The organism is Leifsonia sp. ALI-44-B (genome assembly GCF_001984125.1).
In the GTDB taxonomy this organism is placed as follows: domain Bacteria; phylum Actinomycetota; class Actinomycetes; order Actinomycetales; family Microbacteriaceae; genus Okibacterium.
Window position 1 is genome coordinate 345,521 of record NZ_MTQL01000006.1, and the last position, 57,671, is coordinate 403,191.

52 protein-coding genes (2 of these 52 running past the window's edge) are annotated in these 57,671 nt (G+C 67.7%); 3 read left to right on the forward strand and 49 right to left on the reverse strand.

Annotated features, from left to right (window positions below; all coding sequences use genetic code 11):
- The 40 genes from gltB to ALI44B_RS02865 all read right to left on the reverse strand — a co-directional run.
- On the reverse strand, positions 1–4,419 hold the 5' portion of the coding sequence (gltB, locus tag ALI44B_RS02670) for a glutamate synthase large subunit (RefSeq protein ID WP_077053207.1). Its footprint begins 159 nt before the window's first position; 4,419 of the gene's 4,578 nt are visible here — the first part of the coding sequence; its start codon is at positions 4,417–4,419; its stop codon lies beyond the left edge, outside the window.
- 118 nt (positions 4,420–4,537) lie between these two features.
- On the reverse strand, positions 4,538–5,509 hold the full coding sequence (gene lgt, locus ALI44B_RS02675) for a prolipoprotein diacylglyceryl transferase (RefSeq protein WP_077053208.1): 972 nt from the start codon (positions 5,507–5,509) through the stop codon (positions 4,538–4,540).
- Between the two features lie 80 nt (positions 5,510–5,589).
- Complete coding sequence (gene trpA, locus ALI44B_RS02680) at positions 5,590–6,378, reverse strand: tryptophan synthase subunit alpha (protein WP_083709442.1); 789 nt, start codon at positions 6,376–6,378, stop codon at positions 5,590–5,592.
- Positions 6,375–7,586: a tryptophan synthase subunit beta gene (gene trpB, locus ALI44B_RS02685; RefSeq protein ID WP_077053210.1), complete on the reverse strand. Its 1,212-nt coding sequence runs from the start codon at positions 7,584–7,586 to the stop codon at positions 6,375–6,377. Before trpB ends, trpA begins: the two co-directional genes overlap by 4 nt.
- A gap of 3 nt (positions 7,587–7,589) precedes the next feature.
- Positions 7,590–8,360, reverse strand: a complete 771-nt coding sequence (gene trpC / locus ALI44B_RS02690; RefSeq protein ID WP_077053211.1) for an indole-3-glycerol phosphate synthase TrpC — start codon at positions 8,358–8,360, stop codon at positions 7,590–7,592.
- Positions 8,361–8,362: 2 nt separating this feature from the next.
- Entirely contained in the window at positions 8,363–8,593 is a 231-nt protein-coding gene (locus tag ALI44B_RS02695; protein WP_077053212.1) for a DUF6704 family protein, read from the reverse strand.
- Positions 8,594–8,764: 171 nt separating this feature from the next.
- Entirely contained in the window at positions 8,765–9,613 is an 849-nt protein-coding gene (locus ALI44B_RS02700; RefSeq protein WP_083709444.1) for a Trp biosynthesis-associated membrane protein, read from the reverse strand.
- Positions 9,610–11,142 (reverse strand): anthranilate synthase component I, encoded by a 1,533-nt coding sequence (locus tag ALI44B_RS02705; RefSeq protein WP_077053213.1) that lies wholly within the window; start codon positions 11,140–11,142, stop codon positions 9,610–9,612. The genes ALI44B_RS02700 and ALI44B_RS02705 overlap by 4 nt, the downstream gene beginning before the upstream one ends.
- Positions 11,139–11,546 carry a phosphoribosyl-AMP cyclohydrolase gene (gene hisI, locus ALI44B_RS02710; RefSeq protein WP_077053214.1) on the reverse strand — a complete coding sequence of 136 codons (408 nt, stop codon included), beginning with the start codon at positions 11,544–11,546 and terminating at the stop codon, positions 11,139–11,141. The genes ALI44B_RS02705 and hisI overlap by 4 nt, the downstream gene beginning before the upstream one ends.
- Entirely contained in the window at positions 11,543–12,307 is a 765-nt protein-coding gene (hisF, locus tag ALI44B_RS02715; RefSeq protein ID WP_077053215.1) for an imidazole glycerol phosphate synthase subunit HisF, read from the reverse strand. The genes hisI and hisF overlap by 4 nt, the downstream gene beginning before the upstream one ends.
- 19 nt (positions 12,308–12,326) lie before the next feature.
- Positions 12,327–13,166: an ATP phosphoribosyltransferase gene (gene hisG / locus ALI44B_RS02720; RefSeq protein ID WP_077053216.1), complete on the reverse strand. Its 840-nt coding sequence runs from the start codon at positions 13,164–13,166 to the stop codon at positions 12,327–12,329.
- Between the two features lie 44 nt (positions 13,167–13,210).
- A complete protein-coding gene (locus tag ALI44B_RS02725) occupies positions 13,211–13,474 on the reverse strand; it encodes a phosphoribosyl-ATP diphosphatase (protein ID WP_077053217.1) in 264 nt (87 codons plus the stop codon).
- Positions 13,475–13,498: 24 nt separating this feature from the next.
- A complete protein-coding gene (gene rpe, locus ALI44B_RS02730) occupies positions 13,499–14,167 on the reverse strand; it encodes a ribulose-phosphate 3-epimerase (protein ID WP_077053218.1) in 669 nt (222 codons plus the stop codon).
- A gap of 9 nt (positions 14,168–14,176) precedes the next feature.
- Positions 14,177–15,634 carry an RsmB/NOP family class I SAM-dependent RNA methyltransferase gene (locus ALI44B_RS02735; RefSeq protein WP_083709445.1) on the reverse strand — a complete coding sequence of 486 codons (1,458 nt, stop codon included), beginning with the start codon at positions 15,632–15,634 and terminating at the stop codon, positions 14,177–14,179.
- Entirely contained in the window at positions 15,631–16,635 is a 1,005-nt protein-coding gene (gene fmt / locus ALI44B_RS02740; protein WP_077053219.1) for a methionyl-tRNA formyltransferase, read from the reverse strand. The genes ALI44B_RS02735 and fmt overlap by 4 nt, the downstream gene beginning before the upstream one ends.
- A 34-nt stretch (positions 16,636–16,669) precedes the next feature.
- Complete coding sequence (locus ALI44B_RS02745; RefSeq protein WP_238592019.1) at positions 16,670–18,877, reverse strand: primosomal protein N' family DNA-binding protein; 2,208 nt, start codon at positions 18,875–18,877, stop codon at positions 16,670–16,672.
- 4 nt (positions 18,878–18,881) lie between these two features.
- The gene (gene metK / locus ALI44B_RS02750; RefSeq protein WP_077053220.1) at positions 18,882–20,075 is read right to left on the reverse strand and encodes a methionine adenosyltransferase; all 1,194 of its coding nucleotides are present in this window, start codon (positions 20,073–20,075) and stop codon (positions 18,882–18,884) included.
- Positions 20,076–20,359: 284 nt separating this feature from the next.
- Positions 20,360–20,623, reverse strand: a complete 264-nt coding sequence (rpoZ, locus tag ALI44B_RS02755) for a DNA-directed RNA polymerase subunit omega (RefSeq protein WP_077053221.1) — start codon at positions 20,621–20,623, stop codon at positions 20,360–20,362.
- Between the two features lie 81 nt (positions 20,624–20,704).
- The gene (gmk, locus tag ALI44B_RS02760) at positions 20,705–21,631 is read right to left on the reverse strand and encodes a guanylate kinase (protein ID WP_077053222.1); all 927 of its coding nucleotides are present in this window, start codon (positions 21,629–21,631) and stop codon (positions 20,705–20,707) included.
- A complete protein-coding gene (gene pyrF, locus ALI44B_RS02765) occupies positions 21,624–22,529 on the reverse strand; it encodes an orotidine-5'-phosphate decarboxylase (protein WP_077053223.1) in 906 nt (301 codons plus the stop codon). Before pyrF ends, gmk begins: the two co-directional genes overlap by 8 nt.
- The gene (gene carB / locus ALI44B_RS02770; RefSeq protein ID WP_077053224.1) at positions 22,526–25,888 is read right to left on the reverse strand and encodes a carbamoyl-phosphate synthase large subunit; all 3,363 of its coding nucleotides are present in this window, start codon (positions 25,886–25,888) and stop codon (positions 22,526–22,528) included. The genes pyrF and carB overlap by 4 nt, the downstream gene beginning before the upstream one ends.
- Entirely contained in the window at positions 25,888–27,084 is a 1,197-nt protein-coding gene (gene carA, locus ALI44B_RS02775; protein WP_077053225.1) for a glutamine-hydrolyzing carbamoyl-phosphate synthase small subunit, read from the reverse strand. The genes carB and carA overlap by 1 nt, the downstream gene beginning before the upstream one ends.
- Position 27,085: 1 nt before the next feature.
- Complete coding sequence (locus ALI44B_RS02780) at positions 27,086–27,619, reverse strand: PH-like domain-containing protein (protein ID WP_083709447.1); 534 nt, start codon at positions 27,617–27,619, stop codon at positions 27,086–27,088.
- The gene (locus ALI44B_RS02785; RefSeq protein ID WP_077053226.1) at positions 27,612–29,003 is read right to left on the reverse strand and encodes a dihydroorotase; all 1,392 of its coding nucleotides are present in this window, start codon (positions 29,001–29,003) and stop codon (positions 27,612–27,614) included. Before ALI44B_RS02785 ends, ALI44B_RS02780 begins: the two co-directional genes overlap by 8 nt.
- Positions 29,004–29,008: 5 nt before the next feature.
- The gene (locus ALI44B_RS02790; RefSeq protein WP_077053227.1) at positions 29,009–29,965 is read right to left on the reverse strand and encodes an aspartate carbamoyltransferase catalytic subunit; all 957 of its coding nucleotides are present in this window, start codon (positions 29,963–29,965) and stop codon (positions 29,009–29,011) included.
- Positions 29,962–30,501, reverse strand: a complete 540-nt coding sequence (pyrR, locus tag ALI44B_RS02795; RefSeq protein WP_077053228.1) for a bifunctional pyr operon transcriptional regulator/uracil phosphoribosyltransferase PyrR — start codon at positions 30,499–30,501, stop codon at positions 29,962–29,964. Before pyrR ends, ALI44B_RS02790 begins: the two co-directional genes overlap by 4 nt.
- A 69-nt stretch (positions 30,502–30,570) precedes the next feature.
- Positions 30,571–30,954, reverse strand: a complete 384-nt coding sequence (locus tag ALI44B_RS02800; protein WP_077053229.1) for a VOC family protein — start codon at positions 30,952–30,954, stop codon at positions 30,571–30,573.
- Between the two features lie 36 nt (positions 30,955–30,990).
- Entirely contained in the window at positions 30,991–31,410 is a 420-nt protein-coding gene (gene nusB / locus ALI44B_RS02805) for a transcription antitermination factor NusB (RefSeq protein WP_077053230.1), read from the reverse strand.
- Complete coding sequence (efp, locus tag ALI44B_RS02810; protein ID WP_077053231.1) at positions 31,410–31,973, reverse strand: elongation factor P; 564 nt, start codon at positions 31,971–31,973, stop codon at positions 31,410–31,412. Before efp ends, nusB begins: the two co-directional genes overlap by 1 nt.
- A gap of 99 nt (positions 31,974–32,072) precedes the next feature.
- The gene (locus ALI44B_RS02815; protein WP_077053232.1) at positions 32,073–32,546 is read right to left on the reverse strand and encodes a type II 3-dehydroquinate dehydratase; all 474 of its coding nucleotides are present in this window, start codon (positions 32,544–32,546) and stop codon (positions 32,073–32,075) included.
- A gap of 20 nt (positions 32,547–32,566) precedes the next feature.
- Entirely contained in the window at positions 32,567–33,778 is a 1,212-nt protein-coding gene (gene aroB / locus ALI44B_RS02820; RefSeq protein WP_083709449.1) for a 3-dehydroquinate synthase, read from the reverse strand.
- A complete protein-coding gene (locus ALI44B_RS02825; RefSeq protein ID WP_353615660.1) occupies positions 33,775–34,284 on the reverse strand; it encodes a shikimate kinase in 510 nt (169 codons plus the stop codon). The genes aroB and ALI44B_RS02825 overlap by 4 nt, the downstream gene beginning before the upstream one ends.
- A 5-nt stretch (positions 34,285–34,289) precedes the next feature.
- A complete protein-coding gene (gene aroC / locus ALI44B_RS02830; RefSeq protein WP_083709450.1) occupies positions 34,290–35,624 on the reverse strand; it encodes a chorismate synthase in 1,335 nt (444 codons plus the stop codon).
- Positions 35,625–35,707: 83 nt separating this feature from the next.
- Positions 35,708–36,631, reverse strand: a complete 924-nt coding sequence (locus ALI44B_RS02835; RefSeq protein WP_083709452.1) for a shikimate dehydrogenase — start codon at positions 36,629–36,631, stop codon at positions 35,708–35,710.
- The gene (gene mltG, locus ALI44B_RS02840) at positions 36,621–38,519 is read right to left on the reverse strand and encodes an endolytic transglycosylase MltG (protein ID WP_238592022.1); all 1,899 of its coding nucleotides are present in this window, start codon (positions 38,517–38,519) and stop codon (positions 36,621–36,623) included. The genes ALI44B_RS02835 and mltG overlap by 11 nt, the downstream gene beginning before the upstream one ends.
- Positions 38,512–39,003, reverse strand: coding sequence for a Holliday junction resolvase RuvX (gene ruvX, locus ALI44B_RS02845; RefSeq protein ID WP_179100195.1), 492 nt, complete (start codon positions 39,001–39,003; stop codon positions 38,512–38,514). The genes mltG and ruvX overlap by 8 nt, the downstream gene beginning before the upstream one ends.
- A 3-nt stretch (positions 39,004–39,006) precedes the next feature.
- Positions 39,007–41,664 carry an alanine--tRNA ligase gene (gene alaS, locus ALI44B_RS02850; protein WP_077053233.1) on the reverse strand — a complete coding sequence of 886 codons (2,658 nt, stop codon included), beginning with the start codon at positions 41,662–41,664 and terminating at the stop codon, positions 39,007–39,009.
- A gap of 75 nt (positions 41,665–41,739) precedes the next feature.
- Entirely contained in the window at positions 41,740–41,973 is a 234-nt protein-coding gene (locus ALI44B_RS02855; RefSeq protein WP_077053234.1) for a hypothetical protein, read from the reverse strand.
- A gap of 206 nt (positions 41,974–42,179) precedes the next feature.
- Positions 42,180–42,809 carry a 30S ribosomal protein S4 gene (gene rpsD, locus ALI44B_RS02860; protein ID WP_077053235.1) on the reverse strand — a complete coding sequence of 210 codons (630 nt, stop codon included), beginning with the start codon at positions 42,807–42,809 and terminating at the stop codon, positions 42,180–42,182.
- Positions 42,810–43,066: 257 nt separating this feature from the next.
- The gene (locus ALI44B_RS02865; protein WP_083709453.1) at positions 43,067–44,602 is read right to left on the reverse strand and encodes a replication-associated recombination protein A; all 1,536 of its coding nucleotides are present in this window, start codon (positions 44,600–44,602) and stop codon (positions 43,067–43,069) included.
- A gap of 251 nt (positions 44,603–44,853) precedes the next feature.
- On the opposite strand from ALI44B_RS02865, the gene ALI44B_RS02870 reads away from it, so the two are divergent.
- The 3 genes from ALI44B_RS02870 to ALI44B_RS02880 all read left to right on the forward strand — a co-directional run bounded on the left by ALI44B_RS02870 (position 44,854) and on the right by ALI44B_RS02880 (position 48,238).
- Positions 44,854–45,660: a peptidylprolyl isomerase gene (locus ALI44B_RS02870; RefSeq protein ID WP_077053236.1), complete on the forward strand. Its 807-nt coding sequence runs from the start codon at positions 44,854–44,856 to the stop codon at positions 45,658–45,660.
- Positions 45,661–45,742: 82 nt separating this feature from the next.
- On the forward strand, positions 45,743–47,002 hold the full coding sequence (locus tag ALI44B_RS02875; protein ID WP_083709454.1) for a DUF349 domain-containing protein: 1,260 nt from the start codon (positions 45,743–45,745) through the stop codon (positions 47,000–47,002).
- A 279-nt stretch (positions 47,003–47,281) separates the two neighbouring features.
- Entirely contained in the window at positions 47,282–48,238 is a 957-nt protein-coding gene (locus ALI44B_RS02880; protein ID WP_143458946.1) for a hypothetical protein, read from the forward strand.
- 25 nt (positions 48,239–48,263) lie between these two features.
- Here ALI44B_RS02880 and ALI44B_RS02885 read toward each other — a convergent pair whose 3' ends face one another.
- From ALI44B_RS02885 to pdxT, 9 genes are all read right to left on the reverse strand, one after another.
- Entirely contained in the window at positions 48,264–50,519 is a 2,256-nt protein-coding gene (locus tag ALI44B_RS02885; RefSeq protein WP_077053238.1) for a RelA/SpoT family protein, read from the reverse strand.
- 175 nt (positions 50,520–50,694) lie between these two features.
- Positions 50,695–51,732: a protein translocase subunit SecF gene (gene secF, locus ALI44B_RS02890; protein ID WP_077053239.1), complete on the reverse strand. Its 1,038-nt coding sequence runs from the start codon at positions 51,730–51,732 to the stop codon at positions 50,695–50,697.
- Positions 51,732–53,489: a protein translocase subunit SecD gene (gene secD / locus ALI44B_RS02895; protein WP_077053240.1), complete on the reverse strand. Its 1,758-nt coding sequence runs from the start codon at positions 53,487–53,489 to the stop codon at positions 51,732–51,734. The genes secF and secD overlap by 1 nt, the downstream gene beginning before the upstream one ends.
- Before the next feature lie 63 nt (positions 53,490–53,552).
- A complete protein-coding gene (gene yajC, locus ALI44B_RS02900; protein WP_077053241.1) occupies positions 53,553–53,975 on the reverse strand; it encodes a preprotein translocase subunit YajC in 423 nt (140 codons plus the stop codon).
- 68 nt (positions 53,976–54,043) lie between these two features.
- Positions 54,044–55,066: a Holliday junction branch migration DNA helicase RuvB gene (ruvB, locus tag ALI44B_RS02905; protein WP_077053242.1), complete on the reverse strand. Its 1,023-nt coding sequence runs from the start codon at positions 55,064–55,066 to the stop codon at positions 54,044–54,046.
- On the reverse strand, positions 55,066–55,701 hold the full coding sequence (ruvA, locus tag ALI44B_RS02910) for a Holliday junction branch migration protein RuvA (RefSeq protein WP_077053243.1): 636 nt from the start codon (positions 55,699–55,701) through the stop codon (positions 55,066–55,068). The genes ruvB and ruvA overlap by 1 nt, the downstream gene beginning before the upstream one ends.
- Positions 55,698–56,342 (reverse strand): crossover junction endodeoxyribonuclease RuvC, encoded by a 645-nt coding sequence (gene ruvC / locus ALI44B_RS02915; RefSeq protein ID WP_179100219.1) that lies wholly within the window; start codon positions 56,340–56,342, stop codon positions 55,698–55,700. The genes ruvA and ruvC overlap by 4 nt, the downstream gene beginning before the upstream one ends.
- Before the next feature lie 12 nt (positions 56,343–56,354).
- Positions 56,355–57,119 carry a YebC/PmpR family DNA-binding transcriptional regulator gene (locus tag ALI44B_RS02920; RefSeq protein ID WP_077053245.1) on the reverse strand — a complete coding sequence of 255 codons (765 nt, stop codon included), beginning with the start codon at positions 57,117–57,119 and terminating at the stop codon, positions 56,355–56,357.
- 92 nt (positions 57,120–57,211) lie between these two features.
- Positions 57,212–57,671, reverse strand: the 3' portion of a protein-coding gene (gene pdxT / locus ALI44B_RS02925) for a pyridoxal 5'-phosphate synthase glutaminase subunit PdxT (RefSeq protein ID WP_077053246.1). It continues 149 nt past the right edge of the window; the window shows 460 of its 609 coding nt (coding positions 150–609); its start codon lies off the right edge, out of view; the stop codon is at positions 57,212–57,214.

Genomic DNA, 57,671 nt, shown 5'->3' on the forward strand with positions numbered 1-57,671 from the left:
GCGCGCGGCCAGCTCGGACTCCGTCTCGGCGTGGTGGCGCTCCAGCAGGTCGCGCACGATGGCGACATCCGCGGAGCCGAGGGGCAGCAGGTGCAATTCGCCGCTCTCGAGCGATTGCGTGTTGACGTTCTGCGGGTCGAGGTCGAACACGTAGGCCGTGCCGCCCGACATCCCCGCGCCCAGGTTGCGGCCTGTGGGGCCGAGGATAAGCGCGAGCCCGCCGGTCATGTACTCGAGGGCGTGGTCGCCGACGCCCTCGGCCACCGCGGTGGCGCCTGAGTTGCGCACGAGGAAACGCTCGCCCACGATGCCGTTCAGGAACAGGCTGCCCTGCGTGGCGCCGTAGCCGATGACGTTTCCGGCGATGACGTTCTCGGAGGGCACGAAAGCGCTCCCCTGCGGAGCCCGGACAATGATCTTGCCGCCCGAGAGACCCTTGCCCACATAGTCGTTCGAGTCGCCGTGCAGTCGCAACGTGATGCCGGAGGGCATGAACGCGCCGAAGGACTGGCCGGCCGAACCGCTCAGCACGACCTCGATCGAGTCCTCGGGCAGGCCGTGCTCGCCGTGCCGCACCGTGACCTCGTGGCCGAGCATGGTGCCGACCGCGCGCTCGGTGTTGCGGATGGGCAGCTCGATACGCACCTGGCCGCCGTTCTCGAGCACGTCGTGGCTGCGGCGGATGAGTTCGACGTCGAAGTGCTTGTCGAGCTCGTGGTCCTGGTTGCGGGCGTGCGTGCGCGGCTCGTCGTCATCGAACTCGGGCCCGACGAGGATGGGCGCGAGGTCCATTCCGGACGCCTTCCAGTGGTGCAGAGCATCCTGGATGTCGAGCATCTCGTTGTGGCCGACGGCTTCCTCGATCGAGCGGAACCCGAGGGCGGCGAGGTATTCGCGCACCTCCTGGGCGATGAACTCGAAGAAGGTCACGACGAATTCGGGCTTGCCGGTGAAGCGCTGGCGCAGAACCGGGTTCTGCGTGGCGACGCCAACCGGGCACGTGTCGAGGTGGCACACGCGCATCATGATGCAGCCCTCGACGATGAGCGGCGCGGTCGCGAAACCGAACTCCTCGGCGCCGAGCAGGGCGCCAATGATGACGTCGCGGCCGGTCTTCATCTGACCGTCGACCTGCACGACGACGCGGTCGCGCATGCCGTTGAGCATGAGCGTCTGCTGCGTCTCGGCGAGGCCGAGCTCCCACGGCGTTCCCGCGTGCTTGAGCGAGTTGAGGGGGCTCGCGCCTGTTCCGCCGTCGTGGCCGGAGACCAGGATGACATCGCTCAGCGCCTTGGCCACACCCGCCGCGACCGCGCCGATGCCCGACTGGCTGACGAGCTTGGTGTGGATGCGCGCGGACGGGTTGGCCCGCTTCAGGTCGAAGATGAGCTGCTTGAGGTCTTCGATCGAGTAGATGTCGTGGTGCGGGGGCGGCGAGATGAGGCCGACTCCGGCGGTCGCGTGACGCGTGCGGGCCACCCAGGGGTAGACCTTGGCCGGCGGCAGCTGGCCGCCCTCGCCGGGCTTGGCACCCTGCGCGAGCTTGATCTGGATGTCATCCGCGTGGGTCAGGTACATGCTCGTGACGCCGAAACGACCCGAGGCGACCTGCTTGATGGCGCTGCGGCGCGTGGGGTCGAGCAGGCGGTCGACGTCTTCTCCGCCCTCACCCGTGTTGGACTTTGCGCCCAGCTGGTTCATGGCGATCGCGAGCGTCTCGTGCGCCTCTTTCGAGATCGAGCCGTAGCTCATGGCGCCCGTGGAGAAGCGCTTGACGATCGACTCGACGGGTTCGACCTCGTCGAGCGGCACGGGCGGACGCTTGCCGTCGGCGAACCGGAACATGCCGCGCAGGGTCATGAGTTCGGAGGCCTGGCCGTCGATCATCGACGTGTACTCGCGGAAGATGTCGTAGCGCCGGTTGCGGGTGGAGTGCTGCAGCCGGAAAACGGTGTCGGGGTTGAAGAGGTGGGGCGAGCCATCCCGACGCCACTGGTATTCGCCACCCGTTTCGAGGCGCTCGTGCGAGTGCTCAGCGGTGTTGTGGGGGTAGGCGACGCGGTGGCGACGCAGGTTCTCTTCGGCGATGACGTCGATGCCCACGCCGCCGAGCTTCGTCTCGGTGCCCGTGAAGTAGGCGTCGATGAAGTCGGGAGCGAGACCGACGGCCTCGAACGTCTGGGCGCCGGCATAGGAGGACACCGTCGAGATGCCCATCTTGGACATGATCTTGAGCACGCCCTTGCCGAGCGCGTAGATCACGTTCTTGACGGCCTTCTCGGGCGTGACGCCCTCGATCATGCCGCTGCGCACGAGGTGCTCGCAGCTCTCCATGGCGAGGTAGGGGTTCACGGCGGACGCGCCGTAACCGATCAGCAGCGCCACGTGGTGCACCTCACGCACATCGCCGGCCTCGACGATGATGCCCACCTTCATGCGGTTCTCGGCCCGGATGAGGTGGTGGTGAACGGCCGCCATCATGAGCAGCGACGGGATGGGCGCGAGGTCTCGGTTGGAGTCGCGGTCGGAGAGCACGATGAAGCTGGCGCCCTCGTTGATCGCCACATCGACCTCGTGGCACATCTCGGTGAGCCGGTCGCGCAGGGCATCGGGGCCGTCTTCGACACGGTAAAGGCCGCGCACGGTGTAGGTGGTGCGCGAACCGGCCGTGGGGTCGATGTGCTGCACCTTGGCGAGCTCGTCGTTGTCGATGACCGGGAAGTCGAGCACGACCTGGCGCGCGTGCTCGGGGCCCCACGACAGCAGGTTGCGCTCGGGCCCGAGGCCCAGTTTGAGCGAGGTGACGACCTCTTCGCGGATGCTGTCGAGCGGCGGATTGGTGACCTGCGCGAACTGCTGCACGAAGTAGTCGAACAGCAGGCGCGGACGCTTCGAGAGCACCGCGATGGGCGTGTCAGACCCCATGGCACCGAGCGGCTCTGCGCCGTTCTTGCCCATGGGCGTGAGAAGGATGCGCACCTCTTCTTCGGTGTAGCCGAAGGTGCGCTGGCGGCGCGTGATGGAGGCGGGCGTGTGCACGATGTGCTCGCGCTCGGGCAGGTCCTTCAGGTGGATGCGGCCGTTGTCGAGCCATTCCCCCCAGGGCTGCGCGGCGGCGAGGGATGTCTTGATCTCGTCGTCTTCGATGAGGCGACCTGCCTCGGTGTCGACCAGGAACATGCGGCCGGGGCGCAGGCGACCCTTGCGCTTGATGCGCGACGGGTCGACCTCGAGCACGCCGATCTCGCTGCCGAGGACGATGAGACCGTCGGTGGTCTCGAGCCAGCGGCCGGGGCGCAGGCCGTTGCGGTCGAGCGTGGCGCCGACGAGCGTGCCGTCAGTGAAGGTGAGGGCGGCGGGACCGTCCCACGGCTCCATCTGCATGCTGTTGAACTCGTAGAAGTCGCGCAGCTCGTCGTCGAGACCGTTCTGCTTCTCCCACGCCTCGGGAACCATCATCATCATCGCGTGCGGGAGCGAACGACCCGTGAGGGTCAGGAGTTCGAGCACCTCGTCGAACGAGGCCGAGTCGCTGGCGCCGGGCGTGATGATGGGCAGCAACGGGCGGATGTCGCCGATCAGCTCGGATTCGAGCTGGGACTGCCGCGCACGCATCCAGTTGCGGTTGCCCTGCACGGTATTGATCTCGCCGTTGTGCGCCATCATGCGGAGAGGCTGGGCGAGACGCCAGGACGGGAACGTGTTGGTCGAGTAGCGCGAGTGCACGATGGCGAGCTTCGACGCGAAGCGCTCGTCGGACAGGTCCGGGTAAAAAGGCTCGAGCTGCAGCGTGGTGACCATGCCCTTGTAGACGAGGGTGCGGCTCGACAGCGAGATGAAGTAGGCGTCGAGTTCACGCTCGGCCCGCTTGCGCAGCCGGTAGGTCTGGCGGTCGAGGGCGATGCCCGCGAGGGTCTGGCCGTCGTGGTCGTGGTAGCGGCTCGTGACGAAGAGCTGCTCGACGACGGGCATGGCCTTGCGCGCCAGCTTGCCGAGGTTGTCGGGGTCGGTGGGCACGAGGCGCCAGCCGAGCACCTGGAGGTTCTCGGAGTCGGCGATGGCCTCGATGTCGGCCTTGAGCTGGCCGCGGGCGTGCTCGTCGAGCGGAAGGAACGCGAGACCGACGGCGTAGTGGCCCATTTCGGGCAGCTCGAAGTCGGTGACGGCACGCAGGAACTCGTCGGGGATCTGCGTCAGGATGCCGGCGCCGTCACCCGTTCCCGCGTCGGAGCCGATGGCCCCGCGGTGCTCGAGGTTGCGCAGCGAGTCGAGGGCGGCATCGATGATGTCGTGCCCGGGCGTGCCGCGCAGCGTCGCCACCATGGCGAGACCGCAGGCGTCTTTCTCGTGCCGCGGGTTGTACATGCCCTGCTGGGCCGGCACCTGCGAGAAAGTGTGTGATGTGGGGGAATGCGTCATAACTGACCGTCCTCACGACAAGGGAGAAACAACCGGAGGGACGCCTGTGGCCCGCCGAAGGGACGTGGCACCACATCAGAGTGGTGCCTCGGGAAGGGGATCGGGGTGAACCTAACCGTTATTTTTGTGAGCCTGTCGTGCTTGTGGCAACGGCTGCGTCCGAATCCGGCTTCGTGTCTTCAGGCTCGCTGAGATCGACATATCCCGCATCGGTGTTCTTGGAGTCTACCTCAGCCGCGGTGGCGTTGAATTCGCGACCGGGGACATAGGCGCTCGGCTCGAGACCCGTGTGACGGCGCGACTGCACGACGAAGATCAGGATGCCCGCGACCACGGCGAAGATAGCCGCCCAGACGTTGACGCGCAGGCCGAAGAAGATCTCGGACGGGTCGATGCGGATCGACTCCCACACGATGCGACCGAGGCCGTACCAGATCAGGTAGACGGCGATGACCTTGCCCCACTGCAGGCCGAGTTTGCGCTCGAGCAGCAGGATGACGGCGACGCCCAGCAGGTTCCAGATGACCTCATAGGCGAACGTGGGCTGGAAGAGCGTGCCGTCGGGCAGACCGATCGGGTAGGCCGGGTTGGAGCTCTCGATCTCGAGGCCCCACCATCCGTTCGTCGGGGTGCCGAAGAGCTCGTGGTTGAAGTAGTTGCCGAAGCGGCCGAACGCCTGCGCGAGCAGGAGACCCGGGGCCAGGGCATCCGCGAACGTCCAGAAGCGCAGGCCGAGCACGCGGCAGCCGATGTAGGCACCGATGGCGCCACCGATGAGCGCGCCGAAGATGGCGATGCCGCCCTCCCAGATGGCGACGACCTTCCAGAGCTCGGCGCCCGGGAAGAAATAGTCGTTGGGGTGCGTGAGCACGTGGAAGATGCGCGCGCCGACGATGCCGAAAGGAACCGTCCACAGGATCATGTCGAGGATGATGCCGCGTTCGGCGCCGCGCTTGTTGAGGCGGTGATTCGTCAAGAGTGCTGCCGCGATGATGCCGGCGAGGATGCACAGAGCGTAGAAGTGGATCTGCAGCGGCCCGACCTGGAAGTAGCTGACGGAGGGACTCGGGATGCTCAGCGGGAGGTTCACCTAGCTCTGCACCTTTCGGGAAGTGTTCGTGGGGTGTGCGGGATCAACTCTACTGGCAGAGCATTGGCGAGAATGACGGGTCAGCGACCGCGATAGGTGCCCTCGGAGAGTTCGCGGGCGACCTCGGCGACGCGGGCCACTCCCCCGTCGGCCAGAGCCTTGACGAGGGCGGACCCGACGATGGCGCCGTCGGCGTATTCGTTGACTTCGCGCACCTGCTCGGCCGTGGAGATGCCGAGGCCAACGCACGTGTTCTCGACGCCGGCTTCGCGCAGACGCTCGACGAGCGTGCGGGCCGCCTGGTCGACGTCGCTGCGGGCACCCGTGATGCCCATGGTGGAGACGGCGTAGACGAAGCCGCGGCTGGCATCGATGGCCTGACGCAGTCGCTCATCGGACGAAGAGGGCGCCGCGAGGAAGACGCGGTCGAGCCCCGTGCGGGCGGAGGCATCGATCCATTCGCCGCCCTCATCGGGAACGAGGTCGGGCGTGATCAAACCAGCGCCGCCAGACTCGACGAGGTCGTCGGCGAAGCGCTCGACGCCGTATTGCACGACCGGGTTCCAGTACGTCATGAGGAGGACCGGGGTGTCGACCTCCTGCGTGATGCGTCGCACGGCCTCGAAGCCGTCGCGCAGGCGGAAACCGTTGGCCAGCGCCTGCTGCGTGGCGGCCTGGATGACGGGACCGTCCATGACGGGGTCGGAGTAGGGCAGGCCCAGCTCGATCACGTCGACGCCGTTGCGGGCGATGGCGATGGCCGCCTCGACGCTGTCGTCGATGGTGGGGAAACCGGCCGGGAGGTAGCCGATGAGGGCCCCGCGGTCTTCGTCCCGGCGTTTCTGCAGGGCGGTGGCGACGGCGCTCACGATTGTTCGGCTCCTTGGTCGATGAGGTCGAAGTAGCGACCGGCGGTTTCCATGTCTTTATCGCCGCGGCCCGACAGGTTGATCAGGATGACGGCGTCCGGCCCGAGTTCGCGACCGAGCTTGAGTGCCCCGGCGAGGGCGTGGGCCGACTCGATGGCGGGGATGATGCCCTCGGTGCGGCTCAGGAGGCGCAGGGCCGACATGGCTTCGGCGTCGGTGATCGGACGGTAGTTGGCCCGGCCGATGCTCGACAGCCAGGAGTGCTCGGGGCCGACGCCCGGGTAGTCGAGGCCCGCAGAGATCGAGTGGGACTCGACCGTCTGACCGTCTTCGTCTTGGAGCAGGAAGCTGCGGGCACCGTGGAGGACTCCGGGGCGACCCTTCGTGATGGTGGCGGCGTGGCGAGGCGTGTCGGCGCCGTCACCGGCGGCCTCGTAGCCCCATAGGCTCACGTCTTCGTCGTCGAGGAAGGCGTGGAAGATGCCCATGGCGTTGGAACCGCCGCCGACGCAGGCCACGACCGCGGTCGGCAGCGCACCCGTGAGGGCGAGCACCTGCTCGCGGGCCTCTTCGCCGATGATCTTCTGCAGGTCTCGAACCATTTCGGGGAACGGGTGCGGGCCGGCGACGGTTCCGAAGATGTAGTTGGTGTCTTCGACGTTGGTGACCCAGTCGCGCATGGCGTCGTTGATGGCGTCTTTCAAGGTGCGGGAACCCGTGTTGACGGCGACGACCTCGGCGCCGAGGAGGCGCATGCGAGCCACGTTGAGGGCCTGGCGCTCGGTGTCGACCTCGCCCATGTAGATGACGCAATCGAGGCCGAACAGGGCGGCCGCTGTTGCCGTGGCGACGCCGTGCTGGCCGGCGCCGGTCTCGGCGATGACGCGCGTCTTGCCGATGCGCTTCGTGAGCAGGGCCTGGCCGAGCACGTTGTTGATCTTGTGCGAGCCCGTGTGGTTCAGGTCTTCGCGCTTCAGGATGATGCGCGCTCCCCCGGCGTGCTCGGCGAAACGCGGAACCTCGGTGATGAGCGACGGGCGCCCGACATAGGTGGCGAAGAGTTCGTCGAGCTCGGCCTGGAAAGCGGGGTCGTTCTTCGCCTGCTCCCACGCCTCGGTCAGTTCATCGAGCGCCGCGACGAGCGATTCGGGCACGTACCGCCCGCCGAAGTCGCCGAAGTAGGGGCCGGTCTGCTGCCGAAGTGCCATGGTCTATACCGCCAAGAATTGCGTGAGGGTGGAAATGGGGTCGCCCGTGACGAGTGCTTCGCCCACGAGGACGACGTCGGCACCGTCGGCACGATAACGTGCCACATCGGCCGGCTGGAGCACCGCGGACTCGGCGACTTTGATGACGCCGTCGGGAATGCGCGGCGCGAGGGTGCCGAAGAGGGACTGGTCGAGCTCGAACGTGCTGAGGTTGCGGGCGTTGACGCCGATGACGTCGGCGCCGATCTCGAGCGCGCGGTCGAGTTCTTCGGCCGAGTGGGTTTCGACGAGCGCGGTCATGCCCAGCTCACCGACGAGCGCGTAGAGCTCGGCGAGTTCGGTCTGGCCGAGGCCGGCGACGATGAGGAGGACGAGGTCGGCCCGGGCGGCACGCGCCTCGAACACCTGGTAGGGCTGAGAGATGAAGTCCTTGCGCAGCACGGGAATCGACACACGCTGGCGCACGGCCCGCAGGTCGTCGAGCGAACCCTTGAACTTGCGGCCCTCTGTAAGCACGCTGATGGCGCTGGCGCCGCCCTCTTCGTAGGCCGAGGCGAGCAGGGCCGGGTCGGGAATGTCGGCGAGATCGCCGCGAGACGGGCTCGCGCGTTTGACCTCGGCGATGACCTTGACGTTCGGGCCACGGCGCAGGGCCTCGAGGGCGTCGAGTGCGGCCGGCTGATCGAGAGCCTCGGCCTCGACGGCCGCGAGCGGGATGACCGCGCGGCGCTCATCGGCGTCTTCAGCTGCGCCGGCCATGAGGTCGGCGAGCACGATCAGTGACCTTTCGAGGTGTACTTGGCGCCGCCGACGCCGTAGCCCATTTTCGCGAGGATGGGCCAAAGCAGGGCACCGATCAGGACGACGCCCGCGCAGATGACCACGTAGAGAGGCATGTCGAGGACGAAGAACAGGGTTCCGACGGCGAACGCGACGAGCATCACCGTCACCGAGATCCAGGCGGCCGGAGAGTGGCCGTGTCCCATATCAATTGACTCGCTGCTCATGAAACTCCTTCATCGATGATTGCGCGATCTACTCTACCGGCTGTGAAACGGGGGCGAGACGAGTGACGCGACGTGGGGGAAAAGTCGAGGGCGGCGGCCTGCGGAGAGCGCAGAGCATCCGTTGCCGAAGCGCCACGCGTGGCCCGGGCGGGCCCAGGGCGTAACGCGGGCTCAGCGCGTCGGGTCGTCGCCGCGCGTGAGCTCGTCCCAGCTGTCGACGGGGTCCATGCGGGGGGTGCCGTCGGCGGCCGCCGGAGCCTCGGGCGTGGTGCCGTCGGTGGAGACGGGGGCGCCTGTCGAGGATGCCGCCGCCGCCGAGTGGCCGTGCGAGCCGGGCTCTCGGGAACCGAGGTCGGCGGAGGGGCCGTCGGCGGTCGAAGCGCCGTCGGTGGCGGCATCCGCGGTGTTGACGGCGACCGTGCGATAGCGCTTGGACGAGCTCGGCCAGCGACGCGCCGTGGCCAGCACGAGAGCGCCGACGAGCACGAAACCGATGCCGAGGATGAGCGTGACGATGGGCCACGCGGTGGGGATGGCCGAGCTCACGATCGTGCGCACCGACTCGTGCCCCGCGATGCCCGTGACCTGGGTGACCGCCGGCTCGGAGGCCCGCACGCCGTCTTGCAGGGCGAGGAACGCCGAGAGGGAGATGCAGACGCCGAGCAGGATGTTGAGCACCGCGAGGATGTAGCGGAACAGCACGCCCGCGATGGCCAGCGCTGCCGTGAGGGCCAGCCCGGCCAGGGCGAGGGCCGAGAGCGCGGGAGCCGCGACCTCGCCCGAGACCTCGATGATGCCGACGACGGGCGAGTTTTGCGTCTGAGAGAGCTGAGCGCTGAACCACGTTTGTGTCCAGGCGAGGAGCGACAGCGCGCTGAGGACGACGAGGCCGAGCAGCGACAGGTACTTCACGCGCTTGGCTCGGGCCGTCGCGCGTTCGAGGCGCTCGTCGGCGTCGGTGGCGGCAGCGTCCGTAGCAGCAGGCGTCACGTCGTCCGGCCCGGGGGTCTCGGAGGTCATCTGATCCTTTTCATGGTGTTCGCGACGGCGACAGCACGCAACGGGGCGGCCGCCTTGTTCACCGACTCCTGGAACTCCGATTCGGGCACCGAGTCGGCGACGAGACCGCCACCCGCCTGAACGTGGGCGACGCCGTCGATGAGCGTGGCCGTGCGGATGGCGATCGCGAGGTCGAGGTCGCCCGCGAAGCCGAAGTAGCCTACGACTCCCCCGTAGACGCCGCGTTGGGCGGGTTCTAGGGAGTCGATGATCTCGAGGGCCCGGGGCTTCGGGGCGCCCGAGAGCGTTCCGGCGGGGAACGTTGCACGGAAGACGTCGACGGGCGAGACATCCGGAAGCAGGTCGCCCTCGACCGACGACACGAGGTGCATGATGTGGCTGAACCGCTCGACGCGCATGAACTCGGTCACCTCGACGCTGCCCGCGCGGCAGACCTTCAGCAGGTCGTTGCGCGAGAGGTCGACGAGCATGAGGTGCTCGGCGCGCTCCTTCTCGTCGGCGCTGAGCTCGGCCGAGAGGTCGGCGTCTTGCTCGGGCGTGGCGCCACGCGGCTTCGAGCCGGCGATCGGATGCGTGAACACGCGGCCGTCTTCGACCTTGACGAGCGCCTCAGGCGACGAGCCGACGATGGAGTAGGGCACGCCATCGACCGTGTCGAGAGTCAGCAGATACATGTACGGGCTCGGGTTGAGCGTCCGCAGGATGCGGTAGACGTCGATGGGCGCGGCGTCGGTCGGCTGATCGAACCGCTGCGAGACGACGACCTGGAAGATGTCGCCCTCGCGGATGTGCTCTTTCGCCGTGTCGACCGCGGCCAGGAAGTCGCTGCGCTGCGTGCGGTGATGGGGCGTGGGCTCGGCCGAGAGATCGACGTCGGCGAGCCAGGCGTCGCTCGGTTGCGCCAGGTCGCTTTGCATGGCGTCGAGGCGGCGTTGCGCGGCATCCCACAGCTCGTCGGATGCTTCGCTGCCGTCGTTGAGCGCGTTGGCGATCAGCAGCACCGTGCCCGTGCGGTGGTCGAGCACCGCGAGGTCGGCCGCGAAACAGAGCGCCTGGCCGGGCACGCGGTTCTCGAGCGGCGGGCGGTTCGGCAGGCGTTCGATCTGGCGGATGGCCTCCCACCCGATGAAGCCGACGAGACCACCCGTGAGGGGCGGCATGCCGTCGATCTTCGGGGTCTGCCAGCGGGCGTGCAGGCGTGTGATGGCCTCGAGCGGCTGGACGTCGTCGAGCGAACCGAGGGCGCGTTCGACATCCATGCCGTAGTCGATCCAGCGGGGTGTCTCGCCCTCCTGCGTCAGCACGCCGAACGAGGAGACGCCGACGAAGGAGAACCGTGACCAGATGCCACCCTGTTCGGCCGATTCGAGCAGGAAGCTGCCCGGGCGGCCGATCGCGAGCTTGCGGTAGACACCGACGGGGGTTTCCCCGTCGGCGAAGAGTTCGCGCACGACGGGGATGACGCGGTGCTCGGCCGTGAGGGCGTCGAACTGGGCGCGCGTGGTGCTGCCCGGCATGCTCGTCGTCATGATGCCGTTCCTTCCGAGGCCGGTCGATCGGCGCTGACGGCGTGCAGGTCGCGACCGTCGAAGCACGTGCGGGTGCCCGTGTGGCAGGCGACGCCGACCTGGTCGACCCGGACGAGGAGCGTATCGCCGTCGCAGTCGAGGCTCACGTCCTTCACGTATTGCGCGTGGCCGGACGTGTCTCCCTTGCGCCAGTATTCCTGTCGGGAGCGCGACCAGAAAGTGCCGCGGCCCGAGGTGAGCGTGCGGCGGAGGGCTTCGGCATCCATATAGCCGAGCATGAGGACCTCGCCCGTGTCGTACTGCTGCACGACAGCCGGAACCAGGCCGTTGTCGGCAAAGGCGACGCGTGCGATCTGGGCTTCGACGGCTGAGGGGCTCGGGGCCGCGGTGTGCGTTTCGGTCATGAGCGGACCTCGATTCCTTCGGCGCGCAGCGAGCGTTTGACGTCGCCGATGGTCAGTTGACCGGAGTGGAAGACGCTCGCGGCGAGCACGGCGTCGGCGCCGGCCTGGACGGCGGGGGCGAAGTGCGAGACGTCGCCCGCCCCGCCCGAGGCGATGACGGGGACGGGGCTCAGTGCACGCATGGCCGCAACGAGTTCGAGGTCGAAACCTTCCTTCGTGCCGTCGGCGTCGATCGAGTTGACGAGCAGTTCGCCGACGCCGCGCTCGATGGCCTCGCGCGCCCAGGCCAGAGCATCGAGCGTGGTTTCGGTGCGGCCGCCGTGCGTCGTGACGACAAACCCCGAGGGAAGCTCGGCCGAACGCTTCACGTCGAGCGAGAGCACGAGCACCTGGGCTCCGAACACGCCCGAGATCTCGTCGAGCAGTTCGGGGCGGCGGATGGCGGCGCTGTTGACGCCCACCTTGTCGGCACCCGAGGCGAGCAGTTTCGAGACGTCTTCCGTGCTGCGGATGCCGCCGCCGACGGTCAGCGGGATGAAGACCTGCTCGGCCGTGCGCGCGACCACGTCATACGTCGTGGCGCGGTCGTCGACCGTGGCCGTGACGTCGAGGAACGTGAGCTCGTCGGCGCCCTGCTCGTAGTACTGCCGCGCGAGGGCCACGGGGTCGCCGGCATCGCGCAGGTTCTGGAAGTTGACGCCCTTGACGACGCGGCCGTCGGCCACATCGAGACACGGGATGACGCGGGTGATGACCGACATCGTGCGTGTGTCCTTCCCGCTAGAGCCTGGCGGCGTGGATGGCGCTCACGAGGATCGCGCGGGCACCGAGTTCGTACAACGCATCCATGATGTCGTTGGTTTCTTCGCGTTTGATCATGACGCGGACGGCGACCCACTCGGGGTCGCGCAGGGGCGAAATGGTGGGCGACTCGATGCCGCCGGCGACCGCGGTGGCCTGTTCGAGGAGCGCGACGGGGAGGTCGTAGTCGAGGAGCACGTATTGACGGGCCACCAGCACGCCCTGCAGGCGGCGACGCAGGGTGGAGAGGCCCGGCTTCTCGTCGCCGTTGCCGATGAGGACGGCCGTGGATTCGAGGATGACGGGGCCGAAGATCTCGAGCCCGGCCTTGCGGAGTGTCGTGCCCGTGGAGACGACGTCGGCCACGGCATCCGCCACACCGAGACGCACGGCAGATTCGACGGCGCCGTCGAGGTGGACGAGCGTGGCTTCGACGCCCGCACTGCGCAGGAAGTCGCCCACGAGGCCCGGGTAGCTGGTGGCGACGCGCACGCCCTGCAGGTCTTCGAGCTGAGCGAAGCGGCCCTCGGGGCCAGCGAACCGGAACGTCGAATCACCGAAGCCGAGCGCCTCGATCTCGGTGGCCGTCGAACCCGAGTCGAGCAGCAGGTCGCGGCCCGTGAGGCCCACATCGAGCGCGCCCGAGCCGACATAGGTCGCGATATCGCGCGGGCGGAGGTAGAAGAACTCGACGCCGTTGCGGGCATCGATCAGGTGCAGCTCTTTCGGGTCGCGACGCGTGGCGTAGCCAGCCTCGGTGAGCATGACGGCGGCCGTCTCGGCCAGTGAGCCCTTATTGGGCACTGCGATTCGCAACATGGAAAAACTTTCGGGTAGAAGAAGTCGGATGACGTGAGCGGGACTCACAGATGTCGATAGACGTCTTCCGGGCTGAGGCCTTTGGCGATCATCATGACCTGCACGTGGTAGATCAGCTGCGAGATTTCTTCGGCGGTCTCGGTGTCGCTCTGGTATTCGGCGGCCATCCACACTTCGGCGGCCTCTTCGACGATCTTCTTGCCGATCGTATGCACGCCACCGTCGAGCTCGCGGACCGTGCCACTGCCCTCGGGGCGGTCGATGGCCTTCTGGCTGAGTTCAGCGAACAGGGCGTCGAATGTCTTCACTCACCCAGGTTACTAGTAACGCGGCTAGGGGGTGTGCGTGTGGGCGGCGGCCTCGCGGCGCAGCGTGTCGATCGCCAGCGCCGGGTTCTCGGCGCCGAAGACGCTCGATCCGGCCACGAACGTGTCGGCGCCGGCCTCTGCCGCGATGGCGATGGTCTTCTCGCTGATGCCGCCGTCCACTTGCAGCCACACGTCGAGACCCGTCTGGGATACGCGTTCACGCAGCGCCCGCAGCTTGGGCATGGTTTCGGGCATGAAGGACTGGCCGCCGAAACCCGGTTCGACGGTCATTACGAGCACCTGATCGAATTCGGCAAGGAGGTCGAGGTAGGGATCGACATCGGTGCCAGGCTTGAGGGCGAGGCCGGCTCGCGCACCGATCTCCCGCAGGCGCCGGGCGACGGAGACGGGGTCCGTCGTCGACTCGGCGTGGAAGGTGACCGAGTAGGCGCCGAGCTCGGCATAGCCCGGGGCCCACTTCTCGGGGTTGTCGATCATGAGGTGGACGTCGAGCGGGATGGGCGAGACATCCTGGATGCGTCCGGCCATCTGGGGGCCGAACGTGAGGTTGGGGACGAAGTGGTTGTCCATGACGTCGACGTGCACGAGGTCGGCGGTTGCGATGCGGTGCAGATCGCGTTCCATGTTGACGAAGTCGGCGGCGAGGATGCTGGGGTTGATGCGGGCGGTCACGGCGTCTCCCTATCGTGCGTTCTTGCGAATGAGTGCCACGAACATGGCGTCGGTGCCGTGGCGGTGCGGCCAGAGCTGAGCGACGGTGCCCGAGTGCTCGCCGAGCGTCGTGTCGCCCAGGTCGAGGTCGTTCACCGCGATGCGTTGCAGGGCGGCGGCCGTGTCGAGGAGTTCGGCGTCGGCACCCCACCGACCGAGCGCGGCCAGGACGACGCCGCGTGTTTCGGCGATGTGGGGCGAGCAGGTCACGTAGGCCACCGTGCCGCCCGGCTTCAGGGCGTCGAAGGCCGAGGCCAGCAAGGAGGCCTGCAGCACGGTGAGGTCGGCGACGTCTTTGGCGGTTTTGCGCCAGCGCGCCTCGGGGCGGCGTCGCAATGCGCCGAGACCCGTGCACGGCGCGTCGACGAGGATGCGGTCGTAGGTGTTCGGGCGATGCTCACCGATCTGGCGACCGTCGAGCTCGCTCACCTCGGGGACGTCGGCGAGAGGGCGGATGGCGCGGCGCACGAGTTCGGCGCGCGCGGGCGTGATCTCGTTGGCGTCGAGATGGGCGTGCCCGGTGTGTGCCTCGGCACCGAGGAGAGCCGTCTTGCCACCCGGCCCGGCACACAGGTCGAGCCACCGCTCCCCCGGTTGCACGGGTTCGAATCGGCTGAGCGCGAGCGCGGCGAGTTGAGACCCTTCGTCTTGCACGCGCAGCCGGCCGCCGGCATGCCCGATGGTCGTGTCGGGGTCGCCGTGGCCCAGCGTGAAGCCCACCGGAGAGTATTCGTTGGGGTGCGCATCGGCCGGTGCGTCGATCAAACCGGGCAAGGCGATGAGGTTCACCCTCGGAGCGTCGTTGTCGGCGGCAAGCAGCTGTTCGAGTTCGTCGACGCGGCCTTCGGCCGTGAGTGATTGGCGGAAGGCGCGGATGATCCAGGCGGGGTGCGCGTATTCGACGGCCAGGCGGTCGTCGGCGTTTTTGGCCCGCGCGAGCACCTTTTCTTTCCATTCCGACGCTTCGCTCCGCGACAGCGTGCGGAGGACGCCGTTGACGAAACCGCTGGCCGAGCGCGAGCCGACCTCGCGCGCCAGCGAGACGGATTCGTTGACGGCCGCGTGGGAGGGCACGCGCATGCCCAGCAGCTGATGGGCGCCGAGGCGCAGCACGTCGAGTACGGGGAGGTCGATGTCGTCGATCGACCGGCCAGCCGCGAGCTCGATGACGCGGTCGTAGTAGCCGCGCAACCGCAGCGTGCCGTAACAGAGCTCGGTCGCGAGTCCGGCGTCGGCCGTGTTGAGGGCCGCCCTCTTGATGGCCGTTGGCAGCAGCAGGTTGGCGTAGGCGTCGTCGCGGCTAACGGCGGTGAGTACGTCGTAGGCCACGCGGCGGGCGGGCTGCACCGTGACGACGGGGGCGGGGCGGCTGCGGGGCCGCTGGCGGCCGGCCGGCCGAGACGTGCGTTTGTGGGTGTTGTCGCTCATCGGGCTGAGATCTCCGCTCCGCTGGGAAGGCCACGCCACCAGTCGGCGGCGGCCATTGCTTGACGCCCGGCAGGTTGCACGCGGACGAGTTCGAGGTCGTCACCCGAACCGGTGCCGATGTGTACGCGCTTGTCGATGAGGGCGAGCCGCCCCGCGTCGAGGCCCCGGCCAGTGGTGCGAGCGAGCTCGAGCACCTTCAGAGTCGTGGTACTCGGCTCAGCGACACCAGCGACGTGTGCGGCACCAGCGCCTGCCGCGACAGCGGCGGCGGTCGAACCGCCGGCCGGGGCGATAGTGATCTCGGTGTGTGCTCCGGGCTCGGGCGTGACGCCTCGATAGTGGGCGAAGACGCGCGAGGCATCGGCCGACCAGTCGAGGCGCCCGTCAGCGGCCGAGAGCTTGGGGGCGAGTGTGACGTCCCCGCTCTGCGGTTCGGACGTAGCAGTGCCCGAGGCGATGTTGTCGACGACCTCCAGCACCAGGGGCACGCTCTCGGCGGCGTAGGCCTGGAGCAGGTCGCCCGCGGTGGCGTCGTCGGGCGCGGGGAGCGCGCGCCGCAGGAAGATGTCGCCCGCATCGAGTTCGGGCACGAGCTGGAAGATCGAGACGCCCGTCTCCTCGTCGCCCGCGATGAGCGAGTGCTGCACGGGCGCGGCGCCGCGCCAACGGGGAAGCAGCGAGAAGTGCAGGTTGATCCATCCGTGTGTCGGTGTGTCGAGCAGGGCTCGCTTGACGAGGCCCCCGTAGGCGACGATGACTCCCAGGTCGGGTTCGAGTGAACGGATGGCTGCGGTCACGTCGTCGTCGAGACGGTTGGCTTTGATCACCGTGAGGCCCGCGCGCTCGGCGGCCGCGGCCACGGGAGACGGAGTCATGACGCGTTTGCGTCCGACGGGCGCGTCGGCCCGGGTGATGACGGCTACGACCTCGTGTCGGCTCGCGACGAGCGCCTCGAGGGTGGGGACGGCGACGGCGGGCGTTCCGGCGAAAACGATCTTCATGCGGTGGGCTCCTGTCGGCGATGGTCGGGGGCTGTCATTGGAAGATCTCCGGATCGTCGAAGTGCACTTTCAGTGTAGGCGCTGGGCGGTAGCCACCCTTGGCGGCCGGTGGGCGTCGCCTGGAAGTGGCTGCCCGAACGACGGACGCGCGCAGCGACTTGGCGAGTCTCTGGGCCAGCGCATAGTCGGTGCGGATGACGGCGCGGACCTGTTCTTTTTCGTGCGGTGTCGGCCCCAGCACGGCGCCCGGCGGTAGCTCGTGTTCGGCGCGGACGTCGTCGATGGCGCGATCGACGCTCTCGGCCGTGCCCGTGAGCGCGACGACGCGCACGGCCGGCGGGAAGCGCAGTGCGCGACGGTCGTCGAGTTCTTGACGCGCGAAGCCGGATTGATCCCAGTTGGCCAGGGCGGTGCCGAGTGTTCCCGCGACGCCCGTCAGCACGACGGGCGCGCGCGGTGCGGCGAGGGCCGCGGCATTCGACCACCACCGCAGACAGTCTTCCGCGATGCTCAACGATTCGGCGGCGAGCATGCGTTCACCGTCGAGCAGGAGCACCGCCGCGTAGCCGCCCTGCACGAGTGGCTCGGCTCCGCGGGTGGCGACGACGAGCGATGCGCGCCTCTCGATCGTGCGGACATTGCGTTCGCCGTCGGACACGATGACGGTGTGGCCGGGGAACGCCTTGCCGAGTTCCTCTGCCGTGCGGCCCGAGCCTCGGGTGACGAGCTTGAAGAGCTTGTGCTCGCACGTGTCGCACTGCCAGTTGACGGCGAGGGCTCCGCAGACCGTGCAGGCCGGTGTGGCTCCGGCGCGCGTGACGCCGAGCGGGCCATGACATTCGCGACAGCGGGCGAGATGCGAACAGTTGGCGCAGGCGACAGCCGGAGCGTACCCGGGCCGCGCCACCTGCACGAGCACGGGACCGGTCTCGAGCGCCTCTCGGGCGATGCGCCACGCGGTCGAGGGAATGCGGGCAGCACCCGATGCGGCATCGGGCTGGTCTTGGCGGGCCGTCTGGATGACTCGGGGTGCGACGAGCGGTTTCGGAGCTTCGGCCGTGAGCCAGCCCATCTGCACGAGCCGCTCGGTTTCGACGCTGCGGCCGTGGCTGAGAACGACGAGGGCCGCGCCCGATTCTTCTTGCCGCACGAGGGCCGCGTCGCGGGCGTGCACATAGGGTGCCAGTGGTTCGCGATACAGGTGGTCGCCGTCGTCCCACATTGCGATCAGGCCGAGCCGGGAGCTCGGGGCGTAGATCGCTGACCGGTTGCCCACGATCGCGCGCGGGCGGTCGTCGAGCAGGTCGAGGAAGGATGCGTAACGCTCGGCGTTCGACTGCCGCGCATCGACGCGGGAAATCTGTTTTGGCGGCAGCAGATCGGCCAGCGCCGCCTCGAGTTGGTCTTGGTCGCGGTAGTCGGGCGTCAGCAGGACGGCCGTGCGTCCTGACATGACCGTGTTGTGCGCGAGCTCGGCCAGTGTGCGCGCCCAGGAGCCGATGGGCGCTCCCGTTGCTGTTTCGCGCGGGCTGGGGATAGCGTCGAGCGCCAGCCTGCCGCCCTCGGCGACGGCCCGCCAGACAGTGTCGCGGTAGCCCGAGACGGCGATCAACCCGTGCAGCTCGCCTTCTGACTGCGTAACCTCGGCGACTCTCGCGTCAGCGTCTGGCTGTGTAGCGACGTCAACGTCCGCGTCAGCGCCTGGCTCCTTTGCTAACTCAGCGTCCGCGCCGGCTTCGGGCTGCGCGGCCACGTCGACGTCTGCGACGGTGCCGGGCTGCACTCCCGCGTCAGCCGGTTCGGCGACCTGTGCCCGCTTCGAGGCCTCGAGGGCGCGGGCCTTCCACGCCTTCTCGACGCGCACCTGCCGTGACGGGATGGCGAGACGCAAAATGTCGCTCGCTCCCCCCGCGCTGCGCTCGGACAGCCGGCGCGCCAGTGACCAGACCTCGGGTGTGAGCACAGGAACGTCGGAGACGAGTTCTTCGAGCGGTGTGAGGGCTCCGCCGAAGTCGCTCGTGTCGACGACCTCAACGACGTAGGCCGCGGCGACGCGGTTCGCGCTGCGCAGCGGCACCTTCACGCGGACGCCCGGCATGACGGAGCCCCGCAGCTTCTCGGGGATGGCGTAATCGAAGAGATGGTCGAGCTGCGGAAGCGGCGAGTCGATGACCACCCGGGCGACCGTTCCGGTCTCGGGCAGCGCCGAGCCTCCGGTCGGGTCGGCCAGTGGTTCGGCCATGGCGCTAGAGTCCGGCAGCGCTCTGCAGCTGGCTGACGCGGTCGAGACGCTCCCACGTGAAGTCGGGAAGCTCGCGGCCGAAGTGACCGTAGGCGGCCGTCTGCTGGTAGATGGGGCGCAGCAGATCGAGTTCGCGGACGATGGCACCGGGGCGGAGGTCGAAGACCTCGCGGATGGCGTCGACGATGGTCGCCTCGGGCACCTTGGCCGTGCCGAACGACTCGACGTAGAGGCCGACGGGCGCTGCCTTGCCGATGGCGTAGGCCACCTGGACCTCGAGCTTGTCGGCGAAGCCCGCGGCAACCGCGTTCTTGGCGACCCAGCGCAGCGCGTAGGCAGCCGAACGGTCGACCTTCGACGGGTCTTTGCCGCTGAAAGCGCCGCCGCCGTGACGTGCGGCGCCGCCGTAGGTGTCGATGATGATCTTGCGGCCGGTCAGCCCCGCGTCACCCTTGGGCCCGCCGACCACGAAACGGCCGGTCGGGTTGATGAGGAACTGTACGTTGCTGGTGTCGAGGTCAATCGTGTCGAGCACGGGGCGGATGACGTGACGCTCGACCTCGGCGCGCAGCTGGGCCGTCGAGACGGCCTCGGTGTGCTGGGTGGAGAGGACGATGGTCTCGACCGTGCGCGGGATGATGCCCTCGTAGCCGATCGTGACCTGGGTCTTGCCGTCGGGCCGGAGGTAGGCGAGCTCGCCCGACTTGCGCACGGCCGCGAGGCGCTCGGCGAGGCGGTGAGCGATCCAGCTCGGCAAAGGCATGTACTGCGGCGTCTCGGTGGTGGCGAAGCCGAACATGATGCCCTGGTCGCCGGCGCCCTGCTGGTCCAGCGCATCGGAAGACGACTGCTCCCGGCTCTCGAACGCGTCGTCGACACCCTGGGCGATATCGGCGGACTGCTGGCCGATCGACACGGAGACGCCGCAGGAGGCGCCGTCGAAGCCGGCCTCGGACGAGTCGTAGCCGATGGAGGTGACGAGCTCGCGCACGATGGCGGGGATCTCGACGTAGGCATCGGTCGTGACCTCGCCCGCGACATGGACGAGGCCCGTCGTGACGAGCGTCTCGACGGCGACACGCGAGCGCGGGTCTTCGGTCAGGAGGGCATCGAGGATGGCATCGGAGATCTGGTCGCAGACCTTGTCGGGGTGCCCCTCGGTAACCGATTCCGACGAGAAGAGACGCAGTTGTGTCATGCAGGTGCCTTACCTTGAATGCCCGTGCGAACCAGCACGGATGAGTGATCGGTGTGAGTGGATGCCCGCCTCACGGTGCTCATAACTATATCCGGGGCATCCGACAGGCCCCGGGTGGTTACGCGTCTGTGAAGAACTTCACGGCATCTCACCTGGGGAGAACGATCTGCCACGGAAAAAAGTCCCGGAACAGCGACCGAGCGCACAGAAAAGGCCGCCACCCGAAGGTGACGGCCGAACCTGGTGGAGAGTTCACGCACGTGAACCCGCCGAGCGGATCGCGCTTAGGAAGCGGGAACGATCGGCTTGAGAACCAGCTTGTCCTCGTTGATCTCGTGCATCGCGACCGACAGCGGCTTGTCTTCGACGTTGGAGTCGACGAGCGGCCCCACGTTGTCGAACAGGCTGCCTTCGTGCAGGTCGGAGTAGTAGTCGTTGATCTGGCGCGCGCGCTTCGACGCGAAGATGACGAGGGCGTACTTCGAGTCGACCTTCGAGAGCAGGTCGTCGATGGGCGGGTCGATGATTCCGGTGAGCTTGTCAGCCATGGTCACACTCCTCGTGTGGGTATTGATGGAAAGTCTGCTGGGGATGATGTTCCGGTCTCACGATGCGAAGCATCGACCCGATTAACGGGATGACCCGGAATTCCCGCGAGTCTTGATCAAGTCTACGACTTCTTCCGCCGCTTCGGCGACCGTGTTGTTGACGACCTTCACATCGAACTCGTTCTGCGCGGCCAATTCGATCTTGGCCGTGGCCAGTCGTCGCTCGCGCTCTTCCTCGCCCTCGGTGCCGCGGCCGACGAGCCGGCGCACCAGCTCGTCCCAGCTGGGCGGCAACAGGAACACCAGCGTGGCGTCGGGCATGGCCTGACGCACCTGGCGGGCACCCTGCAGGTCGATCTCGAGGAGGACGCTCTCACCGCGGCGCAGCGCCGCTTCGATGGGCGCTCGCGGCGTGCCGTAGCGGTACGCGTTGTGCACGGTCGCATATTCGAGCAGCTCGCCCTCGACGATCATGCGGTCGAACTCGGTGTCGTCGACAAAGTAGTAGTTGACACCCTCGACCTCGCCCGGGCGGGGCTGGCGCGTCGTCGCCGACACCGACAGCTGCACCTCGGGGTGGTGCTCGCGGATGTAGTTCGCCACCGTGCCCTTGCCGACGGCCGTCGGCCCGGCCAGCACGATCAAGCGGCTGCGCTTGCGCGAACGGTTGGTCGCCTCACGTTCGATGAGGAAGTTGCGCAGCCGCACCCGCTGCTTTTGACCGAGGCCGCCCACGCGCTTGGCGGGCGAGATGCCGAGGTCTTCGAGGATCTTCGCGAGCTTCGTCGCGCCGATGGCGGGCACGCTGAGCAAGAAGTCCGTGACCCGGAGACGTCCCTCCACGCCCTCCGGATCTGCGATGGCCCGGTCCAGAATCTGGAGGGCCGAAACCTGTCCGTCGGCGATTCGTGCCTTGACCGTGGCACGAGCGCGTCGGGCGGCGACAGCAGCACGAGACGCCGCAACGCGGTCGACCTCGGGCGGGCGCCGGGGGGAAGTTTCAGGCAATGTTGCTTCTCACATCCTTTGCTTGGTTCTTGATCGCGGCGGCGATACCGGTGGGGCCGGCGTCGAGCACACTCCGCGACTGGGCGACGATGACACCGGGGCTCATGGGCCCGAAGATGTCGGCCGACTGAGATACGGCCGCGCCTTGATGCCCGAAACCGGGCGCTAATACAGGTAACACGGGAGAGGGGCGGAAGTCGAGTTGGAACTCGGCGAGCCGCAGAGTTGCACCTATGACCACGCCGACCGAGCCGAGCTTGGTCTCCCCCGCCGCGGCGTTCGAGGCGACGATGTCGTCGACGATGGCGCGGGCGACACGACGCGGTGCCCCGCCATCCGAGGTGCCGTTCGAATCCTCGGCAGCCGAGGCTGCGTGCGTGTCGACGAAGGCGCGCTGGATGTCGCGACCCTCGGGGTTGCTCGTCGCCGCAAGCACGAACACACCCTTGCCGTGCTCGCGCGCCAACCGGATGGGGGCATCGAGCGACCCGACGCCCTGGTAGGCGACGAGCGTGACGGCATCCGCTTCGAGGGGCGAACCGGGACGGAGCCAGGTCTCACCGTAAGCTTCGACGCTCGTGCCGACGTCGCCGCGCTTGGCATCGGCGATGACGAGGAGTCCGGCCGCGCGCGCAGCCGCAATGACTTCTTCGAGCGCCGCATAGCCGCGCGAGCCGTGGCGCTCGAAGAACGCCACCTGCGGTTTGACGATGCCCGCCTGCCCCGCGCTGGCTTCGACGACCCGCAGGCCGAACTCGCGCAGTCCGGCGGCGTCGTCAGAGAGCCCCCACGCCGACAGGAGGTACGGGTGAGGGTCGATACCTACCGAGAGCCGCCCGAAGCGCCCGAAGGCGTCGTTCAGGCGGTCTCCGAAGGTGGGTGTGCCGGCCCCCGTCATGCCTGCGAGACGCTGCCGGCCGAAGCCGAAGCCGAAGCCGAAGCCGAAGCGAGCTCAGCGGCACGCGCGGCGCGGTCTGCCCGGTCCTGCGCGTACTCCTGCAGCGAGCGGACGTCGAAACCGGTGCGGATGGCCTCGAGCGAAGCCACGGCGGCGGTCAGCTCGGCGATCGTCGTGAACAGGGGCTTGTCCTCGGCCACGGCGGCCGCGCGGATCTCGTAGCCGTCGGCGCGAGCCGAGCGACCGGACGGCGTGTTGATCACGACATCCACCTCGTTGCGGTTGATGAGATCGACGATGGACGGCTCGCCCACCGATGCCTCGTTGCCCTCGGAGAATTTGCGCACCGTGCGGGCCGTGATGCCGTTGCGGTTGAGAACCTCGGCTGTACCCTCGGTGGCGAGGATCTCGAAGCCCAGCTCTTTCAGGCGCAGGATCGGCAGCACGATCGAGCGCTTGTCGCGGTCCGAGACAGAGACGAAGACGGTTCCGCCGAGCGGCATTCCGCCGTAGGCAGCGGCCTGGCTCTTGGCGAACGCCCGCGGGAAGTCGCGGTCGATGCCCATGACCTCGCCGGTCGAGCGCATCTCGGGCCCGAGCACGGAGTCGACGATGTCGCCCGCCTTGGTGCGGAAGCGCTTGAAGGGCAGCACGGCCTCCTTGACGGCGACGGGCGAGTCCATGGGAACGCGCGAACCGTCGATGGGGGGCAGCAGCCCCGAGTCGACGAGCGAGCGCACGGTCGAGCCGACCATGATGAGCGACGCCGCCTTGGCCAGCGGGATGCCGAGCGCCTTCGACACGAACGGCACCGTGCGGGACGCCCGAGGGTTGGCCTCGAGCACGTAGAGCACACCCGCGCCGATCGCGAACTGCACGTTGAGCAGGCCGCGCACGCCGACGCCCTCGGCGATGGCGCGCGTCGCCTCACGAACCTGGTCGATCTGCGAGCGGCCGAGCGTGACGGGAGGCAGGGTGCACGAGGAGTCACCCGAGTGGATGCCGGCCTCTTCGATGTGCTCCATGACGCCGCCGATGTAGAGCTCTTCGCCGTCGTACAGCGCGTCGACGTCGATCTCGATGGCGTCGTCGAGGAACCGGTCGACGAGCAGCGGGTGCTGCGGGCCGATGATGCCCTGGTCGGCCATGCGGTCGAAGTAGTCGACGAGCGAGGCCGTGTCGTAGACGATCTCCATGCCGCGACCGCCGAGCACGAAGCTGGGGCGCACGAGCACGGGGTAGCCGATCTCTTCGGCCACGGTGACGGCTCCGGTGACCTCGGTGGCGGTGCCGTTGCGGGGCGACAGGATGCCCGCGGCGTCGAGGATGGCGGAGAAGGCACCGCGCTCTTCGGCCAGGTCGATGGCCTCGGGCGTCGTGCCGAGGATCGGGATGCCGGCGGCCTTGAGCCCGGCGGCGAGTCCGAGGGCGGTCTGCCCGCCGAGCTGCACGACCACGCCGACGAGCTCGCCGGACTGGCTTTCGGCGTGCACGATCTCGAGCACGTCTTCGAGCGTCAGCGGCTCGAAATACAACCGGTCGCTCGTGTCGTAGTCGGTGGAGACCGTCTCGGGGTTGCAGTTGATCATGATGGTCTCGTAGCCGGCGTCGCGCAGGGCGAACGAGGCGTGCACGCACGAGTAGTCGAACTCGATGCCCTGGCCGATGCGGTTGGGGCCGGAACCCAGGATGACGACCTTGCGGCGGTCGCTCGCGATGACCTCGGTCTCCTGGTCGTAGCTCGAGTAGTGGTAGGGCGTGAGCGCCGGGAACTCGCCCGCGCAGGTGTCGACCGTCTTGAAAACGGGGCGGACGCCGAGGATGTGTCGAACCTCGCGCACCTCGGTCTCACCGAAGCCGCGCAGCTGACCGATCTGGGCGTCGGAGAAACCGTGGTTCTTGGCGACCGTGAGCACCTCGGAGTCGAGCACATCGGCGGTGCGCACGAAGTCGGCGACCTCATTGATGAGCACGATCTGGTCGATGAACCAGGGGTCGATCTTGGTGGCTTCGAAGACCTGCTCGGCCGTCGCGCCGGCCCGCAGGGCCTGCTGCACGACGACGATGCGGCCGTCGGTGGGGACCTTGCTGATCTCGAGCAGCTCGTCGACCGAGCGCGTCTCTTCACCCCAATGGAAGCTGGAGCCGCGCTTCTCGAGCGAGCGCAGCGCCTTCTGCAGGGCTGTGGCGTAGTTGCGGCCGATGGCCATGGCCTCGCCGACGGACTTCATGGTGGTCGTCAGCGTCGGATCGGCGGCCGGGAACTTCTCGAACGCGAAGCGAGGAACCTTGACGACCACGTAGTCGAGCGTGGGCTCGAAGCTCGCGGGCGTGACCTTGGTGATGTCGTTGGGGATCTCGTCGAGACGGTAGCCAATGGCGAGCTTCGCGGCGATCTTCGCGATCGGGAAGCCCGTGGCCTTCGAGGCGAGGGCGCTCGACCGGGAGACGCGCGGGTTCATCTCGATGACGATGATGCGGCCGTTGGCGGGGTCGATGGCGAACTGGATGTTGCAGCCACCCGTGTCGACGCCCACGGCGCGGATGATGTCGATGCCGATGTCGCGCAGGCGCTGGTATTCGCGGTCGGTCAGCGTGAGGGCCGGCGCGACCGTGATCGAGTCGCCCGTGTGCACGCCGACGGGGTCGACGTTCTCGATGGAGCAGACGACGACCGTGTTGTCGGCCGTGTCACGCATGAGCTCGAGCTCGTATTCCTTCCAGCCGAGGATCGACTCCTCGAGCAGCACCTCGCTGGTGGGGCTCGAGTGGATGCCGTCGCCCACGATGCGCACGAGTTCGGCCTCGGTGTAGGCGAAGCCCGAGCCGAGACCACCCATGGTGAAGGAGGGTCGCACGACGAGGGGGTAGCCCAGGTCCTTCGCGAACTCCTTGGCGTCTTCCACGGTGCGGGCGATGTGGCTGCGCGCGACATCCGCACCCGCTTCGATCACGAGGTCCTTGAAGAGCTGGCGGTCCTCACCCTTTTGGATGGCTTCGACCTTGGCGCCGATGAGTTCGACGTCGTACTTGGCGAGCGTGCCGGCGTCGTGCAGGGCGATGGCCGCATTGAGGGCAGTCTGACCACCGAGCGTCGGGAGCACGGCATCCGGGCGCTCTTTCTGGATGATGGTCTCGATGACCTCGGGCGTGATGGGCTCGATGTAGGTCGCATCGGCGAAGTCGGGGTCGGTCATGATGGTGGCCGGGTTCGAGTTGACGAGGATGACGCGCACGCCCTCTTCGCGCAACACGCGGCAGGCCTGCGTGCCCGAGTAGTCGAATTCTGCGGCCTGGCCGATCACGATCGGGCCGGAGCCGATGACGAGAACGCTCTTGATATCGTCGCGCTTGGGCATTAGTTGTTGTCTCCTGAGGTGGCGTCTGTGCTCGCGTCGGTGGTGGCGTCGGCCTTCAAACGAATGACCATGTCGCGGAAGCGGTCGAAGAGGTAGTTCGCATCGTGCGGTCCTGCGGCCGCTTCGGGGTGGTACTGCACCGAGAAGGCGGGGATGTCGAGGCACTGCAGACCCTCGACCACGTTGTCGTTGAGGCCATAGTGGCTGACCTCGACGCGGCCGAAGCCCTGCGAGGACTCGTGCACGCCCTCGATGGGCGCGTCGACCGCGAAGCCGTGGTTCTGCGAGGTGATCTCGACGCGGCCGGTGGACTTGTCGAGCACGGGCTGGTTGATGCCGCGGTGGCCGAAGGGCAGCTTGTAGGTGCCGAAGCCCAGGGCGCGGCCGAGCAGCTGGTTGCCGAAGCAGATGCCGAAGTAGGGCGTGCCGTCGCGCAGCACGTCGCGCAGGAGTTCGACGTGGTGGTCGCTCGCGGCCGGGTCGCCCGGGCCGTTGGAGTAGAAGAGCGCATCGGGTTTGAGGGAGCGCACGTGATCGGCGCTCACGTTCTGCGGCAGCACGACCACGTCGAAGCCGCGCTCCGAGAGATAGGTCAGGGTGCTCTTCTTCACGCCGAGGTCGAGCACGGCGACCCGGCCCACGCGTTCGCCGGTCGCGGCGATCTCGTAGGGGTGCTGCGTCGACACCTCGGCCGAGAGGTTGAGGCCGCGCATGTCGCGACCCTCGCGCACCAGCTCGAGCTGCGTGCCGTCCGAGAGGTCGGCGTCGGCGCCCGAGAAGACGCCGGCCTTCATGGCGCCGGCCGAGCGGATGTGGCGCGTGATGGCGCGCGTGTCGACGCCCGCGATGCCCACGACGCCGTCCTTCTCGAGCTGCGCGTCGAGCGTGCCCTCTGAACGGTGGTTGGACACGATGCGGGAGGGGTCGCGCACGACGTAGCCGGCGACCCAGATGCGTGCCGACTCTTCGTCCTCGGCGTTGACGCCCGTGTTGCCGATGTGCGGCGCGGTCATGAGCACGATCTGCCCGGCGTAGGACGGGTCGGTCAGCGTCTCCTGGTAGCCGGTCATACCGGTCTGGAAGACGATCTCGCCGAGGGTCTGGCCGGTGGCGCCGAAGGCCTGGCCGGTGAAGCGCGTGCCGTCTTCGAGGACGAGCACCGCCTTCGCCTTGCTGCGGAACGGGGATGAGGTCATGTCAGTTCTCCTTCGTGCTGGGAGCGGCGGGGGCCGTTCCAGCGGTACCGAGGCGTCGGATGGCTTCGAGCACTTCGGTTTGTCGGGGGGATTCGATCAGCCGGAGATAGCTCTCGGCGAAGTCGGGGGTGGGGATGCCGGTCGACCAGCGCACGCGGATGAGCCCGTCGGACTCGACCACGCGGTCGATGGTCCAGGTGGCCGTCGATGCGTCGGCGATCCGGCCGGCGGGGATGAACACGGGGTGCTCCCCCGGGATCTGCACCAGCAGACCCTCAGTCGCGACGATGAGCTCGGCTCGGGCGCGGAACCCGAGGCCGGGTAACGCCAGCCGCTCGAGGGGTTGGCCGGCGCGCGACGTGGCGACGTAGAAGACGTCGGCGGTGAGGATGGGATGCAGCGACTCGGGTGCGGCGGGCAGGGCCGGGATCGCGGCATCCCTGCGTCGTCGCCCGCGCCACGCCCACACCATGGCGCCGAGCAGCAGCGCCAGGAATGCGACGACGAAGATGCCGGGGATGAGGCGGCTATCCACGGGCGCCTCCCCCGGCTGCGTCGGCGGCTCCGGCTGCCTCGGCGGCTCCGGCGGCCCGGAACGCCCGTGCCTTTTCAGCCACGACGGCCGAATCGAGCACGCGTCCATCGGTGACCGTGGCATAACCGTCATGGAAGGTGTGCAGCACGCGCCCCGGCAGGTCGATACCCGCGTAGGGTGTGTTGCTCGACTTGCCCGCGAGGTCGTCGGTGCCGAATGCGCGGCGGGCCGACGTGTCGTAGAGCGCGAGGTTGGCCGGGGCTCCGACGGCGATGCCGCGGTCGTAGCCGCCGATGCGGCCGATGTGAGCGGGCGTCTGCGACAGGATGCGTGCGACATCCGCCCAGCCGATCAGGCCCGTCTCGACCATGGCCTCGTGTACGACGGAGAGCGCGGACTCGAGGCCCACCATGCCGTTGGCCGCGGCATCCCACTCGCAGTCCTTCGCCTCGACGGGGTGCGGCGCGTGGTCGGTGGCGACGATGTCGATGGTGCCGTCGGCCAGAGCCTGGCGCAGCGCCTCGACGTCTTCGCGCCGACGCAGGGGCGGGTTGACCTTGAAACGCGAGTCGTAGTCACGAACCAGGTCTTCGGTGAGCAGCAGGTGGTGGGGCGTGACCTCGGCCGTGACGGGGATGCCGCGAGCCTTCGCCCAGCGGATGACGTCGACCGAACCGGCCGTCGACACGTGGCAGACGTGCAGGCGCGAGCCCACGTGTTCGGCCAGCAGCACGTCGCGCGCGATGATCGATTCTTCGGCGACCGCGGGCCAGCCGGCGAGCCCGAGCTCGCCCGAGAGCGCACCCTCGTTCATCTGGGCGCCCTCGGTGAGGCGCGGCTCTTGCGCGTGCTGGGCGATGACGCCGTCGAACGCCTTGACGTATTCGAGGGCGCGCCGCATGAGCAGCGGGTCGGAGACGCAGAACCCGTCGTCGGAGAAGACGCGCACTGACGCGCGTGAGGAGGCCATGGCGCCCAGCTCGGCCAGGCGCTCGCCCTTCAGGCCCACCGTGACGGCGCCGATGGGCTGCACGCGCGCGAATCCCGAATCGAGGCCCAGGCTCAGCTCTTGTTCCACGACGCCGGCCGTGTCGGCAACGGGCGAGGTGTTGGCCATGGCGAAGACGGTCGTGAACCCGCCGGCCGCAGCAGCGCGCGTGCCCGTTAGAACGGTTTCGGATTGCTCGTAGCCGGGCTCGCGCAGATGCGTGTGCAGGTCGACGAGCCCGGGCAGAGCGAGCAACCCGTCGGCGTCGATACGCGTCGCTCCGGCCGGGGCGCTGAGACCCGAACCGAGCTCACGAATCACACCATCGGCGATCAGGATGTCGGAGCGCGAACCATCCGCGAGCGTTGCGCCTTCGATCAGGGAGACATCGGTCATCCGGCTCATGATCCTTCCTCCGTGTTACCCGAGAGCAGTAGGTAGAGCGCCGCCATTCGCACGGAGACGCCGTTCGAGACCTGTTCGCGCACCGTGGACATCGCCGAATCGGCGGCGCGAGACGAGATCTCGAGGCCTCGGTTCATCGGGCCGGGGTGCATCACAATGCTATCCGGCCCGAGACGCGCGAGACGCTCATCGTCGAGGCCCCAGCGGCGGGAGTATTCGCGCGGGTTGGGGAAGAACGCGTCGCGCATGCGTTCGGTCTGGATGCGGAGCATCATGACGACATCGGGTCGGCCCTCGTCGATGGCCACGTCGAGGTCGTAGAGGATGCGGGCAGGCCAGGCCGCGAGGTCGACGGGCAGCAGAGTCGGCGGGGCCACCAACGTGACCTCGGCGCCGAGGGTGTCGAGCAGCCACACGTTCGAGCGGGCCACGCGCGAGTGCAGGATGTCGCCGACGATCGTGACCTTCACGCCGTCGAGCCCGGCGCCGCGCGATACCCCCGCGCGCAGGCGGCGGCGGATCGTGAAGGCATCGAGCAGGGCCTGCGTCGGGTGCTCGTGCGTGCCGTCACCGGCGTTCAGAACGCCCGCGTCGATCCATCCGCTGTTGGCGAGAGTGCGCGGTGCACCCGAGGCGCCGTGGCGGATCACGACGGCGTCGGCGCCGATGGCCTGCAGCGTCTGGGCGGTGTCCTTCAGGCTCTCGCCCTTCGACACGCTCGAACCCTTGGCGCTGAAGTTGATGACGTCGGCCGAGAGGCGCTTGGCGGCCGCCTCGAACGAGATGCGCGTGCGCGTCGAGTCCTCGAAGAAGAGGTTGACGACCGTCTTGCCGCGCAGCGTGGGCAGCTTCTTGACCTCGCGCAGCTGCGTGTCGGCCATGTCTTCGGCGATGTCGAGCAGGCGGATGGCGGCGCCGCGATCGAGATCGCGGGTCGAGAGCAGGTGCCTCATGCGTCGGCCCCCTCGATCGACACGTATTCGTCGCCGTCGAGCTCGGTGAGCCGCACGTTGATGCGCTCGTCGAGGGCGCTCGGCAGGTTCTTGCCCACGAAGTCGGGCCGGATGGGCAGCTCGCGGTGGCCGCGGTCGATCAGCGCGGCGAGGCGCACAACGCGTGGCCGGCCGTAATCGCCGAGGGCGTCGAGCGCCGCGCGAATGGTGCGGCCCGAGAAGAGGACGTCGTCGACGAGGACGACGGTCTTGCCGTCCACTCCCCCGGCGGGGATGCGGCTGGGCTGCGGGTTTCGCGTGGGATGCCGGCCGAGGTCGTCGCGGTAGAGCGTGACGTCGAGGGCTCCGAATGGGATGTCCTGGCCCGAGATCTGGCTCACGAGCCCGGCGACGCGCTCGGCGAGGAGGACGCCGCGGGTGGGAATGCCGAGAATGACGAGATCGTCTGCGCCGCGGTTGGACTCGAGGATCTCGTGTGAGATGCGAGTCAACGCCCGGGCGATGTCAGCCTGGTGAAGCACGGTTCGCGCGCTCATTCAGACTCCCTTCTCCGCCTCTCTGGACGGTGTTAAAGGTTGCCGATAGTGAGACTCAGCCTAGCAGGATCACGCCTCGTACAACTCGAGCGGCAGGCCATCCGGGTCAAAGAAGAAGAGCATCTTGCGGCTCGTGTGCGGGTCGATGCGCACCTCTTCGACGCGCACCTGCTGCTCGACGAGTTCGGCGCGGCAGGCCTCGACGTCGTCGACCGCGAACGCGAGGTGGCGCAGGCCCTGGGCTTCGGGGCTCGGACGCACCGGGGCGTTCGGGAACGAGAACAGCTCGATGAGGTACTCGCCGTTCAGGGCGAGGTCGCCCATCCAGCTGTCGCGCTCGGCGCGATACACCTCGGTGAGGAGTTCGCAGCCGAGCACGCGCTGATACCAGGCTTTCGAGACCTCGTAGTCGCTCGCGATGATCGCGATGTGGTGGACGCGTTTGAGTTTCATGAGCGCCTCAGTGTCATGCGGACGTGATCTAACGGCCTAGATGGCGGCGTTCGACTGGGCGATCTTGGCCAGCAGGCCGTTGATGAACCCGGCCGAGTCGTCGGTCGACAGCGTCTTGGCCGCCTCGACGGCCTCATCGATGGCGACGGCGGTGGGAACCTCGTCATTGAAGAGGATCTCCCAGACGCCCATGCGCAGGATGGCGCGGTCGAGCGTGGGCATGCGCTGCAGAGTCCAGCCCTGCGCGTAGCTCTCGATCTGCTCGTCGATTTCATCGCGGTTGTCAATCACGCCGTCGACGATGTCGCGGGCGTAGAGCCAGGATGCTTCGCGCTGCGGCTCGCTGGCCGCGCGTTTGGCTTCTTCTTGCAGGGCGTCGGCGAAGTCCATCTCGCGCAGATCGGCGACATAGAGGATATCGATGGCCCGTTTGCGGGCCTTAGTGCGGGCGCTCACTAGTCGCTGACGCGACCCAGGTAGTCACCGGTTCGGGTGTCGACCTTGACCTTGGTGTTCTGCTCGACGAAGAGCGGCACCTGGATCTGGTAGCCGGTCTCGACGGTGGCGGGCTTGGTGCCGCCGGTCGAACGGTCGCCCTGCAGGCCGGGCTCGGTGTACGTGATCTCGAGCACGACGGAGGCGGGCAGGTCGACGTACAGCGGGTTGCCGTTGTTGAGCGCGATGGTGACCGTCTGGTTCTCGAGCAGGAAGTTGGCGGCATCGCCGACGACGGCTGCGGGAACGTTGATCTGGTCGTAGTCAGTCGCGTCCATGAAGACGTAGTTGTCGCCGTCGTTGTAGAGGTAGCTGTATTCGCGGCGGTCGACGTTCTCGATGTCGATCTTGGTGCCCGCGTTGTAGGTCTTGTCGACGACCTTGCCGGTCATGACGTTCTTCATCTTGGTGCGCACGAAGGCGCCGCCCTTGCCCGGCTTCACGTGCTGGAACTCGATGACGTTCCACAGCTGGCCGTCGATGTTCAGGACCACGCCGTTCTTGATGTCAGCGGTAGATGCCATGGGGTTTTGGTGTCCGTTCGTGAGGTGTGGAGGAGGCATCCGCGATGCCCGACGTTCGAGTTTAGCGGCAGACGGGTTTCGCGGCCAATGGAGCGCCGTCTAGCGCGTCAGCAGGTAGTGCAGGGCGAGGCGGTAGGAGCCGAAGCCGAAGCCCGCGATGACGCCCGTGGCCACGCCCGAGATGACGCTCGTGTGGCGGAAGCGTTCGCGCGCGTGGGGGTTCGAGATGTGCACCTCGACGAGCGGGATGTCGGCCGTGTGCAGCTGGGCCGCGGCATCTCGAAGCCCGTAGCTGTAGTGCGTGAACGCCGCGGGGTTGAGGATGACGGGGGTGCGCGTGTCGACGGCCTCGTGCAACCAGTGGATGAGCTCGGACTCGTCGTCGGTTTGGCGGAGGTCGATCGACACGGGAGTCGATGTGTCGGCGCCCCCGGTTGCGCCCGCCGCCCGTGCTGCGTCCTCAGTCAGCGCCGCGCGGAGCGACTCAAGGTCGGCCGAACCGTAGACGTCGGGTTCACGCGAGCCCAGGCGCCCGAGGTTGGGGCCGTTGAGAACCAGGATGCGGTCGGTCATGCCTGTCAGCGTAGCGCCGCTCACGACGCGATCTCTTGGTACGCGGCGAAGAGCAGCGAGGTGTCGGGGCTCGTGAGCACCGTCGGTTTGCCGATCTCGTCCAACACGATGAAGCGCAGCATGCCCGAGCGCACCTTCTTGTCCTTCTTCATGGTGGCGAGGAGGGTGGGCCAGCGACCGGCCGGGTATTCATGCGGGAGGGACAGCGAATCGAGGATGCGGCGGTGGCGGTCGACGGCCTCGTCGGAGAGGCGACCAGCCAAGCGCGAGAGCTCGGCGGCGAACATCATGCCGACGCCGACGGCCGCGCCGTGCCGCCACTGATAGCGCTCGGCGTGCTCGACGGCGTGGCCGAGGGTGTGGCCGTAGTTGAGTATTTCTCGGAGGCCGGCCTCGCGGAAGTCCTCGCCGACGACGCGCGCCTTCAGGCCGATGGCCAGCTCGATGACGCGACGAAACTCGGGAGTGGACGGATCGGTGGCGCGGTCGACATCCGCTTCGACGATGTCGAGGATCTCGGTCTCGGCGATGAAACCGGCCTTGACCACCTCGGCGAACCCGGCGAGGATCTCGTTCTTCGGCAGGCTGTCGAGCAGGTCGAGGTCGGCGAGGACGGCGGCGGGGGCGTAGAACGACCCGACCAGGTTCTTGCCCTCGTTGGTGTTGATGCCGGTCTTGCCGCCGATGGAGGCGTCGACCATGCCGAGTACGGTGGTGGGGATCTGGATGAGGCGCACGCCGCGCAGCCAGGTGGCGGCGACGAAGCCGGCGAGGTCGGTGACCGCTCCTCCCCCGAAGCCGATGACGGCGTCGGTGCGGGCGAAGTCGGCCTGGCCGAGGATCTGCCAGCAGAAGGCGGCCACCTCGACGCGTTTAGCGCCCTCGGCGTCGGGGACCTCGGCGAGCAGAACCTCGTAGTGTTCGCTGAGCTCGGCGCGCAACTTCTCGGCCTTCGCGCCGACCGTGGGAGTGTGCACGATGAGCACCTTGCGCACGGCGTCGCCGAGGTCGATGGGCAGGTCGCCCAGGATGGCGCGGCCGATGCGGATCGGGTACGGGGTCGTTCCCGGCACCTCGATCACGGTCGTGCCGGTGGTGGCAGTGGCGCCAGTTGTGCCAGATGTACCGGAGGCGCCGGTCGTGTCGGTGGTGCCTGTGGCGCCAGTTGCGCCGGAGGCGCCTCCCGTGCTGTCGGCCGTGCCGTTGTCGGTGCCGTTATCGGTGGTGCTCATGCTTTCTCCTTCGCCCAGGTGGCGATGCGATCGGCGATCTGCATGATCGGGCCGGTCGATGTGTCGAATGTGACGCTTGCGAGCGACTCGTAGATGTGGGCGCGTTCGTCGTAGATGCGTTGCCAGTTCTCGATGCCGTCGGCGAGCAGGGGCCGGGCGTCGGTCGTGATGCGGGCTGCGACGGCTTCGGCCGTCACGGTCAACAGGACGACGGGATGCTGGCGCAGATCGTTTTGGGTGTCCTCATCGAGGATGGCTCCCCCTCCGAGTGAGACGACCGCCTTCTCAGTCAGGGCCTGGCTTACGGCCTCGCGCTCCAGGCGGCGGAAGTACTCTTCGCCGTGCTCGCGGAAGATGTCCGTGATCGGGCCGTGCTGGGCCACGACGCGTTTGTCGGTGTCGACGAACGGAACGCCCAGCGTGCGGGCGACCCGACGTCCGACCTTCGTCTTGCCGCTTCCCATCGGCCCGATGAGCACGACCGGGAGCGGCGGATGCTCGGCCACGATCCCTACGCTCCGGCGCGGGTCTCAGCGCCGCTGTTGTTGTCGATGTCGCTGTCGTGGCCGGTGGCGACGTCAGTGCTGATGTCGTTGCCGTAGTCGTTATCGGTGCTCGGGGTCGTTCCCCAGTCGCTCGGCGGTGCGACGGTGGCGTCCTGTCCGGTGCGAAGTTCGGCGGGGATGGCGGCCAGGTAGGCCTTCAGATTGCGGCGCGTCTCCTCGATGGAGTCGCCACCGAACTTCTCGAGCACCGAGTTCGCGAGGACGAGCGCCACCATGGCCTCGGCCACGACACCCGCGGCGGGCACGGCGCACACGTCGGAACGCTGGTGGTGCGCGCCCGCTGCCTCGCCGGTTGCGACATCCACCGTGCGGAGCGAGTGCGGAACCGTGGCGATGGGCTTCATGCCGGCGCGCACGCGCAGAACGGTGCCGGTCGACATGCCGCCCTCGGTGCCACCCGCTTTATCGCTCGAGCGCAGGATCTCGTCGCCGATCTGGAACAGCTCGTCGTGGGCTTCGCTGCCGCGGCGCGTGGTGGTGAGGAAACCGTCGCCGATCTCGACGCCCTTGATGGCCTGGATGCCCATGAGCGCCTGGGCCAGCTGGCCGTCGAGGCGGCGGTCCCAGTGCACGTGCGAGCCCAGCCCGGGGGGAAGGTTGTAGGCGAGCACCTCGACGACACCGCCCAGCGTGTCACCCGTGTGCTTGGCGTCGTCGACCTCGGAAACCATGCGCGCGCTCGTGGCGGCGTCGAAGCAGCGCAGCGGGTCGGCGTCGAGCGCGTCGACATCGGACGGCTTCGGCAGAGCGGAGCCTTCGGGCACGCGAACGGGCCCGATCGAAAGCGTGTGGCTGACGAGCTCGATGCCGAGTTCGCCCAGGAAGGAGCGGGCGACGGCGCCCAGGGCGACGCGCGCGGCCGTTTCGCGGGCGCTGGCGCGCTCGAGGATGGGCCGGGCCTCGTCGAAACCGTACTTCTGCATGCCCACCAGGTCGGCGTGGCCGGGGCGCGGGCGCGTGAGCGGCGCGTTGCGGCCGCGAGATGTCTCGGTGGCCTCGACTTTTTCGGGGCTCATGACCTCGACCCATTTGGGCCATTCGGTGTTGCCGATGCGCAGGGCGATGGGGCTGCCGAGGCTTTCACCGTGGCGCACGCCGCCCGAGATGGTGAGCTGGTCCTCTTCGAACTTCATGCGCGAGCCGCGCCCGTAGCCGAGTTTGCGGCGGGCGAGATCGGCGCGGATGGAGTCGAGTGATACGGGAATCCCGGCAGGCAGACCCTCGATGATGGCAACGAGTTCTGGGCCATGGGACTCGCCTGCGGTGAGCCAACGAAGCATTGTTCCATCCTTCCACATCCGCTGGGCGTGCCCTCGCAGATGACGGCTCCGATGCGGCCCGTTCCCGTTGTCGCGGGCTCTCCCTACGTCGCGGGGCGCGAGATGCCGACGGCGGCGAACATCGCGCTGAGGATGGCGGCTTCGTCGGGCAGCACGGCGAGGGGATCGCCGAGCACGAAGATGCGCACCTGGACGAGGGCCTGGTGCACGAGCATGTCGAGCCCGCTGGCTGCGCGGCTGCCGTGCGCGGCCCACTGTTGTCCGAGCACACTCGGCCAGGGGTCGTAGGCGACGTCGAGCAGTGTCGAGCGGGCGATCAGCTCGTCGGGCAGTGGATGCTCGAGCGAGGCCGTGCCCGGAAGCGTCGAGATGACGGCATCCACATCCTCGAGGTCAGCCCAGCCTGTCGGGAGTTCGCGCACGCGGAGCGCCACACCGAGTTCGTCGGCGACGTCGTGGAGCGGCTCGGCTCGCTGCGCCGAGCGCGCGGCCACCGTGACGTCACGCGCGCCCAGTTGTGCCAGCGCGGCCAGTGCGGAGGCGGCGGTCGCGCCGGCGCCCAGGACGAGTCCGTGGCCGACGCTCGACGTTCCCGCGTCGCGCAGTGCGCCGACGATGCCCGCGACATCGGTGTTGAACCCGTGGATGCGGCGGTCGGGCGCGTCGTCGAGCAGCAACGTGTTGACGGCCCCCGTGACCTGCGCTGTGCGGTCGAGCGTGTCGGACAGCGTGAACGCCTGCTGCTTGAGGGGCATGGTGAGCGAGAGCCCGCGCCACTCGGACCCGAGGGCCGAGACGACATCGGCGAGCTGTGCGACCTCGACCTGGCGCCGGTCGTAGATCCAATCCAGGCCCAGCGCGCGATAGGCCGCGACGTGCAAATCGGGCGATTTCGAGTGCTCGATGGGCGATCCGAACACGGCGAGTCGGCGAGAGTCCGATGAGGCTCCCCCGGTCGCGGTGGCCGACGAGGCGACGCCGGCGTCGGCCGTCTCGCTACCCGCCATAGTCGGGGTTGTCCTTCATCCACTGCTGCCACTTGCGCACGCCGGCCTCGTGCTCTTCGAGCGTGTTCGAGAAGACGGTCTCGCCGGTTTCGAGGTTCCAGGTGACGAAGTACAGCCACGAGCCGTCGGCCGGGTGCACGGCCGCGTCGATGGCGATGTCGCCGGGGTTCGAGATCGGGCCGATGACCATGCCGGGGTGCACGTAGGTGTTGTACGGGTTGTTGGCGTCGGCCCGTTCGGCGTCGGTCGTCGTGACGAGGTGCGTGTTTCCGGTGCCGTATGCAACCGTCGCGTCGGACTGCAGCAGGCCGCTCGGCCAGAGCGCCGGGTCAGACCGGTTGAGGAACACGCGAGCGACCTTCGGGTAGTCGTCGCGCAGTCCGGCCTCGCGCTGCACGAGCGCCGCGAGCACGACGGTCTTCCAGCGGTTCTCGGGCGCGACCCCGGCCTTGTCCAGCGCCTCGTACATGCGGTCGACGAGGCGCTTGAGGATGTCGTGCGCCGGGGTGTTCGGTTCGAACTCGTAGGTCGCCGGGAACAGGAAACCTTCGAGCGTCTTCGCCTCGGCGGGAAGCCCGAACGAGGCCGTATCGGCCGCGGCAGCGTTGAGGTCGTCGACGGAGACGCCGGTGCCCGACGAGATGAGGTCGAACGCATCCTTCATGGCGGTGCCCTCGGGGATGACGAAACCGTTCGCCTGCTTCGACGCCGGGTCTTGCAGGGCATCCAGTGCTGCTTGCGCGCTCATCTTCTTGGCCAGGGCATAGGTGCCGGGCTGGAACACGGGCGCGTCGGCCTGGGCCAGCAGAAGCTGGTAGAACGCGTCCTGGGATGCGATGACGCCCTCGTCTTTGAGTGTCTTCGCGATGTCAGAGCCGTTGTCGCCCGAGATGATGGTGACGAGGACTTCGCCGCTACCGGACCCTTCGTAGTCGTCGGGCTCGTTCGTGGCGAAGATCGAGGTAATGCCGGGCACGATGGCGTTCCAGGCGTAGACGCCTCCACCGACGATGAGGGCGAGCACGACCACGATGACGATGCCGGCGATGAGACCTTTGCGGCTCTTCTTCTCGTGCTGGTCGTATTCGAGGTGCGTCGAGCGACGGCGATCCGAGCGCGAGGAGGTCGAGGCAGCGGAGCCGGCGGCGGCCGGCTCGTCGCCCGGTGTGGTGTCGACCGCGCCGGTGATGACGCGCAACCACTCGGCGTCGGAGGGGTCGTGACGCTTGGTGGTGTCTGAAGAGTCATTGGCGGCGCCATCCGCGGAGACATCCCCTGCGCGATCCGCCTTCTGGTCGGAGGATGCGGCCGACGAGGCGTCTTTGCCTGCGGTCCGGTCGGGTCGGCCAGCGCTCGTCTCGGAAGCGGGCCGTCCCGAGGCCTCCGCGTCGCGCGGCGTTACGCTCGGCATCGAGCCGTGCGTCGCGGCCCGGCGCGCTGAAACGGGTGATGCCTGCTCGGCGGCGGCGGCTTCCGCATCGGCCTCGGCTCGCGCCCGGCGATCTTCGGCCTGAGCGCGGCGGGATCGTTCCTCACGCTGCAGGCGCTCGTCGGAGCTCTGGCGCTGCGTTCGCCCACCGTCGTTCGGAGCGGCCGCTTGCTTCTCTGATACGCGCGCCCGAACGGCTTCATTCTCGCGCCCGGACCGCGCGCGGATTTCTGCTGCAGCCTCGGCGCGCGCCGCTTCGTCGCGACGGCGTCGTTCCGCATCATTCGAACGGTCGGTGTCAGCCGATGTCTCGCGTTCGGCCTCGGCCCGCTCGGCTGCCTCACGGCGTTCGCGCCGAGACAGCTCGCGTTTCGATCCCGCGGCGCCCGAGGGGGAAGCGCTGTCGGAATTACCGAAGATGTGATGGAACGGGTCTTGAGAGTCGGGTTTCTCAGCCACGAATGGGGGGTCCTTCGTTCGGGGCGACGATCACGCCGGGCGGCGTGCCACCACCGCGCTCAGCGTCGAGGGCGTGTTGCAAAATGATGACCGCTGCGACTTGATCGACAATCTTACGGCTCGACTTCTGGCTCTTTCCTGAAACCCGGAGCGCCGAGTGCGCGGACACCGTCGAGAGGCGCTCGTCGACCAGCCGAACCGGCCGCGGGCTTGCCGCGGCGAGTCGGGCGGCGAACTCGAGTGCGTCGGCCGTGGACGCCGTGTGGGTGCCCGAGAGCGACAGTGGTAGTCCGACGACGAGTTCGAGGGCATCCGCCTCGTCGGCGATGGCCATGATGCGCTGTATGTCGGAACCGCCGTCACCCGCACGAGCCACCGTTTCGACGGGCGTCGCGAGCATGGCGAATCTGTCGCTCTGGGCGACCCCGATGCGCACTTTGCCCACATCGACGCCGATGCGGATGCCCTGCCGAACCTCGGTCATTCGCTAACGAGCCACCTGGTCGGTGATGGCGGTGAGCGCTGCGTCGATGGCCGATACGTCGGACCCGCCACCCTGTGCCAGATCGTCCTTGCCGCCACCGCCGCCGCCGAGAACCTGAGCCGCGGTCTTAGCGAGCACGCCGGCCTTGATCCCGGCGTCGCGCGCGGCTTGGTTGGTGGCGACGATCACCACGGGACGCCCGTTGACGTCGCCCGCGATGGCCGCGAGGGCCGCATCGCTGCCGAGACGCTCACGCACACTCGTGGCCAGCTGGCGGAGGTCGTCTTGCGAACCGACCGCGCCGGCGTTCTGAGCTACGACGAGGGTCTGACCGATGCGTGCCGCCGACTCGACGAGCTGCGGCACGCGCTGGCTGAGCGCCTGCGATTCGAAGGCCTGGATCTTCTTCTCGGCCTGCTTGAGGTTGGCGACGAGTTCGGCGATCTTGTCGGGGAGCTGCTCGCGGGGCGTCTTGAGCGATGACGTGAGCTCGTTGACGAGTGCACGCTCGGCAGCCAGGTCGCGGAACGCTTCCAGGCCGACGAGGGACTCGACGCGACGGTTGGTGGAACCCACCGACGACTCGCTGACGAGGCTGATCAAACCGATCTCGGAGCTTCGCTCGACGTGGGTTCCCGCGCACAATTCGCGCGACCAGGGCCCGCCGATGTCGACGACGCGAACGACGTCGCCGTATTTCTCGCCGAACAGAGCCATGGCGCCGAGGGATTTCGCCTCGTCGATGGGCAACTCTCGCGTGACGACCTCGAGGTTGTCGCGCACGGCGTTGTTCGAGATCTCTTCGATCTCGCTGCGGGTCTCGGGCGAGAGCGCCTGGTTCCACGAGAAGTCGAGTCGCAGGTAACCGGCCTTGTTGTATGAGCCCGACTGGTGGGCGTTGGGGCCGAGGACCTGACGCAGAGCGGCGTGGATGAGGTGGGTGCCCGAGTGCGCCTGTCGTGCGCCGCGGCGGTAGTTCGGGTCGACGACGCTCGTGGCGACATCGTCGACACCGACCTCGCCGAACGTGACCTGCACCTTGTGGCTGATGAGCCCCTTGATTGGCTTCTGCACGTCGAGCACCTCGAGTTCGAACCCGGCGCCCACGATGAGGCCCTGGTCGGCGTCCTGGCCGCCCGACTCGGCGTACAGCGACGTCTCGGCGAGGATGACCTCGGCGATGTCACCGGCTTGGGCCTTCTGCACGGATTCGCCGTCGACGATGAGCCCGAGTACGCGCGACTCGGTCTGCAGTTCGGTGTAACCCGTGAACGTCGTCTCGCCGTGAGCGCGGAAGGCGCCATAGACGGAGAGGTCGGCCAGAGCCGTCTTCTTCGACTTGGCGTCGGCTTTCGCGCGCTGACGCTGCTCGCTCATCAGGCTGTCGAACGACGTACGGTCGACCGTGAAGCCCGCTTCCTGAGCGATCTCGAGCGTGAGGTCGATGGGGAAACCGTAGGTGTCGTGCAGCAGGAAGGCGGTATTGCCGGGCAGCGTCTGCGCGCCCGTCTGCTTTGTTTTGTCGACGGCCAAGTCGAGGATGGTCGTGCCGCTGGCGAGCGTGCGGAGGAACGTCTCCTCTTCGCCGTAGGCGACCTGCGAGATGCGCGAGAAGTCGGTGTCGACCTCGGGGTAGGCGGCCATCATGGCCTGACGCGACGCGTCGAACAGCTCGGGGAACGTCGCGGTGTCGACGCCCAGCAGGCGCATGGCGCGCACCGTGCGCCGCATGAGGCGGCGGAGGATGTAACCGCGGCCCTCGTTCGACGGCGTCACTCCATCGCTCATGAGCATGAGCGACGAGCGCACGTGATCGGCGATGACGCGCATGCGGATGTCGTCGCCGTGGTCGGCGCCATAGCGACGGCCGCTCAGATCGGCGGCGCGATCGAGAACCGGGCGGACCTGGTCGATCTCGTACATGTTCTCGACGCCCTGCTTGAGGAAAGCGACGCGCTCGAGACCCATGCCGGTGTCGATGTTCTTCTTGGGCAGCTCGCTGACGATGCGGAAGTCTGTCTTGCTCTGCACGTTGTCGACGAGGTACTGCATGAACACGAGGTTCCAGATCTCGACGTACCGGTCGTCATCCGTTGCCGGGCCACCGTCGCGGCCGTAAGCGGGGCCGCGGTCGAAGAAGATCTCGGAGCAGGGCCCGGCGGGGCCGGCTTGACCCGTCGACCAATAGTTGGTGTCGGCGCCGAGGCGCTGGATGCGCTCGTCGGGCAAACCGGCGATCTTCTTCCACAGCGAGATCGCTTCGTCGTCGTCTTTGTAGACCGTGACCCACAGGTCTTTGGGGTCGAAGCCGTAGCCGCCGTCGGACTCGGACGACGTGAGCAGCTCCCACGCGTAGCCGATGGCGCCTTCTTTGAAGTAGTCGCCGAAGGAGAAGTTGCCGTTCATTTGGAAGAACGTGCCGTGACGCGGGGTCTTGCCGACCTCTTCGATGTCACTCGTGCGGATGCACTTCTGCACGCTCGTCGCGCGCGGGTAGGGCGCGGGCACCAGGCCGGTGAGGTAGGGCACGAACGGCACCATGCCGGCCACCGTGAACAGGAGGGTGGGGTCGTCGCTGACGAGGGAGGCCGAGGGGACGACTGTGTGCGAACGCTCGCCGAAGAAGTCGAGCCAGCGCTGACGAATGTCTGCTGTTTTCATGATTCCGTTCAGGTGGTGCGGATGGGGGCGTGCCTTTGGCCGATGGGGACGATCGGCCGGCACCGCGGTTGACGCTTAGTTTTTGCGAAGCTCGTCGAGGGTCTCTTGCGCCTCGTCGACGATGGTGTCGATGCGTTCTTTGAGCTCGGCTTCGCGTTCTTTGTAGGCGTCGCCGATCGTCTCGGTGAACTCGCGGATGCGGGAGTCGACGTCTTCGAAGAAGTCGCGACCACGTTGGCTCTTGTTGATCTCGTGGGCGACCACGAAACCGGCACCAACGCCCACGATCAGCCAGAAGACGTTCTTCATGCGTTTCTCCTCAGAGTCGACGATCAGGGACAGCCTGACAATCCTAGCCGGATGCTTCCCGCCCATCCCGTCGGCACAGGGACCCGGGAGAAAACACTCTTAATCCGACTGTGAAGAACGATCTGCAGGCCCGTTGTCTCGGGCGGGAACGCCGAAGGGGGCCACGGACGAACCGTGACCCCCTTCGGGCTGAACTCTGTGTCGGACTAGCGCGCGGCGTAGTACTCGACGACGAGCTGAACTTCACACGTGACGGGAACTTCGGCACGCTTCGGGCGACGAACGAGTCGCGCCTGGAGCTTGTCGAGCTCGACCTCGAGGTAACCCGGAACCTTGGGCAGAACCTCGGCGTGACCGCCGGCGGCTGCGACCTGGAAGGGCTCGAGGCCTTCGCTGCGCTCCTTGACGTGCACGAGCTGACCCGGCTTCACGCGGAAGGACGGGCGGTCGACGAGCTGGCCGTCGACGAGGATGTGACGGTGCACGACGAGCTGGCGAGCCTGCGAGGTGGAGCGGGCGAAACCGGCGCGCAGGATGACAGCGTCGAGACGCATCTCGAGCAGCTCGACCAGGTTTTCACCGGTCAGGCCGTCGGCGCGACGAGCTTCCTGGAACGCGATCTTGAGCTGCTTCTCGCGGATGCCGTACTGGGCGCGCAGACGCTGCTTCTCGCGCAGACGAACGGCGTAGTCGGAGTCGGCCTTGCGCTTGGTGCGGCCGTGCTCACCGGGAGCGTAGGGACGCTTCTCGAGGTACTTCGCTGCCTTCGGGGTGAGGGCGATACCGAGCGACCGCGACAGGCGGGTCTTGCTACGGGTACGTGACTTGGTAGACACGGTTTCCTTTCGTGGAATTCTGAAGAGTGGATGTCAGCGCCGCTCGGCTCTCACTCGCACACACCGGGGCGCATGCAAGGGATCGCTGAGGAGCGATGCAAAATCAGAGGGGTTGACCGGGCCGTTCGGCTACAGAACGTTTCCCATCGATCGCTGGTGTCGCGCAGCCGCACGCTCAACCGGATCTTTGGCCTCATAGATCGTAGCACGACGAACGCCCGTCGACTCGGATGCTCCGACGCCGCGTTTCGCCCGCGTCACTTCTCCCCGCGCACGATGCGCATGAGCTTCGCGAGGCGGGACGACACATCGCGCTCGTTACCGTGGTTGGTGGGCGTGTAATAGCGGACGTCGCGCAGCTCGTCGGGGAGGTATTGCTGTTCCGCGACGCCCAGATCGGTGTCGTGCGGGTAGCGATAGCCCTTGCCGTGGCCGAGGCGTTTGGCACCGGCGTAATGGGCATCGCGCATGGGCTTGGGCACGCGCCCGAACGCTCCCGCTCGGACATCCGCGATGGCCTTGTCGATGGCGAGGTAGGAGGCGTTCGATTTGGCGGCCGTGGCGAGATAGACGACGGCTTGCGCGAGCGGGATGCGGCCCTCGGGCATGCCGATGAATTGGACCGCGTCGGCGGCGGCAACGGCGACACCGAGTGCGTTGGGATCGGCCATTCCGATGTCTTCGGAGGCCGAGATGATGATGCGACGGGCGATGAAGCGCGGGTCCTCCCCCGCTTCGATCATGCGCGCCAGGTAGTGCAGCGCCGCGTCGACGTCGGAACCCCTGATCGACTTGATGAACGCGCTGATGACGTCGTAGTGCTCGTCGCCGTTGCGGTCGTAACGCAGGAGCGCGCGATCGACGGCCGACGACACGATATCCGCAGTGATACGGGGCCGCGCCGGCCCGCCCGAGTCCTGTGAGCGATGGCTGGCCGCATCCGAGTCTGTATCCGAGCCTGATTCACCATTTTCCTCGTCCTCGTCCTCGTCTAAGTCGGTCTCCTCGTCCGAGGCCCCGTCGTTACCGCGGTCAATACCGTCGCCCTTGTTCTCGCTCCGGTCTGCGTCACCCGAGGCGGTCTCCTCCTGAGCGTTCTCAGCGGCCTCGACGAGGTCGGGCACAGCGTTGGCCAGCGAATCAGCGCTCACCGATGCCGCTTCGAGCGCCGTGAGCGCCCGCCGTGCATCGCCCGAGGCCAGGCGGATGATCGTGTCCATGGCTTCGTCGGTGACCTCGAAGCGCCCACCCAAGCCGCGAGGGTCGTCGACGGCCCGCTGCACGACGGTGCGCAGATCGTCGTCGCTCAACTGCTCGAGTGTGAGAAGAAGGGACCGCGAGAGAAGGGGCGAGATGACCGAGAACGAGGGGTTTTCGGTGGTTGCCGCAACGAGGATGACCCAGCCGTTCTCGACGCCGGGCAGAAGGGCGTCTTGCTGCGCCTTGGTGAAGCGGTGGATCTCGTCGAGGAACAAGACGGTAGACAAGCCGTAGAGATCGCGGCTCGTCATGGCCTCTTCCATGACCTGCCGCACGTCTTTCACGCCAGCCGTCACGGCCGACAGCTCGACGAAACGGCGCCCGGAGCTGTGCGCGATGGACTGCGCGATGGTGGTCTTACCCGTGCCGGGAGGGCCCCACAGGATGACCGAGGCAGAGCCCTTGGCGCCCGAGGCATCCGTCGCCAGACTGACGAGAGGCGAGCCGGGCTTCAGCAGATGCCGCTGCCCCGCGACCTCGTCGAGGCTCTTCGGACGCATGCGCACCGCGAGGGGTACCGCACCCGAGAACATGCCACTGCCCGCCAACGTGTGCCTCTCTGATGCCGGTCACGTGTCGTGACGCTTGTCGTGCGGCCGGAAAGAGCCGCTCGTTCAGGCTAGCCGCAACCACCGACACTGCGGATGCGGGGGCGCGCGGCATCCGCTCGGCTCGTCGTTTGTCCGCCCAAAGCTTCGAACAATAGAGTTCTCCTGGCGACACCGGACCGTCGCCGTCCGCAGCCGATGCGACCCCGCCCCTGCAGCACCGCCGAGGAGTACACGTGGCCCCCAACAAGAGCACCGATCGAGTGAGCCGTGAGTCGCGCGAACGCCTGCGCGGCTACGAGGCCCGGCAGACGGTGCACCGGCACAAGATCGCCCGCCGGCGGCGCGACAACTGGATCGCCGCGATCGCTTTCGTCGTCGTGATCGCCGCGGTCACGGGCGCGCAGATCTTCTACTTCTCCGGCGGCCCGGGCACGCCCGCCGCCACGCCGACGGCCAGCGCCACGCCGACGCCGACTCCGGGAGAAACTCCCTCCACCACCGAGAACACGGGCGACGTGCCCTCGGCCGACGTCTCGGAGAACCGCACCTGGACCGGCACGATGACCATCAACGGCATTCCGCTCGGTATCGACCTCGACGGGGCCGCGGCACCCCAGGCCGTCGCCTCCTTCGTCACCCTGGTACAAAACACGTTCTACGACGGCCTCACGTGCCACCGCCTGACGACGGGCGGCGCCGCCGTGCTCCAGTGCGGGGATCCAGAGGGAACGGGCTCCGGCGGACCCGGCTGGTCCTTCGGACCCGTCGAGAACGCGCCCGCCGACAACGTCTACCCCGCGGGAACGATCGCCATGGCCCGCCTCGGCGACAACGGTTACAGCAACGGCAGTCAGTTCTTCATCGTCTACGAAGACACCACCCTCCCGGCAGATGCAGCGGGCGGCTACACCGTGCTCGGACAGGTGACCTCTGGCCTCGACACGCTCAACACCGACGTCACGAGCAAAGGCACGGCGGATGGCTCGGGCGACGGCACCCCGGCAGTGCCCACAACCATCGACTCGATCACCGTTCAATAACGTCCCGAGTCAATCCCCGCAAGATCGGCGTTCGTGCGGACTGCCGACGTAATAGGCTGGGACCAGTTTCCGGTCGCGCGCCATGCGCGACACCCGCAGCAAGGTGAGGCACGTGTCAACTACCGAACAGCAACCGTGGGGCCGCGTCGATGAGACCGGCACCGTATTCGTCCGCGAGGGCGACGAGTGGCGCACCGTGGGGCAATATCCCGACGGAACCCCCGAAGAGGCCCTGGCCTACTTCGAGCGCAAATTCACCGACCTGGCCGGCCAGGTCACGTTGCTCGAGCAGCGGGTCAAACGCGGCGCTCCCGCGGCTGACGTGCAGAAGGCAGCCTCTCGGCTGAGCGCTGCGTTGACCGAACCCAACGCCGTGGGCGACATCGCGGCCCTGCGTGCGCGCGTCGCTGCTCTCGATACCACCGTCGAGGCGCTCACCGAGCAGCAGAGCGAAGAGGCGAAGGCCGCGGTTGCCGAGGCACTCGCCTACCGTGAGTCGATCGTCGTCGAGGCCGAATCGCTCGCCGCCGGCGACCCTGCCAAGACGCAGTGGAAGCAGGCCACCGAGCAGATCACCGAGCTTTTCGCCCGCTGGCAGGCCCACCAGCAAGACGGCCCGAAGCTGCCGAAGGGTGACGCGAACGAACTGTGGAAGCGGTTCCGCACCGCACGCTCCACCATCGAGGCGAACCGCCGGGCGTTCTTCGCCGAACTCGACAGCGTCCACCGCGATGCCAAGACCAAGAAGCAGAAGCTGATCGAGCGCGCCGAGGCCCTCGTACCCCAGGGTGCCGATGGCGTGCACGCCTATCGCGGTCTGCTCGACGAGTGGAAGCTCGCGGGTCGTGCCGGCAAGCGCCACGACGACGCTCTCTGGGCGCGCTTCAAGGCGGCCGGCGACGCGATCTACGGCGCGAAGTCCGAGGTCGACGCACGCGACAACGTCGAATACCAGGAGAACCTCGACCTGAAGTTGGTCTTGCTGACCGAGGCTGAGCCCATCCTCGAGATCACGGACCGCGACAAGGCCCGCCAGGCCCTCACCGCCATCCAGCGCCGCTGGGACGAGATCGGTCGCGTGCCCCGCGACCAGGTCAAGCCCGTCGAAGAGCGCCTGCGCAAGGTCGAACAGCACGTGCGCGGCCTCGACGAGGAGTTCTGGGAGAAGAACAACCCCGAGCGCAAGGCCCGTTCCGAGGGACTCGCCGGCCAGCTGAACGCGGCCATCGAGAAGCTCGAGGCCGAACTCGAAGAGGCGAAGGCCTCGGGCGACTCGGCAAAGGTCGCCGAAGCCACGGAAGCGCTTGAAGCGCGCAAGGTGTGGTTGAACGCACTGGGTTAGATCACTGCGGGTTAGGCCCCGTGGGCTAGCCCCTTCTGCAACGACGAGCTCGCGTCCCGGCATTTGACCGGACGCGAGTTCGTCCGTTAAGCCGTGGTCGCACGTCCCCCTCCGCCGTTGAAGTGGTCGCACGTCCCCCTCCACCGTCGGGGTGGTCGCGTGTCCCTTTCCACCGTCGAAGTGGTCGCGTGTCCCTCTCCACCGTCGATGGACGGGTGGGTTCTCCACAGAAGCCACGGCGGGGCGCCGACAGCGAGCTCGCTTCGTCACACTGGTGACATGGCTTACGCGCTGCCCGCGACTCTCGGACCGGATGTCCTCCCCCGGCCAGAATTGCGGGCGCTCGTGCTCGACGGCGAGTTGTGGCCGCTCGATCGCACCTTCCACGCCGTTGACGAGCCCGACCGCCCGGGCTTGCGGGCCGATGCTCTCTTCCGCGCACTCCTCCTCGACCTGTCACGCCGTCGTGGTTCGCAGCCGCAACGATACGCGAGGAGTCGGATGGCGGCGCCGCCAGCCGAGGCTCCACCGTTCGTTGCCGGCGGCCTCAGCGCGGCATGGGTGCACGGCGCGATCCTGGCCCCTCCGCGCGTGCACGAGGTGCTCGCGCGAGCCCCCGCGCGCGTTCCCGTCCCACCGCTCGCCGAGGACTGGCTGGTCGCGCAAGCGCACGTTCGCGAGGACGATGTGTGCCTCAGAGGTGGTTGGCCGGTCCTCACCGAGCTGGCAACGGGCGTGGCCATCGCCAAAACGCTGGTCGGCGCGGGCGACCCGGACGACGCGGCACGGAATCACGGACGATCTCATCCGCGGGAGCGAGACGCAGTCGCCATTCGCACGGCTGCGCTCACGGCAATCCTCGTTCTCGCCGGGCTCGACACCGTCGACACCTACCTAGCGGGAGCTCGACCGCGACGAGGAACGAGAGCGCACGAGGCGATCACGCTCATCGGGCGCATTCTGAGCAACCTGAGGAGCGACAACCTCTTCGCCGCCCAACGCGAGGCGGCTCGAGTGGTCGAGCGCGCAGACGAATGCGCAAACGAATGCACCGAGCCCGATGTCAGAGATGACTTCGTGTCGCCACGACCCGGTGCAGAGAACGTCTCTTACCGGGACGCGACCGAGGCCGCGCCGGACGCCCTCCGAACGGGACTCACAGAACAGAAACGCTCGACGCCCTTACACGATCCACGCATGAACGCGCCAGAGGAAGCTCGCGAGAGCACCTTCTGACGCGTTCTCGGGCGCTGAAAAACCCCTAGCCCGCGCTCACTCGGTAGACGTCGTAAACGGCCTCGATGCGTCGCACGGCGTTCAGCACCCGGTCGAGGTGGGTCGTGTCGCCCATTTCGAAGACGAAGCGGCTGAGCGCCAGACGGTCGCTATTGGTCGACACCGTGGCCGAGAGGATGTTCACGTGGTACTCGCTGAGCACGCGCGTGACATCGCTCAGCAGGCCCGCCCGATCGAGCGCCTCGACCTGGATCTGCACGAGGAACACGCTCTTCGAGGACGGCGCCCATTCGACCTCGATCATGCGCTCGGGTTCGTTGAGCAGCGACGCCACGTTGTGGCAATCCGCCTGGTGCACCGACACACCCGACCCTCGCGTCACGAAGCCGACGATGTCGTCACCCGGCACGGGCGTGCAACACTTCGCCAACTTCACCAGGATGTCGGGGGCGCCGCGCACCAGCACGCCGGAATCGCTGTGCGGCACCGGCCGCGTGCGACCGCGCACCGGGAAGTCGATCTCGGTGTTCTCGCTCTCGGCGTCGCCCTGCAGCAGAGCGGCGACCTTCTCGAGTACCGACTGCGTCGAGATGTGCCCCTCGCCTACGGCTGCATACAGCGCCGACACGTCTTCGTAACGCATCTGCGCCGCCACCTCGGCGAACGAATCCTGGTTCATGAGCTTTTGCAGCGGGAGGTTCTGCTTGCGCATGGCGCGGGCGATCGCATCCTTGCCCTGCTCGATGGCCTCGTCGCGTCGCTCTTTGGTGAACCATTGGCGGATCTTGTTGCGGGCACGGGTGCTGCGCACGAAGTTCAGCCAGTCCTGGCTGGGGCCCGAGTCGGGGTTCTTCGACGTGAAGACCTCGACGACGTCGCCGCTGTTCAGCTCGGTCTCGAGCGGCACCAGGCGGCCGTTGACCTTCGAGCCCATCGTGCGGTGGCCTACCTCGGTGTGCACCGCATAGGCGAAGTCGACGGGCGTCGCGCCCGCAGGCAGGCCGATGACCCGACCCTTGGGGGTGAAGACGTAGACCTCTTTGGCGCCGATCTCGAACCGCAGCGAGTCGAGGAACTCTCCCGGGTCGGCCGTCTCGGCCTGCCAGTCCGAGATGTGGGCGAGCCACGCCATGTCGGTGTCGTTGGACTTCGACGATATGGAGGGCGTCTTGCCGTTGACCCGCTCTTTGTACTTCCAGTGCGCCGCGACACCGTATTCGGCGTGCTGGTGCATCTCGTGCGTGCGGATCTGGATCTCGACGGACTTGCCGCCCGGCCCGATGACCGTGGTGTGCAGCGACTGGTACAGATTGAACTTGGGGGTCGCGATGTAGTCCTTGAACCGGCCCGGGATCGGCGTCCAGCGCGCGTGAATAGCACCCAGCACGGCGTAGCAGTCGCGCACCGAGTTGACGAGCACGCGGATGCCGACCAGGTCGTAGATGTCGTCGAACTCGCGTCCGCGCACCACCATCTTCTGGTAGATCGAGTAGTACTGCTTGGGCCGACCGACGACCTTGCCCCGGATCTTCTGCGATTTGAGGTCGTCGTTGACCGCGTCGATGACGTGCTGGACGAACTCTTCGCGCTGCGGTGTGCGCTGCCGCACGAGGCTCTCGATCTCGGCGTAGATCTTGGGATAGAGCACTGCGAACGAGAGGTCTTCGAGTTCCCACTTGATGGTCTGGATGCCGAGTCGGTGCGCGAGCGGCGCATAGATCTCGAGCGTCTCGGTCGCCTTCTTGCTGGCCTTCTCCGGAGGGACGAAGCCCCACGTGCGAGCGTTGTGCAGGCGGTCGGCGAGCTTGATGATCAGGACGCGGATGTCTTTCGACATCGCCACGATCATTTTGCGGACGGTTTCGGCCTGAGCGCTCTCGCCGTATTTGACCTTGTCGAGCTTCGTCACGCCGTCGACCAGCATGGCGACCTCGTCACCGAACTCGGCCTGCAGCTCGTCGAGGCCGTAGTCGGTGTCTTCGACGGTGTCGTGCAGCAGCGCGGCGGCGAGGGTCTTGGGGCCGATTCCGAGGTCGGCGAGGATCTGGGCGACCGCCAGCGGATGCGTGATGTAGGGCTCGCCGCTCTGGCGCTTCTGCCCGCTGTGCGCGCGGTCCGCCACGGCGTAGGCGCGCTCGAGGATCGAGAGGTCGGCCTTCGGGTGATGCAGGCGAGTCGTGCGCACGAGGCGGTCGACGGCACCGGCTGGTTGTGCCTTGGAGAAGATGCGCGGCACGAGGCGGCGCAGCGATGCGGTGGAGGACTGAACGGCCTCGGACATATTCGCTCCTCCTACGGAATGGGCAACGCTCCATTATCTCGCGAGTTCGAAGACCCGAAGACCAGCGGGAGGCCCAGCATTCCCCTGTGCGCGAAAAGAGGCCGCACCCCGAAGGATGCGGCCTCTGCGGCCCCCACGCACCTCCCGGAGGAGAGGCGAACGGATGGCCGGCGCGTTAGACGGTTTCTGTCGCCGGAACGGCCTCGCCCGAAGCACCTGACACGCTCGAACGGTTCGCCTTCTCGCGAGCAGCCAACACACGCGCATCGCGCTTCTTGATGGCCGGCTCGTTCTGACGGAACAGCGCGTAGAGCGGGGCGGCCACGAAGATCGTTGAGTAGGTGGCGACCAGGATGCCGATCAGCAGCGACAGCGAGATGTCGCGCAGCGTCTCGGCGCCGAGAACGAAGTCACCGATCACGAGGATGGCGGCGACGGGAAGAGCCGCGACCACCGACGTGTTGATCGAACGAACGAGCGTCTGGTTGACGGCGAGGTTGACGGATTCGGCGAAGGTGCGAGACGCGTTCTCCCCGTCATCCGTCGTGTTCTCTCGGATCTTGTCGAACACCACCACCGTGTCGTAGAGCGAGTAGCCCAGGATGGTGAGGAATCCGATCACCGCCGCGGGCGTGATCTCGAAGCCACTGGCCGCGTAGACGCCGAGCGTGATGATGAGCACGTCGAGCAGCGCGAGCATGGCGGCCGCGGACATCTTCCAGGTGCGGAAGTAGAGGGCCATGATGACGAACGCGAGCGCGAGGAACGCGAAGAGTCCGAGCAGAGCCTGGCGCGTGACATCCGCACCCCATGAGGCGCCGATGAACGAGGTGCTGACCTCGGAGGCGTCGACCTTGTAGGCCGTAGCCAGGGAGTCTTGCACCTCTTTGGTCTCACCGGCGGTCATCTGGTCGGTCTGCACGCGGACCGCGCTGTCACCGACGGTCGTCACGCGGACCACGGCGTCGGGCACGACCGACGCGACGGCGTCTTGCGCCACGGTCTGGTCGGTGGTCGACACGTTGGCGATCTGGAACTGCGAACCGCCGCTGAACTCGATGCCGAAGTTGAAGCCGCCCTTGACGATGGGCACGAGGATCGACAGCACTACGAGCGCGATGGCGACGGTGAACGACACCTTGCGCTTGCCGACGAAGTTGATCGACTTCTTACCCGTGTAGAGGTCGTTGCCGAACGTGGTCAAGCTGGCCATCAGGCGTCCTTCTTCTTGCTCGTGGTGGCGCTGTCGGCGGGGCGGGTGGGCGCGCCGGCCGAAACCGACTCACGCTCCTGCTCGGCCCGCTTGCGTTCGGCGATGGTCTGGCGACGCTCGGCCTCGCGGCTCGACTTGGCGACCTTGGAACCGGGCACGTCGGTCGGTGTGCGGAACTGCGCGCGGCCGCGGTAAACAGCACCGAGGGCGTTCGGGTCGAGGCCCGACAGCTTGTGTCCGCTCGAGAAGAACCGCGTCTGCGCGAGCAGCTGCAGCATGGGGTGCGTGAAGAGGATGACGACCAGGATGTCGATGATGGTCGTCAGTCCGAGCGTGAACGCGAAGCCGCGCACGTTGCCGACCGCCAGGACGTAGAGCACGACGGCGGCGAGCACGTTGACACCCTTGGACGCGTAGATCGTGCGCTTGGCACGACGCCAACCCGCCTCGACCGCGGATTCGAGCCCGCGGCCATCGCGCAACTCGTCGCGGATGCGCTCGAAGTAGACGATGAACGAGTCGGCCGTGAAGCCGATGGCCACGATCAGACCCGCCACACCGGCGAGCGACAGGCGGTAGCCCTCGCTCCACGACAGCAGGGCGATCGAGAGATAGGTCAGGATGCCGGCGACGATCAGCGACGCGATCGTGACGAAGCCGAGCAATCGGTATTGGAAGAGCGTGTAGATGACGACGAGGATCAGACCGATGAGACCGGCGATGAGGCCGATCGTCAGCTGCGACGAACCCAGGGTGGCCGAGATGGTGTCGGATGACTGCACCGTGAAGCTGATGGGCAGTGCGCCGTACTTCAGCTGGTCGGCCAGCGTCTTGGACGTCTCCTGCGTGAAGCTGCCCGTGATGCTGGGCTTGCCGTCGGTGATCAGACCGTTCATCGACGGGGCGGAGAGCACCTTGCCGTCGAGCACGAACGCGAACTGGTTGAGCGGCGCCTGTGCGCCGTAGAGGCGCTGGCTGATCTGGGCGAAGACGTCGCTGCCCTTGCCGTCGAGCGTGATGTTGACGGCCCACTGGCCCGTCGATCCGCCGGACTGCGTGGTCTGCAGACCGTTCGTCGCGTCGGTGATGGCCGAACCGTCGAGCTCGACCGGGCCGAGGATGTACTTGGCAGAGCCGGCGTCATCGCACGTGATGAGTGGCTGATCGGCCGGAGCCTGGTCTTCGTCGCTCGGCGGGTTGGCGCAGTCGTACGCCTGGAACTGCGCCTGCAGCGCCGGCGTCACATAAGCGAGGTCGCTGCCGTTCGTCGGAGCGGCCGTCGGCGTCGACACCAGGCCGGGATCGGGAGACGGGAACGGCGTGGACTGGCCGTCATCCCCCACGAAGGTGTTGGCCGGCGCACCCGCGACGAGCACCGGACGGAATTCGAGCTTGGCGCTCGACTCGATGCGGTTGCGCGTCTCTTCGTCGGCTTCGCCCGGGATGGACACGACGATGTTCTGCCCGCCCTCGGTCGTGACCTCGGCTTCGGAGACACCCGAGGCGTCGACGCGCTGGCGGATGATCGAGACCGCCTGCGTCAACTGCTCGTTGGTGATCTGCTCACCGCCCTGCAGCTGCGGCGCCAGGATGATCTGCGTTCCACCTTGCAGGTCGAGCGCGAGTTTGGGCATCCACGAGGCGTTCGACCAGATGACACCGCTGGCGAGGACGCCAAACAGAACCAGGACGATGACACCCAACCACGAGAGGGAACGCCATGCTTTGCGCACGGGCGTCGATCTGGACTTAGCCAACGATTTACTCAGCTTTCTTAGGCGTCCGGCCCTTGCGGGGCCGGACGGGGCAATTCCAGTATGTTATTCGTCGATCTTCTTGTTGCGCGAATCGTTGGTGGTGCGCTCGGTTCCGTCGACGCGCTCACCGAACTCGGGGTTCTCGGCGTAGGTCGCGTGGTCGGCGTTCAACTCGGGAGCCGCAACGGTCTCGGTGCTGTCATCGGCGGGCACGACGACCTCGTCGGTGATGACGCGCGCGATGGTCTGACGGTGCACGGTGACGACATTGCCGGGGCTCGTCTCGAGCTGCACCTTGTTGTCGCCCTCGTCGATGGCGAGGATGGTGCCGTAGAGACCGAAGTTGGTCATCACCTCGGCACCGGGAACAACTTGGGACTGCAGGCTTTCCATGTCGCGCTTGCGCTTCTGCCCGTTGCGGAACATGAAGAAGATGAGCACGGCCAGAATGGCGAGCATTCCGATAGTCAGCGGATCAAATGCCATGAGAGACGAACCTTTCGCGGCGCTTTTGCCGCATGTTTTGGGGTAACCGGCCAGGGGGCCAGCTTGAATTATAGGACACCGGGCAGGAAGGCTCCCTGGGAGGGTTCGATTCCGAAGTGTTTCCACGCTTGGGGGGTCGCGACGCGTCCGCGCGGTGTGCGCGTGATGAGGCCGATCCGCACGAGGAACGGCTCGACGACGCTCTCGATGGTCTCTGACTCTTCTCCCACCGAGACGGCGAGAGTGTTGAGGCCGACCGGACCCCCGTCGAAACGTTCGAGCAGGATCTGCATGACGGCGCGGTCGAGGCGGTCGAGGCCCAGCGGGTCGACGTCGTAGAGCTCCAGGGCCGCGCGCACCGCATCGGCGTCCGCATCCCGACCGTGCACGAGGGCGAAGTCGCGCACGCGGCGCAGCAGGCGGTTGGCGATACGGGGTGTTCCGCGGCAGCGGCCCGCGATCTCGGCTAGGCCCTCACGGTCGAGGTCGAAGTGCAGCAGGCGGGCGGCGCGCGCCAGTACCTCGCGCAACTCGTCCTCTTCATAGAACTCCAGGTGCGCCGTGAAGCCGAAGCGGTCACGCAGCGGGTTGGGCAACAAACCTGCACGGGTCGTCGCACCGACGAGCGTGAACGGCGCCAGCTCGAGGGGAACGGATGTGGCACCCGCACCTTTACCGACCATGATGTCGATGCGAAAGTCTTCCATCGCCAGGTAGAGCATCTCTTCGGCCGAGCGCGCCATGCGGTGGATCTCGTCGATGAAGAGCACCTCGCCGGGCACGAGCGACGACAGCACGGCCGCCAGATCACCCGAGTGCTGGATGGCGGGACCGCTCGACATGCGCAACGGGCGCCCCGATTCGTGCGCCACGATCATGGCGAGCGTCGTCTTGCCGAGTCCCGGAGGGCCCGCGAGCAGGATGTGGTCGGGCGTGCGTCCCTGCATCGCCGCGGCGGTCAACAGCAACTGCAGTTGCCCGCGCACCTTCGTCTGCCCGACGAATTCGGCCAGCGATTCGGGCCGGAGCGCACCCTCGAAGGCGAGCTCGGCATCCGATTCGAGGTCGGGGCGGGTCAGGTCGTCTGCCATCAGCGGGTCCTCCCGGCGGCGCTACTCGCGGCGGGCCCGAGTTGGGCAAGAGCCAGGCGCAGCAGGGCGGGCACGGAGGAGACATCCGCTTCGGGGTTGTTCGCGACGGCGTCTTCCACGGCGCGTTGAGCGATCTTCTCGGACCACCCCAAGCCGATGAGGGCCACGAGCACGCTCTCGTCGACGGGTTGGGCCGCGACGGCGCGAGCCGATGAAGCCGACGACGTGGATGCCGTGATGCGCAGTTTGCCCGTGAGCGCGACGACGATGAGCTTGGCCGTCTTGGGCCCGATGCCCGACACCTTGCGGAACACGGCGTCGTCCTCGCTCGAGACGGCGCGGGCGACCTGATCGGGCGTGAGCACGGCCAGCACGCCGAGCGCGGACTTGGGGCCGACGCCCGTAACGCTCGTCAGAAGCTCGAACACCGCGAGCTGCTCGGCGGTCTCGAAGCCGAAGAGGGAGAGCGAGTCCTCACGCACGATGAGCGTGGTGTGAACGAAAGCCTCGGAACCGGTGCGCATCGAGAGCGCATGCTCGGGCGTGACCTGGATCGACAGCCCCACCCCGCCGACCTCGATGACGGCCGTCGAACCCAGGGCGCTCAGAACTGTTCCACGTACCGAAGAAATCACTCTGTCAGCCTAGGCGAAGCCCCCGACGTTCCCCCGGAGCGTTCGGCGGCGCGCCACGCGCGTTGAGCCGGGGTGAGGCCGGACGAGCGGGTGCCGGCCGATGCCTGGGCCTTGGCCATCCGGGTCGAGACTCCCCCGCCCGCCGCGGCGGCCTGCTTCTGCAGCGACACGTTGCCGCGCCAGGCGTGGCAGATCGCCAGGGCTAGCGCGTCGGCCGCGTCGGCGGGTTGCGGCAGCTCGGCGAGACCGAGGATGCGCGCGACCATGGTCTGCACCTGCTTCTTCTCGGCCGAGCCGTAGCCCGTGATCGAGGCCTTGACCTCGCTCGGCGTGTGCATGCCGACGGGGATGCTGCGGCGCGCGGCCGCGTGCAGCGCCAATCCCGACACCTGGGCCGTGCCCATGACGGAACGCAGGTTGTGCTGGGCGAAGACACGCTCGACGGCGACGGCCGCGGGGCCGAACTCGTCGATCGCCTGGTCGATGCCCTGCGCGATCGTCAGCAGGCGCTCCTCGATCGGCGCGTCGGGCGACGACCGGATGACGCTGTAGTGCACGAGCGAAGCCGTGCGCGTTCGCTCGACGTCGACCACGCCCACACCACACCGGGTGAGGCCGGGGTCGATGCCGAGCACGCGCATCGTCACGCTCGACTACTCGTCGTCGTCGGCGTGCAACTCGGCTTCGACCTCGGGGCTGAGGTCGAGGTTGGTGTAGATGTTCTGCACATCGTCGCTGTCTTCGAGCCCATCGATGAGCTTGAAAACGCGGCGGGCGGTGTCGGCGTCGACCTCGACCTTGAGGTTGGGGACGAACGCGACGTCGGCGGAGTCGTAGTCGATGCCCGACTCCTGCAGCGCCTGGCGCGTCGACACGAGATCGGATGCCTCGGTGAAGACTTCGAACGTGTCGCCCTCGTTGGTGACCTCTTCGGCGCCGGCTTCGAGCACGGCGGCGAGGATGTCGTCCTCCGTCGTGTTCTCGGCGGGGACGACGATGACACCCTTGCGGCTGAAGTTGTAGGCCACGCTGCCCGGGTCGGCCATGGTGCCGCCGTTGCGGGTCATGGCGGTGCGCACGTCGGCCGCGGCACGGTTCTTGTTGTCGGTGAGGCACTCGATCAGGAGAGCGACACCGTTGGGGCCGTAGCCCTCGTACATGATCGTCGTGTAGTCGATCACTTCGCCCGTGAGACCGGCGCCGCGCTTGATGGCGCGGTCGATGTTGTCGTTGGGGACCGAGGTCTTCTTCGCCTTCTGCACAGCGTCGACAAGCGTCGGGTTTCCCGACATGTCGGCGCCACCGATCTTGGCGGCGACCTCGATGTTCTTGATGAGCTTGGCGAACGATTTCGCACGTCGCTGGTCGATGACCGCTTTCTTGTGCTTGGTCGTCGCCCATTTGGAGTGGCCGGACATATGCTCCCTTACTGCCGTGAAATCCCGTCTATTCTATGGCCCGACGGGATGTCTGGGGCCCGCGCACCGCCGAAGTGCGCCGCGGCTGGCGCTCAGGCCCGCACTCGACCGGCGATCTTGTCGAGGAAGTAGCGGTGGAACCGCGTGTCGCCCGTGACCTCCGGGTGGAACGATGTGCCCATGACGGAGCCCTGTTCGACCGCCACGATGCGCCCGTCGGGGACCTGTGCGAGCACGTCGACGTCGCCGCCCACGGCATCCACGACGGGTGCACGGATGAAGACGGCGTGCACGGGCGGATCGCCCAGCGCCGGAACGTCGAGGTCGGTTTCGAACGAGTCGGTTTGCGTGCCGAAGGCATTGCGCCGCACCGTGATGTCGAGGCCGCCGAGGGTCTGCTGCCCGGAGATGCCGTCGACGATGCGGTCGGCGAGCATGATCAGGCCTGCGCAGGTGCCGTAGGTGGGCAAGCCGCCCCGGATGGCCTCACGCAGGGGTTCGGCCACCTCGAACGTGCGCGCCAGCTTGTCCATGACGCTCGACTCGCCGCCG

Bases quoted from the DNA above. Each gene is read 5' to 3' on its own strand.
- efp (WP_077053231.1), bottom strand. From the start codon at position 31,973: ATGGCATCTACCGCTGACATCAAGAACGGCGTGGTCCTGAACATCGAC.
- pyrF (WP_077053223.1), bottom strand. From the start codon at position 22,529: ATGACGGGGGCCGGCACACCCACCTTCGGAGACCGCCTGAACGACGCC.
- pyrR (WP_077053228.1), bottom strand. From the start codon at position 30,501: ATGAGCGCGCGAACCGTGCTTCACCAGGCTGACATCGCCCGGGCGTTG.
- fmt (WP_077053219.1), bottom strand. From the start codon at position 16,635: ATGAAGATCGTTTTCGCCGGAACGCCCGCCGTCGCCGTCCCCACCCTC.
- ALI44B_RS02865 (WP_083709453.1), bottom strand. From the start codon at position 44,602: ATGTTCTCGGGTGCGGTACCCCTCGCGGTGCGCATGCGTCCGAAGAGC.
- ALI44B_RS02790 (WP_077053227.1), bottom strand. From the start codon at position 29,965: ATGAGGCACCTGCTCTCGACCCGCGATCTCGATCGCGGCGCCGCCATC.
- ALI44B_RS02745 (WP_238592019.1), bottom strand. From the start codon at position 18,877: ATGGCCGAACCACTGGCCGACCCGACCGGAGGCTCGGCGCTGCCCGAG.
- yajC (WP_077053241.1), bottom strand. From the start codon at position 53,975: ATGGCATTTGATCCGCTGACTATCGGAATGCTCGCCATTCTGGCCGTG.
- ruvC (WP_179100219.1), bottom strand. From the start codon at position 56,342: ATGCGCGTGCTCGGCATCGACCCCGGCCTCACCCGGTGTGGTGTGGGC.
- alaS (WP_077053233.1), bottom strand. From the start codon at position 41,664: ATGAAAACAGCAGACATTCGTCAGCGCTGGCTCGACTTCTTCGGCGAG.
- carA (WP_077053225.1), bottom strand. From the start codon at position 27,084: ATGACCTCATCCCCGTTCCGCAGCAAGGCGAAGGCGGTGCTCGTCCTC.
- ALI44B_RS02880 (WP_143458946.1), top strand. From the start codon at position 47,282: ATGGCTTACGCGCTGCCCGCGACTCTCGGACCGGATGTCCTCCCCCGG.
- ruvX (WP_179100195.1), bottom strand. From the start codon at position 39,003: ATGACCGAGGTTCGGCAGGGCATCCGCATCGGCGTCGATGTGGGCAAA.
- ALI44B_RS02700 (WP_083709444.1), bottom strand. From the start codon at position 9,613: ATGACCTCCGAGACCCCCGGGCCGGACGACGTGACGCCTGCTGCTACG.
- ALI44B_RS02885 (WP_077053238.1), bottom strand. From the start codon at position 50,519: ATGTCCGAGGCCGTTCAGTCCTCCACCGCATCGCTGCGCCGCCTCGTG.
- hisG (WP_077053216.1), bottom strand. From the start codon at position 13,166: ATGTTGCGAATCGCAGTGCCCAATAAGGGCTCACTGGCCGAGACGGCC.
- rpoZ (WP_077053221.1), bottom strand. From the start codon at position 20,623: ATGGCTGACAAGCTCACCGGAATCATCGACCCGCCCATCGACGACCTG.
- hisF (WP_077053215.1), bottom strand. From the start codon at position 12,307: ATGTCGGTCATCACCCGCGTCATCCCGTGTCTCGATGTGGCCGACGGC.
- ALI44B_RS02735 (WP_083709445.1), bottom strand. From the start codon at position 15,634: ATGAGCGACAACACCCACAAACGCACGTCTCGGCCGGCCGGCCGCCAG.
- ALI44B_RS02705 (WP_077053213.1), bottom strand. From the start codon at position 11,142: ATGACGACGAGCATGCCGGGCAGCACCACGCGCGCCCAGTTCGACGCC.
- ALI44B_RS02855 (WP_077053234.1), bottom strand. From the start codon at position 41,973: ATGAAGAACGTCTTCTGGCTGATCGTGGGCGTTGGTGCCGGTTTCGTG.
- ALI44B_RS02920 (WP_077053245.1), bottom strand. From the start codon at position 57,119: ATGTCCGGCCACTCCAAATGGGCGACGACCAAGCACAAGAAAGCGGTC.
- secF (WP_077053239.1), bottom strand. From the start codon at position 51,732: ATGGCCAGCTTGACCACGTTCGGCAACGACCTCTACACGGGTAAGAAG.
- ALI44B_RS02800 (WP_077053229.1), bottom strand. From the start codon at position 30,954: ATGAAACTCAAACGCGTCCACCACATCGCGATCATCGCGAGCGACTAC.
- trpB (WP_077053210.1), bottom strand. From the start codon at position 7,586: ATGGCACTTCGGCAGCAGACCGGCCCCTACTTCGGCGACTTCGGCGGG.
- aroB (WP_083709449.1), bottom strand. From the start codon at position 33,778: ATGAGCACCACCGATAACGGCACCGACAACGGCACGGCCGACAGCACG.
- ruvB (WP_077053242.1), bottom strand. From the start codon at position 55,066: ATGGCAGACGACCTGACCCGCCCCGACCTCGAATCGGATGCCGAGCTC.
- carB (WP_077053224.1), bottom strand. From the start codon at position 25,888: ATGCCCAAGCGCGACGATATCAAGAGCGTTCTCGTCATCGGCTCCGGC.
- ALI44B_RS02695 (WP_077053212.1), bottom strand. From the start codon at position 8,593: ATGAGCAGCGAGTCAATTGATATGGGACACGGCCACTCTCCGGCCGCC.
- metK (WP_077053220.1), bottom strand. From the start codon at position 20,075: ATGACACAACTGCGTCTCTTCTCGTCGGAATCGGTTACCGAGGGGCAC.
- ALI44B_RS02835 (WP_083709452.1), bottom strand. From the start codon at position 36,631: ATGGCGGGTAGCGAGACGGCCGACGCCGGCGTCGCCTCGTCGGCCACC.
- hisI (WP_077053214.1), bottom strand. From the start codon at position 11,546: ATGACCGAAACGCACACCGCGGCCCCGAGCCCCTCAGCCGTCGAAGCC.
- aroC (WP_083709450.1), bottom strand. From the start codon at position 35,624: ATGCTTCGTTGGCTCACCGCAGGCGAGTCCCATGGCCCAGAACTCGTT.
- ALI44B_RS02785 (WP_077053226.1), bottom strand. From the start codon at position 29,003: ATGACCGATGTCTCCCTGATCGAAGGCGCAACGCTCGCGGATGGTTCG.
- ALI44B_RS02815 (WP_077053232.1), bottom strand. From the start codon at position 32,546: ATGACCGACCGCATCCTGGTTCTCAACGGCCCCAACCTCGGGCGCCTG.
- ALI44B_RS02875 (WP_083709454.1), top strand. From the start codon at position 45,743: ATGCGCGACACCCGCAGCAAGGTGAGGCACGTGTCAACTACCGAACAG.